Source organism: Aquificaceae bacterium (assembly GCA_037481935.1).
GTDB lineage: Bacteria > Aquificota > Aquificia > Aquificales > Aquificaceae > Pampinifervens.
In genome coordinates, this window is record JBBFKQ010000007.1 from 53,894 (window position 1) to 108,765 (window position 54,872).

General features: G+C 48.4%; 59 protein-coding genes, 1 tRNA gene, 1 other RNA gene and 1 pseudogene (2 of these 62 running past the window's edge). 32 read left to right on the forward strand and 30 right to left on the reverse strand.

Going from position 1 to position 54,872, the window contains the following annotated elements; genetic code table 11:
* On the reverse strand, positions 1–842 hold the 5' end (the start) of the coding sequence (glmS, locus tag WHS43_07090) for a glutamine--fructose-6-phosphate transaminase (isomerizing) (GenBank protein MEJ5339404.1). 937 nt of this gene lie to the left of the window's left edge; only the first 842 of its 1,779 coding nucleotides appear in the window; it begins with the start codon at positions 840–842; its stop codon lies beyond the left edge, outside the window.
* An 18-nt stretch (positions 843–860) separates the two neighbouring features.
* Between glmS and trmFO the strand changes: the two are divergent.
* Together trmFO and ffs are read left to right on the forward strand one after the other, a co-directional pair.
* A pseudogene (trmFO, locus tag WHS43_07095) lies at positions 861–2,159 on the forward strand (FADH(2)-oxidizing methylenetetrahydrofolate--tRNA-(uracil(54)-C(5))-methyltransferase TrmFO).
* 14 nt (positions 2,160–2,173) lie between these two features.
* Positions 2,174–2,271: signal recognition particle sRNA small type (gene ffs / locus WHS43_07100), an RNA gene on the forward strand.
* Here ffs and WHS43_07105 read toward each other — a convergent pair.
* The gene (locus WHS43_07105; protein MEJ5339405.1) at positions 2,260–3,558 is read right to left on the reverse strand and encodes a TrpB-like pyridoxal phosphate-dependent enzyme; all 1,299 of its coding nucleotides are present in this window, start codon (positions 3,556–3,558) and stop codon (positions 2,260–2,262) included. The two genes, ffs and WHS43_07105, sit on opposite strands and share 12 nt — an antisense overlap.
* A 22-nt stretch (positions 3,559–3,580) precedes the next feature.
* Positions 3,581–4,135, reverse strand: a complete 555-nt coding sequence (locus WHS43_07110) for a TetR/AcrR family transcriptional regulator (GenBank protein MEJ5339406.1) — start codon at positions 4,133–4,135, stop codon at positions 3,581–3,583.
* Positions 4,136–4,204: 69 nt separating this feature from the next.
* On the opposite strand from WHS43_07110, the gene WHS43_07115 reads away from it, so the two are divergent.
* The 5 genes from WHS43_07115 to WHS43_07135 are packed head-to-tail and all read left to right on the forward strand — an operon-like array spanning position 4,205 to position 9,925.
* Entirely contained in the window at positions 4,205–6,172 is a 1,968-nt protein-coding gene (locus WHS43_07115) for an ATP-dependent helicase (GenBank protein ID MEJ5339407.1), read from the forward strand.
* A 7-nt stretch (positions 6,173–6,179) separates the two neighbouring features.
* The gene (locus WHS43_07120) at positions 6,180–6,902 is read left to right on the forward strand and encodes a hypothetical protein (protein MEJ5339408.1); all 723 of its coding nucleotides are present in this window, start codon (positions 6,180–6,182) and stop codon (positions 6,900–6,902) included.
* Positions 6,903–6,930: 28 nt separating this feature from the next.
* Complete coding sequence (locus WHS43_07125) at positions 6,931–7,872, forward strand: bifunctional phosphoglucose/phosphomannose isomerase (GenBank protein MEJ5339409.1); 942 nt, start codon at positions 6,931–6,933, stop codon at positions 7,870–7,872.
* 11 nt (positions 7,873–7,883) lie between these two features.
* Entirely contained in the window at positions 7,884–8,801 is a 918-nt protein-coding gene (locus tag WHS43_07130) for a TerC family protein (protein ID MEJ5339410.1), read from the forward strand.
* Positions 8,798–9,925 (forward strand): glycosyltransferase family 4 protein, encoded by a 1,128-nt coding sequence (locus WHS43_07135; protein ID MEJ5339411.1) that lies wholly within the window; start codon positions 8,798–8,800, stop codon positions 9,923–9,925. The genes WHS43_07130 and WHS43_07135 overlap by 4 nt, the downstream gene beginning before the upstream one ends.
* Here the strand turns inward: WHS43_07135 and WHS43_07140 are convergent.
* Both WHS43_07140 and WHS43_07145 read right to left on the reverse strand, forming a co-directional pair.
* Complete coding sequence (locus tag WHS43_07140) at positions 9,879–10,754, reverse strand: FAD:protein FMN transferase (protein MEJ5339412.1); 876 nt, start codon at positions 10,752–10,754, stop codon at positions 9,879–9,881. The genes WHS43_07135 and WHS43_07140 overlap by 47 nt on opposite strands.
* Complete coding sequence (locus tag WHS43_07145) at positions 10,751–11,383, reverse strand: hypothetical protein (protein ID MEJ5339413.1); 633 nt, start codon at positions 11,381–11,383, stop codon at positions 10,751–10,753. Before WHS43_07145 ends, WHS43_07140 begins: the two co-directional genes overlap by 4 nt.
* A 23-nt stretch (positions 11,384–11,406) precedes the next feature.
* Between WHS43_07145 and WHS43_07150 the strand changes: the two genes are divergently transcribed.
* Both WHS43_07150 and WHS43_07155 read left to right on the forward strand, forming a co-directional pair.
* Positions 11,407–11,649 carry a hypothetical protein gene (locus tag WHS43_07150; GenBank protein MEJ5339414.1) on the forward strand — a complete coding sequence of 81 codons (243 nt, stop codon included), beginning with the start codon at positions 11,407–11,409 and terminating at the stop codon, positions 11,647–11,649.
* Positions 11,646–12,776: an SH3 domain-containing protein gene (locus WHS43_07155; GenBank protein ID MEJ5339415.1), complete on the forward strand. Its 1,131-nt coding sequence runs from the start codon at positions 11,646–11,648 to the stop codon at positions 12,774–12,776. The genes WHS43_07150 and WHS43_07155 overlap by 4 nt, the downstream gene beginning before the upstream one ends.
* Here WHS43_07155 and WHS43_07160 read toward each other — a convergent pair.
* The 3 genes from WHS43_07160 to WHS43_07170 are packed head-to-tail and all read right to left on the reverse strand — an operon-like array spanning position 12,773 to position 15,659.
* The gene (locus WHS43_07160; protein MEJ5339416.1) at positions 12,773–14,155 is read right to left on the reverse strand and encodes an MBL fold metallo-hydrolase; all 1,383 of its coding nucleotides are present in this window, start codon (positions 14,153–14,155) and stop codon (positions 12,773–12,775) included. The two genes, WHS43_07155 and WHS43_07160, sit on opposite strands and share 4 nt — an antisense overlap.
* A complete protein-coding gene (locus WHS43_07165; GenBank protein MEJ5339417.1) occupies positions 14,152–14,994 on the reverse strand; it encodes a glycine--tRNA ligase subunit alpha in 843 nt (280 codons plus the stop codon). The genes WHS43_07160 and WHS43_07165 overlap by 4 nt, the downstream gene beginning before the upstream one ends.
* 5 nt (positions 14,995–14,999) lie before the next feature.
* Positions 15,000–15,659, reverse strand: coding sequence for an endonuclease V (locus WHS43_07170; GenBank protein ID MEJ5339418.1), 660 nt, complete (start codon positions 15,657–15,659; stop codon positions 15,000–15,002).
* A 24-nt stretch (positions 15,660–15,683) separates the two neighbouring features.
* Here WHS43_07170 and WHS43_07175 point away from each other — a divergent pair, with 24 nt between their 5' ends.
* From WHS43_07175 to arsB, 12 genes are all read left to right on the forward strand, one after another.
* Complete coding sequence (locus WHS43_07175) at positions 15,684–16,373, forward strand: glycerophosphodiester phosphodiesterase (GenBank protein ID MEJ5339419.1); 690 nt, start codon at positions 15,684–15,686, stop codon at positions 16,371–16,373.
* A 26-nt stretch (positions 16,374–16,399) separates the two neighbouring features.
* The gene (locus WHS43_07180; protein MEJ5339420.1) at positions 16,400–16,759 is read left to right on the forward strand and encodes a hypothetical protein; all 360 of its coding nucleotides are present in this window, start codon (positions 16,400–16,402) and stop codon (positions 16,757–16,759) included.
* Between the two features lie 18 nt (positions 16,760–16,777).
* On the forward strand, positions 16,778–18,622 hold the full coding sequence (gene mnmG, locus WHS43_07185; GenBank protein MEJ5339421.1) for a tRNA uridine-5-carboxymethylaminomethyl(34) synthesis enzyme MnmG: 1,845 nt from the start codon (positions 16,778–16,780) through the stop codon (positions 18,620–18,622).
* Between the two features lie 191 nt (positions 18,623–18,813).
* Positions 18,814–19,128, forward strand: coding sequence for a divalent-cation tolerance protein CutA (gene cutA, locus WHS43_07190; protein ID MEJ5339422.1), 315 nt, complete (start codon positions 18,814–18,816; stop codon positions 19,126–19,128).
* 44 nt (positions 19,129–19,172) lie between these two features.
* Positions 19,173–20,063, forward strand: coding sequence for a CDF family Co(II)/Ni(II) efflux transporter DmeF (gene dmeF / locus WHS43_07195; GenBank protein MEJ5339423.1), 891 nt, complete (start codon positions 19,173–19,175; stop codon positions 20,061–20,063).
* Positions 20,064–20,202: 139 nt separating this feature from the next.
* Positions 20,203–20,541 carry a nitrogen regulator P-II GlnB gene (gene glnB, locus WHS43_07200; protein ID MEJ5339424.1) on the forward strand — a complete coding sequence of 113 codons (339 nt, stop codon included), beginning with the start codon at positions 20,203–20,205 and terminating at the stop codon, positions 20,539–20,541.
* 23 nt (positions 20,542–20,564) lie between these two features.
* Positions 20,565–21,974, forward strand: coding sequence for a type I glutamate--ammonia ligase (gene glnA, locus WHS43_07205; protein MEJ5339425.1), 1,410 nt, complete (start codon positions 20,565–20,567; stop codon positions 21,972–21,974).
* Positions 21,975–22,020: 46 nt separating this feature from the next.
* Positions 22,021–23,298 carry an ammonium transporter gene (locus WHS43_07210; protein ID MEJ5339426.1) on the forward strand — a complete coding sequence of 426 codons (1,278 nt, stop codon included), beginning with the start codon at positions 22,021–22,023 and terminating at the stop codon, positions 23,296–23,298.
* A gap of 12 nt (positions 23,299–23,310) precedes the next feature.
* Positions 23,311–24,366: a porin gene (locus tag WHS43_07215; GenBank protein MEJ5339427.1), complete on the forward strand. Its 1,056-nt coding sequence runs from the start codon at positions 23,311–23,313 to the stop codon at positions 24,364–24,366.
* A gap of 78 nt (positions 24,367–24,444) precedes the next feature.
* The gene (locus tag WHS43_07220) at positions 24,445–25,194 is read left to right on the forward strand and encodes a TIGR01458 family HAD-type hydrolase (GenBank protein MEJ5339428.1); all 750 of its coding nucleotides are present in this window, start codon (positions 24,445–24,447) and stop codon (positions 25,192–25,194) included.
* Positions 25,195–25,279: 85 nt separating this feature from the next.
* Positions 25,280–25,504: a hypothetical protein gene (locus WHS43_07225; GenBank protein MEJ5339429.1), complete on the forward strand. Its 225-nt coding sequence runs from the start codon at positions 25,280–25,282 to the stop codon at positions 25,502–25,504.
* Positions 25,505–26,818, forward strand: coding sequence for an arsenical efflux pump membrane protein ArsB (gene arsB, locus WHS43_07230; protein MEJ5339430.1), 1,314 nt, complete (start codon positions 25,505–25,507; stop codon positions 26,816–26,818).
* Here the strand turns inward: arsB and cobA are convergent.
* Genes cobA through WHS43_07275 form a run of 9 tightly spaced genes read right to left on the reverse strand, consistent with a single transcriptional unit; the run spans position 26,804 to position 34,227 of the window.
* Complete coding sequence (gene cobA / locus WHS43_07235) at positions 26,804–27,556, reverse strand: uroporphyrinogen-III C-methyltransferase (GenBank protein ID MEJ5339431.1); 753 nt, start codon at positions 27,554–27,556, stop codon at positions 26,804–26,806. The genes arsB and cobA overlap by 15 nt on opposite strands.
* Positions 27,549–28,340: a uroporphyrinogen-III synthase gene (locus WHS43_07240; protein MEJ5339432.1), complete on the reverse strand. Its 792-nt coding sequence runs from the start codon at positions 28,338–28,340 to the stop codon at positions 27,549–27,551. The genes cobA and WHS43_07240 overlap by 8 nt, the downstream gene beginning before the upstream one ends.
* A complete protein-coding gene (locus WHS43_07245; GenBank protein MEJ5339433.1) occupies positions 28,337–30,325 on the reverse strand; it encodes a nitrate reductase in 1,989 nt (662 codons plus the stop codon). Before WHS43_07245 ends, WHS43_07240 begins: the two co-directional genes overlap by 4 nt.
* Positions 30,322–31,101 carry an ABC transporter ATP-binding protein gene (locus tag WHS43_07250; GenBank protein ID MEJ5339434.1) on the reverse strand — a complete coding sequence of 260 codons (780 nt, stop codon included), beginning with the start codon at positions 31,099–31,101 and terminating at the stop codon, positions 30,322–30,324. Before WHS43_07250 ends, WHS43_07245 begins: the two co-directional genes overlap by 4 nt.
* Before the next feature lie 3 nt (positions 31,102–31,104).
* On the reverse strand, positions 31,105–31,929 hold the full coding sequence (ntrB, locus tag WHS43_07255; protein ID MEJ5339435.1) for a nitrate ABC transporter permease: 825 nt from the start codon (positions 31,927–31,929) through the stop codon (positions 31,105–31,107).
* Position 31,930: 1 nt separating this feature from the next.
* The gene (locus WHS43_07260; GenBank protein ID MEJ5339436.1) at positions 31,931–33,148 is read right to left on the reverse strand and encodes a CmpA/NrtA family ABC transporter substrate-binding protein; all 1,218 of its coding nucleotides are present in this window, start codon (positions 33,146–33,148) and stop codon (positions 31,931–31,933) included.
* A 13-nt stretch (positions 33,149–33,161) separates the two neighbouring features.
* The gene (gene cynS / locus WHS43_07265; protein ID MEJ5339437.1) at positions 33,162–33,617 is read right to left on the reverse strand and encodes a cyanase; all 456 of its coding nucleotides are present in this window, start codon (positions 33,615–33,617) and stop codon (positions 33,162–33,164) included.
* The gene (locus WHS43_07270; GenBank protein MEJ5339438.1) at positions 33,614–33,940 is read right to left on the reverse strand and encodes a P-II family nitrogen regulator; all 327 of its coding nucleotides are present in this window, start codon (positions 33,938–33,940) and stop codon (positions 33,614–33,616) included. Before WHS43_07270 ends, cynS (WHS43_07265) begins: the two co-directional genes overlap by 4 nt.
* Complete coding sequence (locus WHS43_07275; GenBank protein ID MEJ5339439.1) at positions 33,937–34,227, reverse strand: P-II family nitrogen regulator; 291 nt, start codon at positions 34,225–34,227, stop codon at positions 33,937–33,939. The genes WHS43_07270 and WHS43_07275 overlap by 4 nt, the downstream gene beginning before the upstream one ends.
* Before the next feature lie 257 nt (positions 34,228–34,484).
* Between WHS43_07275 and WHS43_07280 the strand changes: the two genes are divergently transcribed.
* Positions 34,485–37,310 carry an FAD-dependent oxidoreductase gene (locus WHS43_07280; GenBank protein ID MEJ5339440.1) on the forward strand — a complete coding sequence of 942 codons (2,826 nt, stop codon included), beginning with the start codon at positions 34,485–34,487 and terminating at the stop codon, positions 37,308–37,310.
* Positions 37,307–37,984: a gamma-glutamyl-gamma-aminobutyrate hydrolase family protein gene (locus tag WHS43_07285; GenBank protein MEJ5339441.1), complete on the forward strand. Its 678-nt coding sequence runs from the start codon at positions 37,307–37,309 to the stop codon at positions 37,982–37,984. The genes WHS43_07280 and WHS43_07285 overlap by 4 nt, the downstream gene beginning before the upstream one ends.
* A gap of 32 nt (positions 37,985–38,016) precedes the next feature.
* Here WHS43_07285 and WHS43_07290 read toward each other — a convergent pair whose 3' ends face one another.
* From WHS43_07290 to speD, 6 genes are all read right to left on the reverse strand, one after another.
* Positions 38,017–38,829 carry an ABC transporter ATP-binding protein gene (locus WHS43_07290; GenBank protein ID MEJ5339442.1) on the reverse strand — a complete coding sequence of 271 codons (813 nt, stop codon included), beginning with the start codon at positions 38,827–38,829 and terminating at the stop codon, positions 38,017–38,019.
* Between the two features lie 2 nt (positions 38,830–38,831).
* Positions 38,832–39,623: an ABC transporter permease gene (locus WHS43_07295; GenBank protein ID MEJ5339443.1), complete on the reverse strand. Its 792-nt coding sequence runs from the start codon at positions 39,621–39,623 to the stop codon at positions 38,832–38,834.
* Between the two features lie 3 nt (positions 39,624–39,626).
* Positions 39,627–40,883: an ABC transporter substrate-binding protein gene (locus tag WHS43_07300; protein ID MEJ5339444.1), complete on the reverse strand. Its 1,257-nt coding sequence runs from the start codon at positions 40,881–40,883 to the stop codon at positions 39,627–39,629.
* 14 nt (positions 40,884–40,897) lie between these two features.
* Positions 40,898–41,350: a cyanase gene (cynS, locus tag WHS43_07305; GenBank protein MEJ5339445.1), complete on the reverse strand. Its 453-nt coding sequence runs from the start codon at positions 41,348–41,350 to the stop codon at positions 40,898–40,900.
* Positions 41,347–41,523, reverse strand: coding sequence for a hypothetical protein (locus tag WHS43_07310; protein ID MEJ5339446.1), 177 nt, complete (start codon positions 41,521–41,523; stop codon positions 41,347–41,349). The genes cynS (WHS43_07305) and WHS43_07310 overlap by 4 nt, the downstream gene beginning before the upstream one ends.
* Positions 41,524–41,749: 226 nt before the next feature.
* Positions 41,750–42,145 (reverse strand): adenosylmethionine decarboxylase, encoded by a 396-nt coding sequence (gene speD / locus WHS43_07315; GenBank protein MEJ5339447.1) that lies wholly within the window; start codon positions 42,143–42,145, stop codon positions 41,750–41,752.
* Positions 42,146–42,237: 92 nt separating this feature from the next.
* On the opposite strand from speD, the gene WHS43_07320 reads away from it, so the two are divergent.
* A complete protein-coding gene (locus WHS43_07320) occupies positions 42,238–42,696 on the forward strand; it encodes an RsmD family RNA methyltransferase (GenBank protein ID MEJ5339448.1) in 459 nt (152 codons plus the stop codon).
* Entirely contained in the window at positions 42,693–43,211 is a 519-nt protein-coding gene (gene coaD, locus WHS43_07325) for a pantetheine-phosphate adenylyltransferase (GenBank protein MEJ5339449.1), read from the forward strand. Before WHS43_07320 ends, coaD begins: the two co-directional genes overlap by 4 nt.
* Here coaD and WHS43_07330 read toward each other — a convergent pair.
* From WHS43_07330 to WHS43_07355, 6 genes are read right to left on the reverse strand one after another with little or no spacing between them, the layout of a single operon-like run.
* Positions 43,130–43,966: a hypothetical protein gene (locus tag WHS43_07330; protein ID MEJ5339450.1), complete on the reverse strand. Its 837-nt coding sequence runs from the start codon at positions 43,964–43,966 to the stop codon at positions 43,130–43,132. The two genes, coaD and WHS43_07330, sit on opposite strands and share 82 nt — an antisense overlap.
* A 32-nt stretch (positions 43,967–43,998) precedes the next feature.
* Positions 43,999–44,310, reverse strand: coding sequence for a BrnT family toxin (locus WHS43_07335; protein MEJ5339451.1), 312 nt, complete (start codon positions 44,308–44,310; stop codon positions 43,999–44,001).
* Complete coding sequence (locus WHS43_07340) at positions 44,307–44,756, reverse strand: glycine cleavage system protein H (protein ID MEJ5339452.1); 450 nt, start codon at positions 44,754–44,756, stop codon at positions 44,307–44,309. Before WHS43_07340 ends, WHS43_07335 begins: the two co-directional genes overlap by 4 nt.
* Positions 44,728–45,297, reverse strand: a complete 570-nt coding sequence (locus WHS43_07345; protein MEJ5339453.1) for a class II aldolase/adducin family protein — start codon at positions 45,295–45,297, stop codon at positions 44,728–44,730. Before WHS43_07345 ends, WHS43_07340 begins: the two co-directional genes overlap by 29 nt.
* The gene (locus tag WHS43_07350; protein MEJ5339454.1) at positions 45,285–46,652 is read right to left on the reverse strand and encodes a sodium:solute symporter family protein; all 1,368 of its coding nucleotides are present in this window, start codon (positions 46,650–46,652) and stop codon (positions 45,285–45,287) included. Before WHS43_07350 ends, WHS43_07345 begins: the two co-directional genes overlap by 13 nt.
* 9 nt (positions 46,653–46,661) lie before the next feature.
* Positions 46,662–48,002 carry an MFS transporter gene (locus tag WHS43_07355; protein MEJ5339455.1) on the reverse strand — a complete coding sequence of 447 codons (1,341 nt, stop codon included), beginning with the start codon at positions 48,000–48,002 and terminating at the stop codon, positions 46,662–46,664.
* Positions 48,003–48,025: 23 nt separating this feature from the next.
* On the opposite strand from WHS43_07355, the gene glgP reads away from it, so the two are divergent.
* From glgP to WHS43_07385, 6 genes are read left to right on the forward strand one after another with little or no spacing between them, the layout of a single operon-like run.
* Positions 48,026–49,687 carry an alpha-glucan family phosphorylase gene (gene glgP, locus WHS43_07360; GenBank protein MEJ5339456.1) on the forward strand — a complete coding sequence of 554 codons (1,662 nt, stop codon included), beginning with the start codon at positions 48,026–48,028 and terminating at the stop codon, positions 49,685–49,687.
* 5 nt (positions 49,688–49,692) lie between these two features.
* The gene (locus tag WHS43_07365; GenBank protein ID MEJ5339457.1) at positions 49,693–50,583 is read left to right on the forward strand and encodes a ferritin-like domain-containing protein; all 891 of its coding nucleotides are present in this window, start codon (positions 49,693–49,695) and stop codon (positions 50,581–50,583) included.
* Positions 50,576–51,139 carry a D-sedoheptulose 7-phosphate isomerase gene (locus WHS43_07370; protein MEJ5339458.1) on the forward strand — a complete coding sequence of 188 codons (564 nt, stop codon included), beginning with the start codon at positions 50,576–50,578 and terminating at the stop codon, positions 51,137–51,139. The genes WHS43_07365 and WHS43_07370 overlap by 8 nt, the downstream gene beginning before the upstream one ends.
* Positions 51,136–51,957, forward strand: coding sequence for an NAD(+)/NADH kinase (locus tag WHS43_07375; GenBank protein ID MEJ5339459.1), 822 nt, complete (start codon positions 51,136–51,138; stop codon positions 51,955–51,957). The genes WHS43_07370 and WHS43_07375 overlap by 4 nt, the downstream gene beginning before the upstream one ends.
* Positions 51,958–51,961: 4 nt before the next feature.
* Positions 51,962–52,693 carry an ATP-binding protein gene (locus tag WHS43_07380; protein MEJ5339460.1) on the forward strand — a complete coding sequence of 244 codons (732 nt, stop codon included), beginning with the start codon at positions 51,962–51,964 and terminating at the stop codon, positions 52,691–52,693.
* A gap of 1 nt (position 52,694) precedes the next feature.
* Positions 52,695–54,413 carry an ATP-dependent DNA ligase gene (locus tag WHS43_07385; protein ID MEJ5339461.1) on the forward strand — a complete coding sequence of 573 codons (1,719 nt, stop codon included), beginning with the start codon at positions 52,695–52,697 and terminating at the stop codon, positions 54,411–54,413.
* Here the strand turns inward: WHS43_07385 and WHS43_07390 are convergent.
* A tRNA-Met gene (locus WHS43_07390) sits at positions 54,414–54,487 on the reverse strand.
* Positions 54,488–54,530: 43 nt separating this feature from the next.
* Between WHS43_07390 and WHS43_07395 the strand changes: the two genes are divergently transcribed.
* Positions 54,531–54,872 carry the 5' portion of an ABC transporter substrate binding protein gene (locus WHS43_07395; GenBank protein MEJ5339462.1) on the forward strand. The gene runs 603 nt beyond the window's last position, so only the first 342 of its 945 coding nucleotides appear in the window; it begins with the start codon at positions 54,531–54,533; its stop codon lies off the right edge, out of view.

The following is a 54,872-nucleotide window of genomic DNA, read 5'->3' on the forward strand; positions in this document are numbered from 1 at the left end:
AGGTTTATGGGCAGTTCGTAGCTTCTTGATATGTAGCCCCTTATGGTGTCTCCCAGGGTTCTGGGCTGTTCAAATATCTCCTTTAGCATAAAGTGCTTGAAGCCCCCCTTCTCCGCAGACAGCACATCCCAAGGAACGTGCATTATCTCCTTTGTCAGGAGGTTGCCCTCAAAGTCGTATATGAAAAAGCCATCCGGTCTTAGGTCCACCACCTCACCGTCGTTAAGGGGTATCACATCTCTTGTGAAGGGCAAAAGCGCTGGAATGTCTGAGGCTATGAAGTTTTCTCCTTTACCTATTCCCACCACTAGCGGGCTTCCGTATCTTACCGCCACTATCCTGCCGGGTTCTCTCGTGCTTATTACCGCAAAGGCGTAAGCCCCCTTCAGCCTTTTTATAGCTTTCAGGACAGCCCTGAGCAGGTCGCCCTCATAATTCAGAGAGATAAGATGAACTATGGCTTCTGTGTCCGTCTGGGATTTGTAATCTACGCCTTGCCTCTGGAGCTCTTCCCTGAGCTCTCTGTAGTTTTCCACTATACCGTTATGAACTACCGCAAACTCACCCTTGCTGTCCACGTGGGGATGGGCGTTGAGCTCGCACACCTCCCCGTGAGTTGCCCAACGAGTATGACCTATGCCCGCAGTGGCTTTTAGCTCTTTTCCCCACAGGCTTCTGACAAGCTCTCTTATCTTACCCACCTTCTTCTCCACGTAGAGCCCGCCGTTCTCTATCAGGGCAATGCCAGCAGAGTCGTAGCCTCTGTATTCAAGCCTTTCAAGTCCCTGCAGAAGCACGAGAAGCGCCGGGTTTGAACCTGTGTAGCCCACTATCCCACACATGCCTAAAATTATAAGGCTATGGAGGAAGTCGTAGTAGTAGGTGGAGGTCTTGCTGGTTCAGAGGCAAGTTTCAGGCTTGCAAGCATGGGTGTTAAAGTCCTTCTGTATGAGATGAGACCAGTAAAGGGAACGCCCGCCCACAGAACGGGAAGGTTTGCAGAGCTTGTATGTAGCAACACTCTTGGCAGTATGGAGCTCACATCGGGTGCAGGGCTTTTGAAGGCTGAGATGGAGCTTCTTGGCTCTCTGGTGGTGGAAGCTGCAAAGGAGGCCTACGTGCCTGCGGGGACAGCCATGGCGGTGGACAGGGAGGTCTTTTCAGAATACATAACACGCAGAATATTAGAGCATCCCAACATAAGGCTCATAAGGGAAGAGGTGAAAAAGGTCCCCAGGGACAGAATCGTCATAGTTTCCTCTGGACCCCTCACCTCAGAAGCCCTTGCGGAGGACATAAGAGAGCTCGTGGGCTTTGATTACCTTTACTTTTACGATGCTATCGCTCCCGTAGTGGAGGCGGAGAGCGTGGACTTTTCTAAGGGCTTCTGGGCTTCTCGCTATGGAAAGGGAGGTGATGACTACTTTAACTGCACCCTTACGGAAGAAGAATACAGGGTTTTTTACGAGGAGCTTCTCAGGGCTGAAAAGGTTCAGCCAAAGGACTTTGAAAACCTCGTCTACTTTGAAGGCTGTATGCCCATAGAGGAGCTGGCAGAAAGGGGCTACAAAACGCTTCTTTTTGGACCCATGAAGCCCGTGGGGCTTGTGGACCCCAGAACGGGGAGGCAGCCCTTTGCAGTGGTTCAGCTAAGAAAGGAAAACAGAGAGGGGACTCTTCTGTCTCTGGTGGGCTTTCAGACCCGCATGACCTACTCAGAGCAGAAAAGGGTCCTCAGGCTCATACCCTGTCTGAGAAATGCAGTCTTTGTAAAGCTGGGTTCCATGCACCGCAACACCTTTATCCAGTCCAACAGAGTTCTGACACCTTTCCTCAACATGAGAAAGCACGAAAACATCTTCTTTGCTGGGCAGATAACGGGCGTGGAAGGCTATGTGGCCTCCGCAGCCACGGGCATATTGGCTGGCATAAACGCAGGAAGGCTCGCAAAGGGCAAACCCCTTGTAGTTCCCCCAGAGGAGACCATGCTTGGCTCACTGGTGAGATACATAACTGGTAAGGATGGCAGGCTTCAGCCCATGTCGCCCGTGCTGGGACTTCTGCCTCCGCTGGATGCGAAGGTAAAAGACAGGCAGGAAAGGAAAAATATGCTCGCAGAGAGGGCTATAGGGGTCATGCAGGAATGGGCAAGGCTCGTAAACGAGGATATAATTATAAATAGCCCCGCAACGGGACAGGGTTGAACCCCGCCAGGCCCGAAAGGGAGCAACGGTAGGCCCGCCGTCTCGGGTGCGGGGTTTATGTATCTGCAAGCTCACCTCTTAAAAACATATCGTAAGCGTTAAGGTCAAAGTAGCCATGTCCAGAAAGGTTAAAGAGAATAACCTTTTCCTCTCCCGTTCTCTTGCATTCAAGGGCTATGTCTATGGCCTTCTTTATGGCGTGGGATGACTCTGGGGCTGGCACTATGCCCTCAGTTCTTGCAAAGGTCAAAGCGGCTTCAAAAACCTCCCTCTGTTTGTAGGCTGATGCAGATATGAAGCCTTCCTTGTATAAGAGGCACACAAGTGGTGCATCGCCGTGGTATCTTAGCCCGCCCGCATGTATGGGTGGTGGAACAAAATCATGACCAAGGGTGTACATCTTTATCAAGGGCGTAAGCCCAACCGTGTCTCCGTAATCATACCTATATTCACCCTCTGTTAAGGTTGGGCATGCCTTTGGCTCCACAGCGATAACCTCAAGGTTTGGCCTTTCTCCAGTTATCTTATCCTTTAAAAAGGGAAAGGCAAGGCCCGCAAAGTTGCTACCACCTCCTATACAACCTATCACATAGTCTGGGTGGTGGCCAGCCATCTCCATCTGCATCTTTGCCTCAAGGCCTATTATGGTCTGATGTAATAGCACATGATTGAGAACGCTTCCAAGGGAGTATTTGGTGTTTGGCGTGGAAAGGGCCCTTTCAATGGCCTCGCTTATGGCTATACCAAGGCTTCCGGGATGCTCGGGGTTTTCATCGTAGAACTTCCTTCCCGCCTGAGTGAGGGGACTTGGTGAGGGAACAACCTTTCCACCCCAGGTCTCCATAAGTATTCTTCTGAAGGGTTTCTGGTTGTAGCTCACCCTTACCATAAAGACCTCACACTCAAGCCCAAAGAACTGGGTTGCAAAGGAAAGGGAACTTCCCCACTGACCTGCACCCGTCTCCGTGGTTAGCCTTTTTACGCCCGATATCTTATTGTAATAGGCCTGTGCCACTGCCGTGTTGGGCTTGTGGCTTCCCGGCGGTGAGACGCTCTCGTTCTTGTAGAATATCTTTGCAGGCGTTCCAAGGTATTCCTCAAGGTTTTTTGCCCTGTGAAGGGGTGTAGGTCTCCATAGGCTGTATATTCTGAGAACTTCCTCCGGTATGTCTATCCACTCTCTGTCTGACACCTCTTGCTCTACTATAGGCTCGGGGAATATGGCAAGGAGTTTGTCGGGACTTACAGGTTGACCTGTCTGGGGGTCAATGGGTGGGTCAAGGGGCCTTGGAAGGTAGGGCACTATGTTGAACCACTTTCTGGGAATCTGGCTCTCCGAGAGAAGATACTTCATCTGCTCCTCCATAGAAAAAATTTTAAGCAAGAGCTTTCCATATCACTCCTGCTATCTCCTCTTCAAGACCCTCCTTTCTCTCTAAAAGCCCTGCCTCTACCAGCAGAAAGACCCTTTCCAGCGTTCCCACAAAGACTGCCAGTGCATACTCTTTCTTTATCTTTACCATGCCTTCCCTGATGCCTTCTTCTATTAGCTCAAGGACTGCATCCTTTGGGAGGGGGCTGAACTCTTTAACATCCTCAGCCCTTAGATAGTGAAAGAGATCAAGGTATTTAAAGGCTGAGGGATTTTCAAAGCAGAAGCTCAAAAAGGTATGAACAGTAAAGTAGAACTTTTCTCTGTAGCTTATAGGAGACCGAACTGCAGAAAGAAGTCTGTTGTAAAACTCCTCAGAATAAAGCCCAAAAAGGCCAAGAACTATCTCATCCTTGCTTTTAAAGTGCCTGTATATGGCGCCCTCTGTTATACCCACCTCTCTTGCTATGTCCTTTATGGTGGTCTCCCTTATACCCTTCTCTGAGAAGAGCTTGAGAGAGGCGTCAAGAATTTTTTCCTTTGTCCCCTTTCTACGCATAGTAAATCCTATTATACAATAGGTCAGTGGAAACTTGCTCACCTTTATTCCCTTATAATCAAAGGCAAAATGGAAAGACTAAACCCATCCCAGGAAAGGGCAGTCAGGCACTTTGGGAGGCCTCTTCTCATCGTGGCGGGTGCGGGCTCTGGAAAAACAAAGACCCTTGCCCACAAGGTGGAGTTCCTCATAAGGGAAAAGGGCATAAGCCCCCAGAGGATACTGGCTATAACCTTTACCAACAAGGCGGGGAAGGAGATAAAGGAAAGGGTTAAAAGGGTGGCAGGAGTTGAGCTTCCCTGGGCTGGCACCTTTCATTCGGTGGCTCTGAGACTTTTAAAGACAAAGGGCAAAAAGGTGGGCATAAGCCCGGGCTTTGGTCTTCTTTCCGAAGGAGACAGGAACCAGTTTATAAAAAGGCTGGCTCATTCCATGGAAATAAAGCCAGAAAGTTTCAAATCTTACATGGCACATAGACTGGAAGACCTCAGAGAACCCTACGACCAGAGACTTGAGCCTGCCCTGCAGGAATACCTGAGGCTTTTAAAGGAGATGAACCTTCTGGACTTCAGCACCCTAATGCTTTATCTGAGGGAGCTTCTTGATAAAAGCCCAGAGGTAAAAGAAGGCTTTGATTTCTTGCTTGTGGACGAGTTTCAGGACACCAACACGGTGCAGTATGAGATAATAAGGCTCTTTGCAAGAGAGAACGTATGCGTTGTGGGAGACCCTAACCAGTGCATCTATGAATGGAGATATGCAAGACCTGACAACATAATCCGCTTCAAGGAGGACTTTAATCCTGATGTGATAAAACTTGAATACAACTACAGGTCCGCACCACACATAATCCATGTGGCAAACGCAGTTCTCTCTTCCTCCTCTGCCACGTGGAAAGAGCTGATACCGACCCTCATACCCACAAGGCAGGAAGGAGAAAAGCCCGTGGTAAAAAGGTTTGAAATAGAGGAAGAAGAGGCAGTATGGATAGCCACAAAGATAAAGGGGCTACTTCAGTCCCACAGACCATCCCAGATAGCCATACTGGTGAGAGTGGGCTACATAACAGAGCCCATTGAAAGGGCCCTGTCTGGGATGAAGGTTCCCTACAGAATAGTGGGTGCGGTGAGATTCTTTGAAAGGGCAGAAGTCAGGGACGCACTGAGTTTTTTAAAGGTCTTACTCAACCCACAGGACAGGCTCAGCTTCTCAAGGGCTCTGGGGGTTGCCACAAGGGGCATAGGGGAGAAGACCATTGAAGCTATCTTTCAGGCTGGTAAGGGCAACTGCCTTGCAGGGTCTCAGCTCCTTTTAAAAAGCCTTCCGCAGGCAAAGGCGATGGAGCTCTACAGCTTTCTCCAGAGACTCTCAAGGCTAAACAAAAATCTTGCAGACTATCCTCAGGCGCTGGAGGATTTTCTGAGAGATTTAGACTTCTGGGAGTATTTAAGAGAAAGCTACAAGGATGCACAGGAGAGAGAGGAAAACGTAAAGGAGCTTCTCAGATACCTCAGGCAGAAGCACTCGGAAGGCTACGGACTTCAGGATTTGCTGGAGGAGGTGGATTTTCTGAGCGGTCAGGAGGAAGAGGAGGGTTCTGTGAAGATAATGACCATACATGCCAGCAAGGGCCTTGAGTTTGATGTGGTTTTCCTGCCAAGGCTTGAGGAGGGAATACTCCCCCATGAGAAGGTTCTTGAAAGTCAGGAAGAGCTTGAAGAGGAACTGAGACTCTTTTACGTTGCCATAACCAGAGCAAGGGACCTTCTCTTTATGACCTACACAAAAAGCTCAAAGCCCAGCAGGTTTCTATCATACATCCCCAAAAACCTTCTTGACCTTTCCGCCTTTGCAAAGAAAAAAACCAGCTACATGCCCGAGCTCAGAAGCGTAAAAACCTTCAGGGTCGGGGAAAGGGTCAGGCACGAGCTTTTTGGCGAGGGGGTGATAGTTGCCCTTGAGGACTCAAAGGCGGTGGTGGAATTCAAAAGGGGCAGGAAGAGCATACACACAGCCTTTCTGAAGCCCGTGGTATAATTAAGCTATGACAAAGACAAAGGTTGCATGGAGCATAACCCATCAGGAGTTCACCATAACGGACTATTACTACTTTTCCATACTCCAGAGGGAGGCTGAGAAAAGAGGTCTCATTGTTGATGAAGTTGACAACTGGGAAAAGCTCTCTGAATATCACACCATAGTCTTCAACTACCCCGAGATTCCCTTTACAGAAAAAGAAGCTCAGGATGTGGAAAGGTGGGTGTGGGAGCTTGGTAAGAAGGTAATTCTGCTTGGATACTACAAAAACGAAGACCATATAGCGGACACCTGCAACACCCTTGCAAGAAGGTTTGGCATGGAGCTGAACCCTGACGAGGTGACCGACGAGGTGAGCAACCATCAGGGAGACAGGTATTTTGTGGTTAGCTCAAAGATAAGAAGGTATAACAAGAACGAGAAGAACGAGGTGACAGTAAACCGCATAATGCTCGCCTGCAGTGCTTCCATAAAGCCCCTCATGCCCGACATAAAGGTGGTGGTGCGTGCAGAAGACACCGCCCAGTCCAACATGGGGCACTATACTCTCCTCATTGCGGAGCAAATCGCTCCCACGAGCGGTGGATACTTCTGCCTTGCAGGCACATGCGTCTTCTGGGACAACTACTCCATAACACTCTATGACAACCTTGAGTTTTCCATAAACCTTCTTAGACACACTCCACAGCTTAAAGTGGAAGGTGGAAAACAGGTTATATTAGAAGTCTGAAAATATTTTTTCAGCGAGGAGGGATGCCATGGATGCCCTGAGAATGCTGGAGGAATTTCCAGAGCAGTTTAGAAGGGTAGAGTGTAAGAGCATCAAGCCTGAGGAATACAGTGGAATAGTCTTCAGCGGTATGGGAGGGTCAGGCATAGTGGGGGACTTCATGAGGCTTTTTCTGAGAGGAGACAGACCTGTAGTGTCCCTGAGGGGCTATGACCTCCCACCCTTCGTAAAAGAGGGCTGGCTTCTTGTCTGCACCAGCTACAGCGGAAACACAGAAGAGACCCTGAGCACACTCCAGGAAGCCCTGAAAAGGGGGCTAAAGCCAGTATGTGTAAGCTCTGGCGGAAGACTTAAAGAGATAGCAGAGAGGGAAGGGCTGATGCACATTCCACTGCCCCAGGGCTATCCACCGAGATATGCCCTTGGCTTTATGCTTTCAGCTCTCATGTGCCTTTTTGGCATGGATGAATCTGTGGAAAGGCTCAGGGAGCATCTTATCAGACACAGGGAAGAGATAAAGTCACAGGCTCAGGATATTGCCCGCTCCATGTTTACATACATCCCCATAGTTTACGGAACGCCTCTTACTGAACCTGTAGCCTTCCGCTGGAAAACGCAGATAAACGAGAACTCAAAGACCCTCTGCTACAACGCCTTTCTGCCAGAGATGCACCACAACGAGGTGGTAGGTCTTGACAATGCTCAGATAAGAAACCTCTGCACCTTTACCCTACTATATGACCCTATGGACAATGATAGGATTCTCAAAAGGGTTGAAATAACCCGTCAGATATTTGAAGACCTTGGCGTGGTTCTGAAAGTGTTGTCAGGAAAAGGGGAAAGCCTTATGGAAAGGCTTCTGTATCTCACATACCTCGGGGACTGGGTCAGCCTCTACCTTGCAGAGCTATACAGGCAGGACCCGATACCTGTCAGGGTCATAGATTTTATAAAAAGGAGCATGTTATAATTAGGCTCACTATGGAAATAGGCTGGCTCGTATTTGGACTGGTGGTTCTTACTGCTCTGTTTCTTGACCTCTTTGTCTTTCACAGGCATCCCCACAAGATATCCCTCAAGGAAGCCCTTCTGCTCTCCGCCTTCTGGATAGCCCTGGGTCTTGCCTTTGCAGGCTTTGTCTATTACACGAGGGGATACGACAGGACTGTGGAGTATCTGACGGGCTATCTTCTTGAGAAGGCACTTAGCCTTGACAACATTTTTGTTTTTATACTCATCTTCTCCTACTTTAAAGTTCCCGAGGAATTCAGACACAAGGTGCTCTTCTGGGGAGTTTTAGGAGCCATCGTTTTCAGGGCCATATTCATCTTTGCAGGTCTTGAGCTCATAAAGCACTTCCACTGGATGGTCTACATATTTGGCGTCATACTCATCATCTCCGCCATAAAGCTTCTGACCACAGAAGAGAAGGAGTTTCATCCAGAGCACACCCTTGTCTACCGAATAGCAAAGAAGATAATCCCCCTCAGACCTCACAACGGAGATGGCAGGTTCTTCATAAGGGAGGGTGGAAAGCTCTACGCAACCCCTATGTTTCTTGCTCTTGTGTTTGTAGAGAGCTCGGATATCATGTTTGCCATAGACTCGGTGCCAGCCATAATCGCCATATCAAGAGACCCCTTTATAGTTTACACATCAAACATCTTTGCTATACTGGGGCTCAGGTCTCTTTACTTTGCGGCTGCGGGTGTGCTTCCGCTCTTTCACTACCTGCACTATGGACTCTCCTTTATCCTCGGCTTTATAGGTGTCAAGATGCTCCTTTCGGACATTTACAAGATACCGGTGGAAGTTTCTCTTCTTCTCATAGGCAGTGCAATTTTTGTTTCGGTAGTTGCCTCCATAATAGTCAAAAGGGAAGAAAAGTCTTCTGAATGATTAGGGTTCTTCAGGTAGTGGACGGTCTTGGTTGGGGAGGGACAAAGGAACAGACATATCTGATAACGAGGGAGCTTTCTCTAAGGGGTATTGAGGTTCATGTGGCTCTCTCTTTCCAGTATGAGCTTATGGTGAGAAAGCTCAGAGAGTATCCCGTAAAGCTTCACTTCTTTGAAAACCACAACAGACTCTCCCGCCTCAACCTTGCAAACTACTACAGGCTCTGGAAGATACTCAAAGAGGAAGAATTTGATATAGTTATTGCCAACTCTCCCCATGCCCTTGACTTTGTGAGGCTATCCTTACTCTTTCTAAGGAAAAAGCCAAAGGTTATAGCTTACAAGAGGACGGGCAAGGGTTCCAGCCAAGTTTCCAAACTGCTAAAGTATTCAGTTGCAGACAGGATTGTGGTGGTGGACAGGACAACCCTTGAAAAACTAAGGCGTGAGGGCTTTTTTCCAGAGAGGCTCGTCTACATCCCCAGCGGTCTTGACCTTCAGAGGTTCAGACCCGTGGAAAAGGAGAAGGCCTTAGAGAAGAGAAAAGAGCTTGGTATCCCCCCAGACTGGAAGGTTTTTATAAACGTGGCAAACTGGAACCCAGAGCACAAGGGTCAGCCACTTCTGATAGAGGCCTTCTCAAGGCTGAACTGTCGTGACTGTATTCTCCTTCTCGTTGGTCTCCAGACGGATGACTACGCCCCGGAATACGCAAAAAGGTATGGGCTTGAGGGTAGACTTCTGGGGCTTGGCTTTAGAGAAGATGTGCCAGAGCTTATCAACATGGCAGATTTTTTTGTCTTTTCCTCCTATTTTGAAGGCGTTGCCGGTGCAGTCCTGCAGGCTATGGCATGCGGAAAGCTAGTAATATCAACTCTTGCTGGTGGTATAGCAGACTATGTTAAAGATGGTGAAAACGCTCTTGCAGTTCCTGTGGGGGACCTCCATGGGCTTGTGCAAAAGATGAGGCGTGCTCTTGGTCTGTCAAAAGAAGAATGTGAGAGTATTTCCAGAAGGGCAATAGAAACAGCCCGGGAGTATTCCATAGAGAAGACCGTTGACATGTATATTGAGCTATTCAGGGAGCTTCTGGGTATATCCTCAGCCCATCAAAGTAGTCCATAAAAGCCCTGTTCACATAAAGACTTCCATCCCTAAAGAGGAGAAGAACTCCAATATGGGGGTTTTCCCTCAAAAACCTTTCCCTGCTTTCGTCATCCATAGCAAGGAGGGCAGTCTCCAGTGCGTCGGTAATTGTGCAGTCGCTATAGGCTACCGTTGCCTGAACAAGGCTGTTTTCCCTTCCAAGGATGTGCCTTCTGAAGTAGTTGCCTCCTGTAGAAAGGCAGAGGTCTTTTGCGTTGTGGCCCTGTGCCAGTATGGAGTTGTCTACTGGATTAAAGATTGCCAGAAGCCTGCTGTGCCCCCATACCTTCATGTCTCCAGCTATGGACACAAAGCCCCATGGGGTTTTTAGCCTCTCGTAAACCTTCTGCACCGTATAACCCTTGCCTATACCGCCAAGGTCTATGGCCATACCCTTTTCCAGAAGGCAGACCCTGTTTGCCTCAATCTTAAGCCTTCTGTAATCTATCAGCTTCCTCGCCTCCTTCTCGCCGAGAAGTTTCTTTCTTCTATGGTTTATGGTGTAGCTACCCACGGTGATGTCAAAAAAGCCGTAGGTTGTCTTTGATACCTCAAGGGCTTTCTTTATGACCTCAAGGGTATCTTCGGAGACCTCCACGCAGCCCTGCCCTGCCTTCTGATTTATCGCCGAAACTTCAGAGGTCTGTATGTAATCGGATAGCTTTTCCTCAAGGCTTTTCATATACCTGTAGGCTTCGTATTCTCTGCCCTCGGGAAGCTCTATAAGGGCGTATGTGCCCATGAGGTGAAAAAGCCTTTCCTGAGAGAGGGCAAGGGATATAAAAAGCAGGAGAGCAAGTAGTTTCACCTCTTTCTCTGTTTTGCAGGCTTTTGTGGCTGTTGTGGTTTTGGCTCTTCCACAGAGACCCTTACCTCAAGGTCCTTTATGACAACCCTTGCGGGCCTTGCCCTGCCTTCTTCAAAAACAAAGCTGAGCATGGGAAGGTCCTGAAGTGAAGAGGAAAGGGTTTCATCCGCAAGAACACCACTTACAAAGCCCATTGCGAGCAGTGAAGGCTGAAGTATGAGGCTGGGCTTTTTGCTGTATTCCAGAACCTTCTTGAGGTCCTGATTGAACTGTGTCTGAACCTCTGCAGGGGGTCTTTCTCCAAAGTAAGCCATGTAAACATGAGAAGGCTGAAGAAGCTTGAGCCTTTCCCCAAGCCCGTCTCCACCCTTTATGTAGTAGGCTTCTGTTCCAAGGGTCTTCAGAGAGGCTACTAGAGATGCAGAAAAAAGGGCGCAGAGGTCTGAGGTTTCCATGTAAACCACCGCTATGCGGTTGTATCCCATATTTCTGAGCTGTTTTGCGATTTCTACGCTGGCGTTTATTCTGGAGTTTGCCCTCTCAGGTAGGAGAAAGGGGTTTACCTGCTGGGCAAGAGGAAATGTCATAAAAGACAGAAGAAAACCAAGTCCGAGCAAACTCTTTCTCATGCGGTCTATTATAATACATACCCGTGGAAGAACTGAGGGAAAAACTAAAAAGGCTGGAAAAGCTATCCCTTGACCCCTTCAAGCCAGAGGCTTTGAGAGAAGAACTGGAGGAACTGATGAAAAGTCTTCCCGAGATGAGCAGGGAGGAGCTGGAGGAGCTGGCTCTTTTCCTTCAGAAGTTGAAGATGCAGGTTGAGGAAAATTACAGGACATGCTTTGGATGGGTGGAGTTCGCTCTCAAAGGGGGGTTCAGGAGAGAGGTATGATATTCCTCCTCCTTATGCTTTTTTTGAGCCTTTCTTTTGCCCTGCAGGTGGAAGCCATAAACAGGCAATCCCACGCTCTCATTGATTATATGAAAAGGATTGAGGAATTCCCCCAGGTGCTGGAGGGTAGGCAGCTCAGGGAATGGCTCACAGAGGACAGACTACCAGAAGGAAGGCTTTTTATAAACGGCAGAGAGCTAAAGGATGAAGACATCAAATCCCTGATGGGAAACATGAATCTGGAGGCAGTTGAAGAAATCCTTTTTGTCAGGTTTGGCTGGACTCTCAGAAGAAGCAACATGCGCATGTATCCCAGCAATGCGGTCATCCACAGAGGAAATCCCAAGATTGATTACAACCAGTATACCCTTCTTGAACCCCTCACTCCTCTGGCAATTCTTCACAAATCAAGAGACGGAAACTGGCTCTATGTGCATGCTCCCTACATGAGAGGATGGGTCAGAAGGGAGGATGTGCTTCTGATAGAAAGAGAAAAACTTATGAAAGTGCTCAGACTGCCTTTTCTTGTTGTGTCAAGGGGTGGGGTGGAGGTTGAGGGTATCTTCTTTGGTCTTGGTTCAAAGCTCTACTACGAAGAGAAAGTGGGGGACAGATACAGGGTGCTTCTTCCAGATATGAGAAGGGTCTGGATTGAAAAACACGAGGGGCTTGAGGAGGGCTATTTGAGCTTCAGAGAGGATAGGGTAAGGTCAATACTTGAAAGCCTTCTTGGCACCGCCTACGACTGGGGAGGCAAGGAGGGAAGATGGGACTGCTCTTCTCTGGTGCAGAGCCTCTATGCAGTTTTTGGTCTTGAGCTTCCCAGAAACTCCTCCCAGCAGGCTCAGATAGGCAGGCTTGTGGCTGCAGGCTTTAAAAGCTACGAAGAACTTAAGGAGACTCTTAGAAGAATGCCTCCCTTCAGGACGCTTCTTTTTATGAAGGGTCATGTTATGGTATACGGAGGATTTCAAGAGGGTGAACCAGTGCTGTATCATGCAGTGCACAGACTGAGAAGAGAAGATGGTTCAGAATGGCAAATAAACTCGGTGTATAAAAACCTGTTGGAAAGGGACAGTCTGAGAAACATATATCGGTTGATAGTAGCGGTCAGAGTGCTTGATTAGAGCTCAAGAACCTCACCCAGTTCTGGTGTATGAGAACTAAGACCCAGTTTTTCCTTTATAGCTCCCCCGAAGACCTTCATTTTCTCCTCCTCTCCATGTATGAGAAAAACCCTTTCGGGTTTTCCAGCATAAGAAAGCCACTCCAGCAAACCCGCCTGGTCCGCATGGGAGGAGAAGCCGTTTATGGTAAAGACCCTTGCCCTGACTGCTATCTCCTCTCCAAAGACCCTGACGCTCTCCGCACCCTCTATTATCCTCCTTCCCAGCGTTCCCTGAGGCTGATAGCCCACAAAGACTATGGCACACTCCTCACGCCACAGGTTGTATTTGAGGTGATGAAGAACCCTTCCACCGTTCAGCATACCAGAGCCGGCGATTATCACGGCACCTGAGCCTACAGAGTTTATAGCCTTTGACTCGTCCACCTCCTTCGTATAGTGGAGGTTGGGTAGCTCAAAGGGGTTTCTCTGGAGGAAAACTCTGTAGGTTTCTCTATCATAGAATTCTGGGTGTGAGGTGAAAAGCCTTGTAATGCTTATGGCAAGAGGGCTATCAAGGAATATCTCACACTTGGGAAGCCTTCCTTCTTCATGGAACTCTCTCAGCACGTAGAGTATCTCCTGAGCCCTCTCAAGGGCATAGGAGGGAATTATCACATTTCCTCCCCTGCCAATGGCATACTGGATAGCCTGAAGCAGTTCTTCCTTTGATTCTTCAAAGCTCCTGTGATTCCTGTCTCCGTAAGTGCTTTCTATAAATATGTAGTCTGCAGGCGATGGGCTTTCTGGGTCGTGGACTATGGGTTTGTTCTTGTTTCCAAGGTCTCCAGAGAAGATTACCCTTTTGTGCCTCTTATCCTCATAGACCTCAAGCTCCACAAAGGCGGAGCCCAGTATATGCCCAGAGTCTCTGAGCCTCAGACTCACGCCCTTTGAGAGCCTGTAGTCTTGATTGTAAGGAAGCCTGACCCTGAAAAACTCCATGGCTTCCAGCACGTCGTATTCTTCGTAAAGGGGCGGTTCTGGCACTCTGCCTGTTCTCTGGAGCTTTTTAAGGGCGGTTTTGTAGTTTTCATACATGACCTTGCTGGCATCAAGGAGCATTAGCCTTGAGAGCTTTGCAGTTGGCTCTGTGGAGATTACCTTCCCTCTAAAACCTTCCTTCACCAAAACTGGAACTCTTCCACAGTGGTCTATGTGTGCATGAGTGAGAACAAGGTAGTCAATCTCTTTGGGGTCAAAGGGAAAGGGCTCGTGGTTTCTCCTTTCCTCAAGCCCCTGAAACATCCCGCAGTCAATTAAAAGCCTTACATCCCTTGCTTCCACATAGAAGCAACTGCCTGTTACAGTTTTTGCACCACCGTATGGGATGACTTTCATGCCATGGTCTGGAGGTACAGTCTGGCAACCCTCTGAGCCAGGCTGTTCATCCTCCTTATGTATCTTGCCCTTTCCTGCACAGAAAGCACACCCCTTGCATCAAGCAGGTTAAAGGTATGGGAACACTTCAGAAGCTGGTCGTAAGCAGGAAGCACAAGTCCCTCGTCCAGAAGCCTTTTTGTTTCCCTTTCATAAATCTCGTAGAGTTCAAAGAGCACCTTTGGGTCTGACTTTTCAAAGTTGTAGACGCTCCACTGATATTCTGAGGGCTTGAAAACCTCCCCATAGGTGAGCCAATGGTTCCACTTTATGTCATACACGCTGTCCACATCCTGAAGATACATGGCTATTCTCTCAAGTCCGTAGGTAATCTCCACCGATATCTCCTCCAGGTCAAGACCACCCGCCTGCTGAAAGTAGGTAAACTGGGTTATCTCCATACCATCCAGCCACACCTCCCATCCAAGCCCCCACGCGCCCAGAGTGGGAGATTCCCAGTCATCCTCCACAAACCTTATATCATGCTCCTCTGGCTTTATGCCAAGGGCTCTGAGGCTCTCAAGGTATATCTCCTGAGGGTTGTCCGGTGCGGGCTTTAGTATTACCTGAAACTGGTAGTAGTGCTGGAGCCTGTTGGGGTTTTCTCCATACCGGCCATCCTTCGGTCTTCTGGAGGGCTCCACATATGCCACGTTCCAGGGCTTTTTGCCCAGCACCTTGAGGAAGGTGGCAGGGTTCATTGTCCCGGCTCCAGTTTCTATGTCGTAGGGTTGCCACACTGCACATCCCCTCTCCGCCCAGAAGCGATGCAGGGTCATGATAATGTCCTGAAAATACATGGGGATTATTTTAACTCCTTTCTCACCCTCTGCAGAAGGTTATGAGCCAGCCTTGTGGGCTCGGGGATTCTGTAGATGGAAGTCCTCAAAACCAGCTCAATGGCAGTCTTCAGGCTTATCCTGTGCCCCACAGAGACATATACCGGTTCTGTGTGGTCCTTTGTCCTCAGGATTGCCCCTACCACGCTGCCCCTGTAGGTAAGATATGAATAGCTACCCCTTTTGAGTTCCGGCTCCTTTCCGTAGCCAAAGAGCCTTGTCTTTGCCACACCCACGCTCACAGAGTCAGTCTCCACCCCAAAGTGGGACGCTATCCCACAGCCTCTGGGATGGGCTATTCCCTGTCCGTCAATAAAAAATACATCCGGCTTTAACTCCGCCTCATTGTATAGACTTAGCATAAGGGGAAGCTCTCTGAAAGCCAGAAAGGTGGGGATGTAAGGGAAATCCACCACGCCTTCCACCACCTTCTGATAGACCACCTTCAGGTCCGGTAACCTGACTACCACGAGGGATGCCCACGCCCGAGTGGGGTTTTCTTTTATGCTTTCAAAGGTGAGGTCTATGCCTCCTATGAGCTCTACCTTCTGGAAGTCATCCCTCTGCAGGACTTTTCTGGCACACTCAAGCTGAACTTTTTCAAGCTCTTTGAGGTTTACATTCATCCTTCAGGTCTGTAAAATTGTAGCATGTCCCTCTTTGAAAGCCTTGAGAGGTTCCTTGTGGGACACAGGGGCATTCCAGCCCTTGAACTGGAAAACACGCTTCAGTCTATTCAGAGAGCCATTGAGCTGGGTGCCCATGTGGTGGAGGTGGACCTGCAGAGGACAAAAGATGGGGTCTTTGTGCTGAGCCATGATGATGACCTTCAAAGGGTCTTTGGTGTGAGTATAAAGGTGAGAGAGTCCAGCTGGGAAGAGCTCAGCAAGGTCCACAGAGATGGCTACAGACTTGCAAGGCTGGAAGAAGCCCTTGAGCTTGTAAACGGAAGGGTGGGTATGTTTCTTGAGGTGAAACATCCCGAGGATGCTAAGGCTGTGCTGGATGTGGTTGAGAGCTTTCAGGCAACAGGCTGGACTGCCATAATAAGCTTTTACCCCGCTGCCCTTGAGGCAGTGAGGGGCAGGATAACCACGGGGCTGGTCTACGCAAAACCGCCGGGGATGATTCCAGAAGCCAAAAAGCTCGGATGCACCTTTGTGCTTCCCAAGTATCCCCTCGCCACCCAGAAGGCGGTGGACTTTGCCCACAGGCTCAGGCTTAAGATGGTGGCGTGGACTGTAAATGAGCCAGAAAAGGTAATGGAACTTTTTGAAAGGGGTGTGGATGGTGTGGCAACAGACCACGTGGGGCTTATGAGAAAGGTCCTATTTTCCTGAGTTCTAAAAGGGTTAAAATTTTCTCCATGAAAAGGCTTACATATCTCATGGGACTTGCCATGTTGTTCTCTTGCACAAGCCAGAAGGCAGAAAAACCGGCACCAGTGCAGGACTGGTGTCCTCAGGGGCTTCAGGTGGGTGCTTATGCAAAGATAGAGGGCATTGTGGACTACGAGGACATAAACTGGTGCAAGATGGTTATAAAGGGCCCGCAGGCTACTACAGAGGTATACTACACACAGGACGGCACAAGACAGAGGGTAGTGCAGTATGCTGATAATGTAAGGAGGAGTGAGGTAGAAATAAGGCGCACAAAAGCAATCATGAGGATTTACGATAAAGATGGTAATCTTGTAGAGGAGCTTCAGAGCAGGGAACACTTCTGAGGGCTATATTTTTATTCCATGCTGGTGGACGAGTTTGATGTGGCGGTAATCGGCGGAGGTCATGCAGGCATAGAGGCGGCACTGGCGTCCGCACGCATGGGTGCAAAGACGGTCATGTTTGTTCTCAATGCAGACACCATAGGTCAGATGTCCTGCAACCCCGCCATAGGGGGCATAGCCAAGGGCATAGTGGTCAGAGAAATTGACGCCCTCGGTGGTGAGATGGCAAAAGCTATAGACCATACGGGCATACAGTTCAAGATGCTCAACACACGCAAGGGAAAGGCGGTCTGGTCTCCCCGAGCTCAGGCGGACAAAAAGCTCTACAGGGAATACATGAAAAGGGTCTGCGAAACTCAGGAAAACCTCCACATAAAGCAGGATGAGGTGGTGGACATCATCGTAGAAAACGGCAGGGTGGTCGCAGTCAGGACAAAGCTTGGACTGGAATACAGAGTTAAGGCGGTGGTGGTAGCCACCGGCACTTTCCTCAACGGTCTTATATACATCGGGGACAAAACCTTCCCCGCCGGCAGGGCATGGGAGCCTCCCTCCACGGGTCTTGCGGATTTTTACAGAAGGCATGACTTTCCCCTCTGGCGGTTCAAGACCGGCACCCCCGCAAGGCTTGACAGAAGAACCATAGACTTTTCCGCCCTTGAGCCAGCACCGGGGGACGACCCGCCACCCAAATTCTCCTTCTGGACAGAGCCTACGGGCACTTACTGGTTTGAGAGGGGCAAAAAGCAGGCTCTGTGCTGGATAACCTACACCACACCAAAAACCCATGAGATAATCCGCAAAAACCTGCACAGGACTGCACTCTACGGGGGTCTGATAAAGGGCATAGGTCCCAGGTACTGTCCTTCCATAGAGGACAAGGTGGTAAAGTTTGCAGACAAAGAAAGGCACACGGTCTTTCTTGAGCCCGAGGGCTGGGACACCATAGAGATATACCCCAACGGGCTCTCCACCTCTCTGCCGGAAGAGGTGCAGTGGGAGATGTATCGCAGTATTCCGGGGCTTGAAAGGGTGGAGCTCATACGCCCTGCCTACGCCATAGAATACGACATGGTCCCACCCACAGAGCTCTACCCTACGCTGGAAACAAAGAAGATAATGGGTCTTTTCCATGCGGGAAACATAAACGGCACCACGGGCTACGAGGAGGCAGCAGGTCAGGGCATACTTGCGGGCATAAACGCAGCCCTGAGAGCCTTTGGAAGAGAGCCCATATACCTGCGTCGGGATGAGAGCTACATAGGCATAATGGTGGACGACCTTGTGACCAAAGGAGTGATGGAGCCCTACAGGCTCTTTACTTCCCGTTCAGAGTTCAGGCTTCAGCTCAGGCAGGACAACGCCATTCTGAGACTTTCAAAGCTGGGCTTTGAGCTCGGACTGCTTACAGAGAAACAATATAGACTTGTCAGAGAACTTCAGAAGGAGATAGAAAGCTGGCTTGAGTTTTACAGGACTCAGAAGGTGGCGGTGGCGGTGGGCTCTGACACCAAAAGCTACACACCATCGCAACTGCTCACTGCAGAATATACCATAGATGACCTCAAGAACCTCGGCTTTGAGGTGCCAGAACACCTCTATGTGAAGGAAGAGGTGGAGGTTCAGCTCAAGTATGAGCCCTACATAGAGCGGGAGCAGAAGCTCAACGAAAGGCTGAAAAGGCTTGAAGGTATTACCCTCCCGCCGGATATGGACTATGACAGGGTGCCGGGTCTTACCAACGAGGCAAGGGAAAAGCTCAAGAAGTTCAGACCCATCACGGTGGGACAGGCATCAAGAATTGACGGCATAACGCCTGCCACAATAACCGCGCTGCTTGCCTATCTGGGCAAACTGGATTGAAGCATGTCTTTTACCACCTTTCCAAGCTCTGGAGGTTCCTACTTTACCATCCGCCAGAGAAGTTCGTAGTCCACTCCAAAGTAGGTATGAGCCGGCCTGTCTCTCATCCCCTTTACCTTTTTCCAGTTTTTCCATGATTTCTGACAGGGAAGGAAGTGTGCCTCTGCTTTCCATGCCTTAAAATATAAACTATGCTGGGCTACTATGTGGTTTTCATAACGGTGCCGGTGGAGAAGGGGCAGGAGCTTGCGGAGTTTATCATTCAGAACAGGCTGGGTGCCTGCGTAAACGTGGTGCCAGAGGTCAACTCCATATACTGGTGGAAGGGAAACATAGAAAAGGACAGAGAGAGCCTTCTGGTGGTAAAGACCTCCGCAAAAAAGTTTCAGGAGCTCCTTAAAGGTGTCAAGTCAGTGCACCCCTACACGGTGCCTGAGATTATCGCCCTTCCCATAGTGGCAGGAAACGAGGACTATCTCAAGTGGATAGATGACTCCCTTGGTTGAGTTCTCTCATAGCTGACGGTTCTTTCAAAACTTATAATTTCCCTATGGTCTGCAAGCACCAGCACGAGTTTTACACTCCTAGCACAGGAGCCCAGAAGAGAGTCCTTGTAGTCTTTCTTATCACACTCATAACCATGGCAATTGAAATACTGGCAGGTTATATCTTCAACTCCGTTGCTCTCCTTGCGGACGGAATTCACATGTCAACCCACGCCCTTGCCTTTGCCATAGCCTACATGGCTTACTTCTTTGCCAGAAGGTGGGCAAGGGAGGGAAGCTTTACCTTTGGCACATGGAAGGTGGAAGTGCTGGGAGCCTACACAAGCAGTATACTTCTTTTCTTCCTTTCCTTTCTCATACTTGAGGAGGCCTTTTCAAAGTTTGTAAGCAGAGGAGAAACAAAATACGACGAAGCTCTGCTTGTAGCTCTTTTGGGTCTGGGTATCAACCTTTTGAGTGCTTACATACTTCACGGTGGCCATCACCACCACGAACATCATGAACATCATGACCTCAACTTGAGAGGTGCTTATCTACATGTGCTTGCAGATGCCCTTACTTCCATACTTGCAATAGGGGGCCTGCTTGCTGGAAAATACCTTGGTCTGTGGTTCATGGACCCCCTTATGGGACTGCTGGGCTTTGGGCTCATAATCAGGTGGTCGCTGGGGCTTATGAAGGAAACCGCACCTATCCTGCTTGACAGGGAGGGCAGAAATCCACTCCTTCAGGATATAGTAAGGGCTCTTGAGGAGGACGGTGAGAGCAAGGTCTATGACATCCACCTTCTAAAAATCCATAGCAACCGTTATGCCTGCATAGTGGGGCTTGAGACCTATGGAAACCATGACCTTGAATACTATCACAGAATAATATCCCACTTTGAAGAGATAGCCCACATCACCATAGAACTCAGAAGCTGTGCCCGGCAGTAGTGAACAATTTAACAATTTTGTAAACAATTTTACGCAACTTCCAGAGACCCATCCCTCTGAAAGATAGTAAAATTAACCCTTAGCCAGCGGTGCAGGGCTGGCATGTTTTTTGCAATAACAAACTGCAGGAGGTTGAAGGATGAAAAAGGTGGAAGCCATAATCAAGCCTTTCAAGTTGGATGAGGTCAAGGATGCCCTGGTAGAGATAGGTATAGGTGGTATGACGGTCACGGAGGTGCGTGGCTTTGGTCAGCAGAAAGGACACACGGAAATATACCGTGGCACGGAGTATGTGATTGACTTTCTGCCCAAGGTAAAGATTGAGGTTATAGTCAGGGATGAAGAGGTGGAGAAGGTGGTGGAAACCATCATGAAAACCGCACAGACGGGCAGGGTGGGAGACGGGAAAATATTCATCATACCCGTGGAGGACGTAATAAGGATACGCACGGGAGAAAGAGGAGAGCAGGCAATATGAAAATCTTATAAAGGAGGTCCAACATGCCAAAGTATTCACCAGCGGAGGTGCTGAGCCTCATCGAACAGGAAGGGGTCCAGTATGTGGACCTGAGGTTTTCTGACCTTTTTGGTCAGTGGCAACACCTCACCATACCGGCTTACGAGCTGTCCCTTGATACCTTTGAGGAAGGTAGGGGCTTTGACGGCTCTTCTATAAGGGGCTGGCAGTCCATCCATGAGTCAGACATGCTTGCCTTCCCAGACCCCGCAACCGCCTTCATAGACCCATTCATGGAGCCCAAAACTCTGGTGATGATATGCGACATCTACGACCCCATCACAAGAGAAAGGTATGGCAGGGACACACGCTACATTGCCCAGAAGGCAGAGCAGTATCTCAAGCAAACCGGCATAGGAGACACCGCCTACTACGGACCTGAGGCGGAGTTTTTCATCTTTGACTCTGTGGAGTTTGGCACATCTGCCAACTATGCCTTCTGGAGGATAGACTCAGAGGAAGGCTGGTGGAACAGAGAGATAACCTCTTCTGGCTACAAGATACCCCACAAGAGGGGCTACTTCCCTGTGCCACCCCTGGATAAGGTCCATGGACTCAGGAACGAGATGGTCTCCATCATGTCCCAGCTGGGCATTGTAGTTGAGCTCCATCATCATGAAGTGGCAACCGCAGGACAGGGAGAGATAGACATTCGCTACGACTCTCTAGTCAATCAGGCAGACAAGCTTTTCCTGTATAAATACATAGTCCGTATGGTGGCCCACAAGTATGGAAAGTTTGCCACCTTTATGCCCAAAGTGCTTCCCAACGACAACGGTTCTGGTATGCATACCCACTTCTCCATATGGAAAGAAGGTCAGAACCTTTTTGCGGGGTCTGAATACGCAGGAGTTTCAGAAATATGTCTGTATGCTATAGGTGGTGTTCTCAAGCACGGACCAGCCCTTACCGCCTTTACAAACCCCACAATTAACTCCTATCACAGGCTTGTGCCCGGCTTTGAGGCACCAGTAAGGCTTGCCTACTCTGCAAGGAACCGCTCTGCCGCCATAAGGATACCCACTTACTCTCCCTCTCCAAAGGCAAAGAGAATTGAAATACGCTTCCCAGACCCCACATCAAATCCCTACCTTGCCTTCTCTGCCATACTCATGGCTGCCATAGATGGTATTGAAAACCGCATACATCCTGGAGAGCCCTTTGACAAAGACATATACTCACTGCCTCCAGAAGAGCTCAAGGACATACCTCAGCTTCCGGGCTCACTGGAGGAGTCTCTCAAGGCGCTGGAAAACGACTACGAGTTTCTCCTCAAGGGTGGGGTCTTTACCGAGGAGCTTATAGAAACATGGATAAGCTCCAAGAAAAAAGAGATAGACGAGATAAGGTTCATACCCCATCCGAAAGAGTTTGAGCTTTACTTTGACATTTAAGTAAAAAACCGCCCCGCCCTCAGTGCGGGGCAAAGGAGGAGATAGAATGCGTCGCGCAGGAAGTATTATACCACTACTTCTGGTAAGCCTCTCCTTTGCAGGGGAGCAGGCTCCAAAGTTGGACACTGGAGACACTGCGTGGCTTCTTGTGTCTTCCGCCCTTGTCATGCTCATGACACTGCCCGGTCTTGCCCTCTTTTACGGAGGCATGGCAAAGAAAAAGGACACCCTCAACACCATAGCCATGTCCTTTGTCGCCTACTGTATTGCGTCGCTTGTATGGTTTGCCTACGGCTACAGCCTTGCCTTTGGAGAGGATATTGGGGGCATAATAGGCAGCGCCAGCAAGCTCTTTCTGAGCGGTGTGGGAGTGAGCAGTCTGCAGGGGACTATCCCCGAGCTTCTTTTTGTCATGTTCCAGCTGACCTTCGCAGCCATAACCGTTGCCCTTGCCAGCGGTTCTTTTGTGGAGAGGCTAAAGTTCTCAGCGTGGGTGGTCTTTGTGTTTCTGTGGGTGAGCCTGGTTTATGTTCCCATAGCCCACTGGGTCTGGGGCGGTGGCTTTCTGGCAAAGGACGGAGCCCTTGACTTTGCTGGTGGAACTGTGGTGCACATAAATGCAGGTATAGCCGGTCTTGTGGGTGCTCTTATACTTGGCAGGCGGAAGGATGCGGTGCTTCTTCCCAGCAACCTGCCCCTTGTGGTGCTTGGTGCGGGCCTTCTCTGGTTTGGATGGTTTGGCTTTAACGCAGGCTCCGCTGTGGGTGCTAACGGGCTTGCGGCGGTTGCCATGCTCAACACCAACATAGCCACCGCAACTGCCGCCCTTGCGTGGATGTTCACCGAGTGGCTTCACAGGAAAAAGCCCACCGTCCTCGGGCTCGCCTCTGGAGTCATAGCAGGACTTGTGGCAATCACCCCAGCAGCAGGTTTTGTGAACGTGGTGGGAGCCTTCATAATAGGGCTTATCGCAGGAATTGTCTGCTACTTTATGGTGGCAGAGGTAAAGCAAAAGCTGGGTTACGATGACGCCCTTGATGTGTTTGGTATACATGGAGTGGCTGGCATAATAGGTGCGGTTCTTACCGGAGTCTTTGCAGACCCATCCATAAACGAGGCAGGTAAAGGGCTTCTCTATGGAAATCCGGGACAGTTGTTTATACAGCTGTGGTCTGTGGTGGTGACCATAGTATACAGCGGTGTAATGACAGCCATAATCCTCTTCATAGCCAGGGCTCTTACCGGCCTCAAGGTTGGAGAAGAGGAAGAGGTTGGAGGACTTGACAGGTCCCAGCACGGAGAAAGTGCATACAACATCTCATAAGGAGGTATAGACATGAAGAAGCTTGCTTTAATTACCGCAGTTCTTGGAGGCTTCAGCCTCAGCAATGCCCTTGAGCTAAAGACCGACTTTCTCGGCACCCTCAACATAAGCGGAGCCCTGACGGGCTATATGCTCCACAGCAACAACACCTCTGACACAAAGAAAACCCGTTACGATGTGGGCTCAGCCCTCATAAACATATCAAAGCCTGCAGAACCCTTTGGCTTTACCCTTATTGGCGGTGCCTATGCGACCCCTGTAGTGGGAGTGGGACTCTTAAAGACTTCAGACAGCACCGACCTGTTCAGTCCTCTTCCCGTGGCTTACCTTGAATACGCACCCATAAAGGGACTTTCCCTTCAGGCAGGAAAGCTACCCACCATAATAGGCTACGAGTCTGCCTTTACATACCTTAACAACTACGTTCAGAGAGGACTCATATGGAACATGCAACCCGTCATAAACAACGGTGTAAGACTCACCTACAGCACAGACCTCTTTACGGTAAAGGTGGGTGTAAACGATGGCTTTTATACTCTCAGCACAACACATCCAAAGCCAGCCTTTGAAGGAAGTATAGGAATAACGCCCATCAAGGACGCTTCCCTGTCTTTTAATTTTATAATCCCAGATAAAAGCTCAAGACCCAACGATACCGCCTTCCCTGCCAACAAGAGAGAGTTTAACGCTCTTGCCGCCTATACCTTTGATAGGCTCTCCTTTGGTATGGACTTTATGTATGTGGAAGCGCCCAGAGACGCTGAAGCTGGAGTGCCTGCAAAGGCAAAGGCAAGCGGAGGCTGTTTGCACTTCTCTTATGACCTAAAGCCCATTAAATTATCCGGAAGGGTGGAGTATGTAAAGGACAACTCGGATGCCGGAGGCATAGACCTTGTGGGTTTAGGGGATGGAAACAAAGGATGGACCTTTACCCTCACGCCTGCTTACCAGAAGGGTCCTCTCATGGTAAGGGGTGAAGTCTCTTATGTAAAGGCGGACAACCCCTTTACCTCAAACAACAAAAAGAGTCAGACAAGGCTGGGACTGGAGGTAGGCTTCCTGTTCTGAGGTGCCGCGCCTTGCCCCCTTCCCGGGGGTGTTTTTTAAATGTGATTGAAGAGTATGTGAGGTTTGTCTTATTAAACTATGGTAAAGGCGGTTCTTTTTGACATTGATGGAGTTCTGTGTATAAGGGACAGGCTGATAGAAGGTGCACCTGAAGCCTTTGAAAGGATAAAAAAACACTTTAGAGTAGCCCTTGTCACCAACACCACAAGGGTGTCTTCCAGAACAACCTTTACAAGGTTGCGGTCTCTGGGTTTTAAGGTTGAAGAGGAAGAACTTTATACAGCTCTGAGAGTCTCCAGGATATTCCTCTCGAAGAACAGCGCCAGCGCCTTTATACTTGCTACAGATGAAGTCATGGAAGAGTTCAGAGGTCTGGAAGTCTACCCCCTAAAATATGTGCTCGTGGCGGATGCCTATAAGAGCTTTACATACGAAAACCTCAACACAGCCTTCAGACTTCTCCTTGAAGGGAAAGAACTTCTCGTTTCTGCACCAAACAGATACTTTATGGACACTGACGGCAAGCTCTCTCTCGATGCAGGACCCTTCTGCAAGGCTCTTGAATACGCCTCAGGAAAGAGTGCAAGGGTGCTTGGGAAGCCTTCTGAAGACTTTTTTAGGATTGTTTTGGAGAAGTTAGATGTGTCATCAGAAGAAGCACTCATGGTGGGGGACGACATAGAATACGATGTGCTGGGAGCTCAAAGGCTTGGCATGAAGGGATGTCTTGTCAAAACTGGTAAGTTCAGACCAGAGGACCTGACCAAGGGAAAGCCGGATTTCCTTATAGATTCTGTGAGGGACTTGCCCCGTCTTCTTGGGTTGTAAAAGGTTTCTCTTTCAGAGCTATGATACAATAAGGATAATGAGATTTTCATTTTTTCCCTTCGTCATCGCGCTCACAGGTTGTTCAATGATAGAGGGCAGTCATGTGGTCTCCTGTGAGCCCGTGCTCGGCAGGGATGCCCTTAGACCTGCAGTGTGTGGCAAGTGCCACATAAAGGTGGAAGCGGGCAGACTTGTGATAACTCCCGCAGAGGATTGCCCTGCCTATCAGGTTTACAGGTGCACCACAAGGGATGGAAAAAGCTTTTTCATAAACAACCTTGGATGTAAGCCTTACGAAGAAAAGAAGTGAATGGAAATACTTCTGGCACCTGCCATTTTTCTTCTGACACTCCTTCTTGTATTAGCCCGGCCATGGGGTATTGGTATAGGCTGGTCTGCATGGCTGGGTGCAGGTCTTGCCCTTGTTTCTGGTCTTATAAGTCCTGAGGATATCCTCTACATCGCCAGACTAGTGTGGGACGCCACACTTGCCTTTGTGTTTCTTATATTCATCTCCATAATCCTTGACAGGGCTGGCTTTTTTGAGTGGTTTGCTCTGAAAGCCATACATATGGGGGGTGGGAAGGGAATGTACCTTTTCCTGTCCCTCATGCTCCCTGGAGCCCTCATATCCGCCATCTTTGCCAACGATGGCTCAGCCCTTATGCTCACGCCCATCATTTACTCCAAGATAAAGCACCTGAACCTTCCCAGAAGACACATACTCCCCTACATAATGGGTGCAGGCTTTATCTCTGACACAGCAAGCCTTCCCCTTGTAATATCCAACCTCACCAACATAATAACCGCCCACTACTTCCGCATAAGCTTCTGGGAGTATGCCTTCTATATGCTTCTGCCCAACGCAGTGTCCGTGCTGCTTAGTCTTTTGGTGCTCTACCTTTTCTACCGCAGAGACCTCATAAAGACGTACGATAAGGAGGTTGTCCAGAGCCTTCCACCAGGGTATGCCATAAGGGACGGCTTTATCTTTCGCATGGGCTTTGTGGTCACGGGGCTTCTGGGTCTTGCCTTCCTCTGCCTTGAGCTCCTTAGAATAGAGGTGCCTGTCTCTGTAGTGCTCGGGGGATGTGCTCTCCTTCTTGCTCTTTCCACTTTCAAAAACAAAGAGGTCAGACTGAAAGAAGTTTTTCTCTTTACGCCCTGGAACATCGTGTTTTTTTCAATAGGTATGTATGCAGTGGTCTATTCCTTCAAGAGGGTGGGCTATACGGACAGCATCTCTTGGATAATAAGGGAGCTTTCAGACTATGGAGAGTTGATTGCAATTCTGGGCACGGGCCTTTTGTCTGCATCCCTCTCTGCGGTTATGAACAACCTGCCAACGGTCATGACCATGAACATTGCCATATCAGAGGCTGGGCTAAGCGAGGAGCTAACCCGTGCCCTCGCCCTTGCCAACATAGTGGGAACCAACATAGGACCCAAGCTCACCCCAATAGGCTCACTGGCAACCCTTCTGTGGCTTCATGTTTTACGGCATAGAGGCATACACATAGGCTGGTGGTATTACATGAAGGTAGGCTTTGTGCTTACACCACCTGTGCTTCTCGGAACTCTCTTTTCTCTCTGGCTGTCTCTATGGCTTTTAGGGCGTGTATGAATGAGCTAACCCCTCAAGGTTCATTATATCTCTCAAGCCCACCACCTTTCCCACCACCATAACCGCAGGAGGCTTTACCTCAGGAGGGTTCTCAGAAAGCTCCTTCAGGCTTGTTATCACAACCCTCTGCCCAGAGGTTGTCCCCCTCTCTACAAAGGCAACAGGCTCATCTGGACTCCTACCCACCTCCATGAGCCTCCTTGCTATCTCCTGCCTGTTAGAAACAGCCATGAGAAATACAAGTGTGTTTATCCCCTTAAGGCTCCCCCAGTCTATGCTGGAGCTTCCCTTTCTCGGGTCCTCGTGCCCTGTTATCACAGCAAAGGAGGAGGAAATGCCCCTCAAGGTTAGAGGAATACCCGCATAGGCAGGGACAGCTATGGCAGAGCTTACCCCCGGAACCACCTCAAAGTCTATGCCATGCTGAGCCAGAAAGAGAGCTTCCTCACCGCCTCTTCCAAAGACAAAGGGGTCACCACCCTTGAGCCTCACCACAGTTTCCCTTGTATGAGCATACTGAAGCAGAAGCTCGTTTATTCTTTCCTGTTCCATAAGATGCCTGCCATCTTCTTTTCCCACGTATACCAGCTCACAGTCTGGTCTTGCAAGCAGAAGAATCTCAGGGTTTACGAGCCTGTCGTAGAGTATGACCTCTGCAGACCTTATGAGCCTGTAGGCCTTGAGGGTAAGAAGCTCCATATCTCCTGGACCTGCTCCCACAAGGTAAACCTTACCCATCCTTAAAAGCCCTTTCAAGTTCTCTAACTGCGAAGCTGAGCCTTTCCTTTTCAGGAATCAGGACTCTCAGGACGCCATTCTCAAAGAGAGCCTGTGCGGTGGTTGTTCCCATGGCAACGGAAAGAAGTTTCTGGTTCATTCTGTTGCTGAGCTCAGAATGCACTCCCTTTTCTTTCGCCCTTCTGTATAGATGTCTTACCTGAAAGGCAGAGGTAAAGAGCACCGCATGGTAAAAGCCCTTCAAAAGCCTGTCAATGAAGGTGTCAATCTTCTCACTGTCAGGCACATACCTGTAAACCCAGACCTTTATCAGATTGCCATCTCTGCCGTATACAAACCTTTCCAGCTCTGGCAGGTCTTCCCCGAACATCTGGATAAGGATGGACTTACCTTTTATATCCATTTTTCTCAGGAGCTTTACTATATCCGATGTGCTTTCCACTGGAGTGGCACTGTAGCCCCTTCTGGCAAGAGCACCCCTTGCCTTGTAGCCCCGAACCACAATGTGGGCTTTTAGGAGAAGGCTGTTGAGCCTGTGTAAAAGGCCATGACGCTCCGCTATTTCAAAAAGCCTCTCCGCACCCTCCCCTGTGGTGAAAACAAAATAAGACGGTTCTTCTTCCATAGCTCTTTTGAGTGCCTCATACACCTCCTGCTCTGGCAGATACTCTATCCTCACTATCTCTTCCACATATGGCTTTCCTCCCATCTGACTTATCTTTTCCACTATCTCCTCAACTCTTCTTGTGGCACACACTGCAATCCTCTTCCCTCTTAAACTCATCCCACAGCCTCCACCTTGACGTGTGTAAACTTCAGCTCTGGCTGTTTTGATACCGGGTCTGTGCGGTTTTCTGTAAGCGTGTTTATGACCGCACCATACCTCAATCCGTAGCCAAAGGGGGCAAAGAGGTGACCGCACTTTATCTCTCCAAACCTTACCTTCAGCACCGTATCACCCCCTGAGGAAACCAGCTTCACGCAATGATTCTCCCCTATTCCGAATCTTTCCCTATCTTCCCTGCTCATGAGAAGAAAAGGCTCCTCTTCACCTCTGAGGAGTTCGGGACTTTTGCCGGTTCTTGTCATGGTGTGCCACTGGTTTTTGGTCCTTCCCGTTATAAGAATAAAGTCCCCATCTCTGTGCTTGTAGGTTGTGGGGTGCATTCTTGCCTTACCGCTCTCTGTAGGAAAGACCAGGTCCGGGTAAAGCCATCTTCCACCCCATCTCTGGGGGAGCTCCTCCCTCTCAAACCTGCTTATATCACAGAGCCTTCCCTCTGTCGCCTTTTTGAGTTCTGCGAATATTTCACCGGAGCTTGTATAGGAAAAGAACTCTCCATAGCCAAGTCTCTCCGCAAGCTCCTTGAAGATGAGCCAGTCCGGCTTTGCCTCTCCCAGCGGTTCTGAAAACTTCTCGCAGTAGCTCACCGTCCTGTCTGAGCCGGTCATGACCCCTTCCTTTTCACCCATCTGTGCGGCGGGAAGCACAAGGTTTGCAAAAGAGCAGGTATCAGTCCAGTATGCATCCTGAACCACGAGAAAAACCTTCTCAAAAGCCTCCCACACGCTTTTAAGGTCGGGAAGGGTTAACGCAGGGTTTGTGCATACAACCCAGAGAAACTTTATCTTTCCCTCAAGCATAAGATGCACTGCGTCAGTTATGGTCGGACCAGGCTCAGCCCTTATGCTACCATGGGGTATGCCCCAGAATTCTTCCATAAAGCTCCTGTCCTCTTTCTTCCTTACATCCCTGTATCCGGGCAGTCCACTGGAAAGGTAACCCATCTCCCTGCCACCCATGGCGTTGGGCTGTCCGGTGAGAGAGAAGGGGCATCCCCTTGAGTTGAGCCTTCCCGTCGCAAGATGAAGGTTAATGAGGCTCAGGTTGTTCATGAGGGCATTGGGTGACTGGTTGAGCCCCTGACACCAGAAGGAGATGAGCTTTTTACTGAAGGCATACAGTTCCGCAAGCATGTAAATCTCCTTTTCCTCTATTTCACATATGCGTGAGGCAAGCTCTGGGGGATATTTGAGGGCGTTTTCCACAGCCTCTTCAAAGCCTTCCACATGTTTCTTCACAAACTCCTCGTTTATCCATCCCTTCCTGTAGAGAAGGCAAAGCACGGAGTTGAAAAGCACCGTATCGGTGCCAGCCCTAAGTTGTATGTGCATGTCCGCCTTCCTTGCAGTCTCTGTTTTTACCGGGTCTATTACCACTATCTTTGAGTGGGGATTTCCATGTCTTACTTTCATAACTCTTTTGAAAAGCACTGGGTGGGTCCACAGGGCGTTTGAGCCTGCAAAGACAAAGGCCTCTGAGTCTTCTATGTCCTCATAAGAGCAGGGAGGACCGTCAGAGCCAAAGGAGAGCCTGTAGGCGGTCGCAGGCGTTGCCATGCACAGCCTTGAGTTGGCGTCTATGTTGTTAGTTCTCAGAAAGCCCTTTACAAACTTGTTTATAAGGTATATCTCCTCCGTCATGAGCTGTCCTGAAAGGTAGAAGTAGACCTCCTCAGGGCTAAGGCTCTGCAGTCTTGAAGCAACTATGCGGTATGCCTCTTTCCAGCCGATTTCCTTAAAGGGGTCTTTTTTGTTTTCTCTGAAGAGGGGCTTTAAGAGCCTGTCTTTTTGCATGACCTTAGGATAGTAAAGGGGCTTTTGACAGAGGTCTCCCCTTGAAGCTGTATGCTCCCTGTCGCCCCTCACCTTCCCCTCCTGAAAAAGGAGGCCACAGCCAACACCGCAGTATGGGCACTGAAACCTCATGCCACTTCCTTTTTCCTCAGCCTTTCTCTCAGGGTGTAGAGAAGGTGTTCTTTTAGCTGGGTGTATTCTCTTGTCTTTATCAGCTCTTCCCTGAGCCTTGGTCTCCTTATGTCCACAGAGAGTATCTCGTAGACCCTCGCGGATGGTCCGTTGCTCATGACCACTATGCGGTCAGACATGTATATGGCTTCCTCTACATCATGGGTGACCATCAGAACCGTCTTTTTGTCCCTTTCCCATATTCTCAGAAGCTCGTCCTGAAGGGTTGCCCTTGTGAGGGCGTCCAGAGCTCCAAAGGGCTCGTCAAGGAGGAGCACCTTGGGGTCCACTGCCAGAGCTCTGACCAGTGCAGTCCTCTGCTTCATACCTCCAGAGACCTGAGAGGGTAGCTTGTGTCTGTGTTCCCAGAGTCCTGCAAGGCGAAGAAGCTCTTGAGCCCTCACTGTCATCTCCTTCAGACTCTCTCCAGAAAAAAGGGACCTCACCGCCACCATCACGTTTTCATACAGAGAAAGCCACGGCAGGAGGGAATAGTTCTGAAAAACCACAGCCCTGTCTGGTCCGGGCTCTGTTATTTCTTTCCCATCAAGGGAAACAGAGCCCTCCGCAGGTCTCACAAGCCCCGCCACTACCCCAAGGAGAGTGGACTTTCCACAGCCCGAATGCCCTATTATGCTTACAAACTCCCCTCTGTCTATCAGCAAGTCAAGTTCCTTGAGCACCACATTGTTTCCAAACCTAACCGTCAGGTTAAATATCTCTAAATAAGCTCTCATCTCTTACCTCCTCGCCTTCTCCGACAGCTTTGTAAGCACAAGGTCAATGGCAAGACCCACAAGCCCTATAAGGATTATGGCGGACAGCACGTTTTCAAGGTTTAGAGCGTTCCAGGAATCCCATACAAAAAAGCCAATACCCGTGCCACCGGCCAGCATCTCCGACGCCACTATAACCATCCATCCAATACCAAGACTAAGCCTGAAGCCTGTGAGCATATACGGAAGAGTGTGGGGCAGGAGCACCTTCGTGATGTATATGTGAGCTGGAAATTTGAAGACTCTTGACACGTTTCTAAAGTCCTCAGGCACAGAGGAGGCACCCACTGCAGTGTTTATGAGGGTGGGCCAGAGGGAGGTAATGGTTATCACAAAGATGGACGCCTCGTTGGAGTTTTTCATCAGAGCAAGACCTATGGGAAACCACGCCATGGGCGAGACTGGTCTGAGAAGCTGAACCACCGGGTTGAAGATGCTTCTCATCTTTGAGCTAATCCCAATTAGAAAACCCACGGGAACTGCTATAAGAGAACCTATGAGAAAGCCTATGAAGACCCTCTTGAGGGATGCAAGCATCTGCCAGCCTATGCCCTTGTCGTTGGGACCGCTATCGTAGAAGGGGTTAGAAAGAAGACTGGCAAGGTTTTTGAAAGTGCTGAGTGGACCGGGAAGGTCTTTGAGAAAAAAGGAGAGGAGGGACCACAGAAGAACAAAGAGGAAGATGCCAAAAAGTGAAAGTATAAGAGCGGTCGCCATCCCCTTAAGGGTGCTGAGGTCTAAAGATGGTTTTATGAACCTTGAAATCTTAGCCTTTTCAGTCTGCACCATTTTAGACCTCCTTGACTTTGTACGCTCTGATGGACTCCTCTGGCTTGTTGGGGTCAAAGACAACTCCATCTATAAAACCGCTCAGAGGCTTCATGTCATCGTCTTTTACGCTCAACTTCATCTCCCTGGCAACTTCCATAAACAGGGGCTTGTCTATGAGCTTTTTCGCAATTCCCAAGTAGTCGGGTCTTTCCTTTATCATCCCCCACCTTCTGTATTGGGCGAGGAAAAAGATTCCGTAGGAATACTTAGGAAGGTTAACATCACCTTTCTTGAAAAAGAGCATGTAGTCGTCCCTGTAGGTGTGCTCTCCAAGACCCTTCCCGAGGTGGTATACGCCCAGAAGCCTTGTTTCAATATCTTCAGGCTTTGCGTTTACATATTTTGCAAGCACCTTTGAAGCCTCTTTTCTGTTTTTCATGTCATCAAGCCACATGCTGGCTTCTATTACCGCCTTCATGATTGCCTTGGCTTCTTCTCTGTTCTTACTCAGATATTCCTCATTGAACACAAGGGCTTTTTCTGGGTGGTGTTTCCATATGTCCTGAGTGGCAAGGTGGGTAAAGCCTATGCCTTCTCTGACAGCCACTTCATTCCATGGTTCACCCACGCAGTATCCGTCCATGTTGTTCACCTTCATGTTGGCGACCATCTGAGGGGGTGGTATGGGTATGACCCTCACCTCCTTTGGGTTTATACCGCAGGCGCCGAGCCAGTATCTGAGCCATATGTCATGAGTTCCTCCGGGGAAAGTCATGGCAAAGGTAACATTCCTCCCCTTACCCTTTAGCTCATCCACAACCGCCTTTACCTTGCTTATCTCTCTGAAGCCCACCTTTCCCCCAAAATCCTCCTGAGAGAGAGTTATAGCCTGACCGTTGAAGTTAAGGATCATTCCTATGGGCATCACCCTGCCGGCAGGACCACCTATGCCCATGTGAACTGAGAAGGGCATGCCAAACAGGCAGTGGCTGGCTTTGAGTTCTCCGTTGAGCAGTTTGTCCCTGACGTTTGGCCAGCTTGCCTCCTTTGATATTTCCACACTTACGCCATGCTTTTTGTAGAGCCCAAGCTCTTGAGCCATCACAACGGAGGCACAGTCAGTCAGGGGTATGTAGCCTATTCTGAGTTTTGCCTGAGCTTTGCTTATGTAGGGTCCAGCCAGACCCGCGCCCGCAAGGAGCATGGAGCTTTTCCTGATAAAGTCTCTCCTGTTCATACTTTACCTCCTTTCAGAATTTTTTGTAGTAAAGCCATTTGCCGTTGAAACAGAGAAGCATCCTGGGATTACCCTGAGAATCCTCCACCCTGCTAAGGTCTATGGACATGTCTATTGCACTCATTATTCCATCCCCAAAAAGTTCATGAGCTACGTCCTTTATAACCGGACCGTATAGGAGCACTATCTCATACAGCCTGTAGACAAAGGGGTCAGTGGGTGGCCATGGCTGTGAAGGAGACCTGTAGGGAGCTTTCATGAAAACATGTTTTGCCTCTTCGGGTAGCTCAAGAATCCTGACAAGAATATCTGCCTCCTCTTCTGTTGCCTGCCCATAGCCGTAAAGTAGCATGGCAGTGTATAGAGGGCTTTTGCCAATCTCCTTTGCCAGACTTTCCCACGTCAGTCCTTTCCTATCTTTCATCCACAGGACAAGGTTTCTCAGCTCTTCTCTGGTAATAGGCTTCATCTCACTACCTCCTCCCTTTTACCAGTCCTTATGGTCCAGACCTCCTCAACCGGGCAGACAAAGACCTTGCCATCACCAAACATGCCAAGGCTTGCGTGCTTTTTTATAATCTCCACCACCCTTTCCACATCCTCATCCCGAACCGCTATTAGCAGGAGTGTCTTGGCAAGCTCCAGATAGACTGCATCTCCAAACTTTAGTCCCCCCTCCCTCCCCCTCCCCACTACATCCATCACAGTAAACCCTCTAAAACCCCTCTCCTCAAGAGCTTCTACTACTTCGTAGAGCTTCTCTGGCCTAATGATTGCCTTCACCATCTTCATGACATACCTCCCATCACAAAAATCTTCCCATCGCCGTAGTGGCCTGTATATGCAACCCTGAGAATCCGGCTGACCACATCGTTGTAGAGAGCATCCTCTACCCAGCTCAGGATGAGGACCTTTGGAATCATTGAGGTAAAAACACCCTTTCTGGTTGAGTAGCCAATACCACCTTCTTTCCCCTTTCCAAGAACTGGTTTTGATACATAATCAAGCCCCATCTCATGAAGGAGAGCCTTTACATCCTGAGCCTTCTCTCGCCTGACTATGACTATTAGCTCCTTCAACCTTAACCTCCTTCACCTCCCATGAGTGCAAAATTCATACCAGCGGGCTTGGAGGGCTTAAAGCCCTCAGAATACTGGTTTTGCTACATGAAGAATATGCATCTTTTATGAAAAAATGTTAACAATTTTGTAATTATGTAAACAAAGGAAGCCTTTTCTGCTAAGCAATCCCCCTTGAACTATGGGCACTTGAGCCACTTGTCTCACAGGCTCTGTGGCACGCTTATTGCTTAACAGACTTGTAGAGGAGGTTATGCATGAAGGTTTTTGTGGTAGGTGCGGGCATGGCAGGTCATGCCCTTGTGGAGGAACTCTTAAAAGCAGGCCAAGCCGTGGAGATTCACCTTTTTGGTGAGGAAAGAAGCCTTCCTTATAACAGGATATTCCTTTCAGACATAATAGCCGGCAGGAAACTGCCATCACAGTTAATCCTGAAAAGCTACCAGAGATACGAAGAGGAGGGGGTGAAACTGCACCTTGGCGAGCGCATGGAGAGGATATTTCCGGATACCAAAAAGATAATTACCTCAAGGGGCAGTGTTTATTCCTACGACAGGCTTGTTCTGGCATTGGGCAGTGTTCCCAGCATGCCCCCAGTGAAAGGGGTGGAGAAGAAGGGTGTTTTCACCTTCAGAAATATGGGGGATGTATACGGAATCCTTGAAATGGCAAGGGTTTCAAAGAGGGCAGTGGTAATAGGTGGTGGTCTGCTCGGTGTAGAGCTCTCCTCTGCCCTCAGGGAGGCTGGGCTTGATGTCTCTCTTGTCCATATTCTTGACAGGCTAATGGAGCAGTGGCTGGACGAAACTGCCAGCAGGATGCTCTCAAGAAAGCTTGAGGGAATGGGTATAAGGGTTTTGCTCGGCAGTAGGACGGTGGAAGTGATGGGGGAAAGGAAGGCGGAGGGTATTAGACTCTCTAACGGTGAGGTGCTTGAGGGGGATTTTGTGGTTTTTGCCACAGGCGTGAGACCAAACACTTCACTGGCTGTTGCGAGCGGTCTGAAGGTCAACAGGGGTATACTGGTCAACGACTTTCTTGAGACCTCCGCTCAGGATGTGTATGCGGTGGGCGAATGTATAGAGCACAGAGGAAGAACCTTTGGACTGCTTAGCCCTGTGATGGAGCAGGTAAGGGTTTGTGCCAGAAACCTCCTCTACGGCAACGCAGAGAGGTATGAAGGTTCCTTTGAGCATGCCCTTCTTAAGGTTGCCGGCGTCAGGCTTCTTTCCGCCGGAAAGGTTCACGAGACGGAAGAGGACGAGACAGCCCTTTACATGGATAGGGAAAACTACAGAAAAGCGGTGGTTAGCAAGGGCAGGCTCGTGGGTGTGATACTCTACGGAAACCTCTCTGGGAGCGAGAGGATGCTCAGCATGATAAAGTCTGGGGAGGGGATAAGGGATTTCAGCTTCCTCATAAAAGACCTTGTGGTGGAGGAAAGGGAGCTAAAGCCCGAGGACATGGTGTGCAACTGCAATCTTGTCTCTTACGGAGAACTTCTTAAGGCAATTAGGGGAGGTGCAAGGACTCTTGAGGATATCCAGAGGCTCACAAAAGCCTCCACATCCTGCGGTAGCTGTGCACCCCTTGTGGAAGACATACTCAAAAAGCATGTAAAGGCAAGACCCCAGAGGATAAACAAGGTGGAAGAATACAAAAGAGCTAAACATCCCTTTGAAAGGAACCTCATGGAAAGTCTCATAAACTGGGCAGAGGATGGAGACTGGCAAAAGGTGCCGGAAGAGGACAGGGAGATTGGGCTCAAGTGGTATGGAGTGTTTTACAGAAAAGCGACGCCGGGCTACTTCATGGTAAGGGTCAGGATAACTCATGGAAAGCTGAGCTCCGAGCAGGCCCTTGTGCTTGCCCATCTTTCAAAGAAGTTTGGCAAGAATGATGTGGACATAACCTCAAGACAGCAGATTCAGCTCAGATGGATAGAGCTAAAAGACTTGCCGAAGGTGCTTGAAGCCATTGAGGCGGTAGGTCTGACCACCCTTCAGACGGGTATGGATAACATAAGAAACATCACGGGAGACCCACTTTCTGGTCTTGTGGAAGAGAGCTTCATAGACACACTTCCAATAGCAAGGAGGATAACGGAGGTATTCCTTGGAAAGAAGCAGCACGCTGACCTTCCCCGAAAGTTCAACCTGGCGTTGCTTGGCTCAAAGCATGACTGCATAAACTGCAGGTTCAACGACCTTTGCTTTTCTCTTGCAGTCAAGGATGGGAAACTGGGCTTTAATGTCTACGGCGGTGGAAAGATAGGCTCTGGAGGACCAGAACCAGCCCTTGACCTTAACATATTCCTGCTGCCCTATGAGGCGGTTGAAGTAAGCAAAACAGTCTTTGAGCTTTACTCTGATATGGGAAACAGAGAAGACAGAAACAAAAACAGGTTTTACTTCCTTATAAAGGAGCTTGGCATAGAAGGTCTGAGAAAGGAGCTTGAAAGAAGGCTTCTGAGAAGACTGCAGGAAAGGGGTGAAGACCTTGTGGAAAAATGGGGAGAGAGGGAGGGAATAATAAGGCAAAGGAACGGGCTCTACGCGGTAAGCATGATTGTTCCCGGTGGAATCTTTACAGGTGAAGACCTTGAGATGGTCGCATATCTTTCAAGAAAATACGGCAGTGGGGAGCTCAGGCTGAGCGTGTATCAGAACGTATACATAGTTAACGTGCCTGAGGAAAACCTCAGCGAGCTTCTCAGCCATCCCATATTTGAAAAATACCCCATATCCACATCACCTTACTTTACAAACCTTATTGCCTGTCAGGGTAGCAGAACCTGTGCCTTTGGAGTTATAGAGAACAAGCCCGATGCCCTCAAACTTGCAAATTATCTATCCCAGCAACTGCCTACAGAAAAGCCCATAAGGATGCACTGGTCTGGATGTGCCAAAGGCTGTGGACAACACGGTGCGGGAGACCTTGGCTTCGTGGGAACAAAGATGAAGGAAAAGGGAGAGGTTGTGCTTGCGGTAGATGTATTTGTAAGAGGTAGAAAGATAAGCACTGTGCCTCTGAGTGATTTGAACGAGTATGTTAAAAAGATGATAATGGAAGGTGCAGTATGAAAGCTCTTGCGATAAGACATGTAAAGATTGAGCATCTGGGGTTGCTTGAACCCATCTTGCAGGAACTTGGCATAGTGTGGGAGTATCTGGACACCTCAGAAGGTCAGAACCTCAAAGGAGCTCTTGAGGAATACTCACTCCTTATAGTCCTTGGGGGCTACATGGGTGCCTACGAAGAGAAGATGTATCCCTTTCTGAGCTACGAATATAGAATCATGGAAAAGGCACTGAAGAAGGACATACCCATCCTCGGTATATGCCTTGGCTCTCAGATGCTTGCCAGAGTGCTTGGTGCGAGGGTCTACAGGGGAGAGAGGGGAAAGGAGATAGGATGGATGAAGGTATACAAAACCGGTGAGCACGACTATTTCAGGGATTTTCCACAGGAGCTCACCGTCTTTCAGTGGCACGGGGACACCTTTGACCTACCCTCTGGTGCTGTCAGAGTTTACTCTTCCGAAAAGTATGAAAATCAAGCCTTTGTTTACAATAGGGCGGTGGGTCTTCAGTTTCATATAGAGGTGGACATAAATATGGTACATGAGTGGATGCAAACAAGTAAGGAAGAACTAAGTGAAGAGGCTATAAAAATAAATGAAATTCTTGGCTCTTATGCTGACGGGCACATTGCACTGCTCCATAGGCTTCTTAAGGTTATGTTGTTTAACGAATAAAACCCTCCCCTATCCCCGACACGAGAAAGGGCTCATACAGAGCTTAGGGTAACTTTTTCAAGATTTTGAACTTCTGACTTCTTTAATCTTTCTTGCAGGGTATTGAGAAGATGTTTTTTTATCTCCAGATACTCTTTATCGTTAAGCAATTCCGACCTGTTTCTAGGCCTCTTTATGGCTACGCTAACTATCTCGTATATTTTGGCGGAGGGACCGTTACTCATTACTACTATTCGGTCAGAAAGATAGATGGCTTCGTCCACGTCGTGTGTAACCATAAGAACCGTTTTTTTGTCACTTTCCCATATTTTCAGAAGTTCATCCTGCAGTGTAGCTCTTGTTAGAGCATCAAGAGCTCCAAACGGTTCATCAAGAAGAAGCACTTTCGGATTAACTGCAAGAGCTCTCGCTATGGCTACCCTCTGCTTCATTCCACCAGAAGTCTGAGCTGGATACTTGTCGCTGTGTGCTTCGAGACCCACAAGAGAGAGGTATTTCATAACTATCTCTCTTTTCTGTTGTCTATTTAGTGATTTACCGAGAGCTGAGTCAACAGCATGGTAAACATTTTCATAAAGGGTAAACCACGGAAAAAGACCATAATCCTGAAAAACCACAGCCCTGTCCGGACCAGACTCTGTAATCTCAGACCCATCCAGCAGTATGTTCCCCCTATCAGCCTTTTCTATGCCAGCAACTATTCTCAGAAGGGTGGACTTACCACATCCTGAATGTCCTATTAGAGAAACAAACTCACCACGACCCACATTCAGATATATCCCACCAAGAACTGGGTTTTTACCATAGCTCTTGTAGACTCCATCTATTGTCAAGAACGCTTTCATGCTTACCTCCTCTTGTTATAGTTAAAAGCCTGTTCCAGCTGCACAAAAAGAGAGTCTACGAGTATACCCACTGCTCCTATGAGAAGTATGGCAAATATGACTCCAGATAGGTTGAGATTGTTCCATTCGTTCCAAATAAAATACCCTATACCCCTGTTACCTACCAGCATTTCCGCAGCCACAATTACCATCCATGAAATACCAAAACCCACTCTCATACTGGCTATTACCTGGGGAAGTATTGAAGGCATTAGAACCCTTCTTATAAACCTGAAGCCTCTTATACCAAAAACGCCTGCAACCTCATAATAAGCTTTAGGAATAAATGCAATGGAGGAAGCTACACTGAGCATTATGGGCCAAACGGAACAGATAGCTATCACAAATATTGCTGCGTACTCTGAGTTTCTTGTAAGGGCAAGTCCTATTGGAAGCCACGCTAATGGAGATACTTGTCTGAGAATATGGACATGAGGGTAAAAAGCCCTTCCAAGAACGCCACTAAAGCCAAGTATGATACCGATAGGTATGCCCACTACGCAAGCTATAAAAAAGCCAATCAAAACTCTCTTTATGCTGTGATAGAGGTGAATACCAGCTCCAAAGCTCCCTTCGCTTCTGGAAAAGAAGTTTTCCATTTCTTCTACAGCGAACTCGTAAACCTGCGAAGGTGCAGGGAAAACTTTCAGGAGCTGCCCAGAAAGGGCGAGCAGCTCCCATGAACCAATGAGAAGGGAGGTGGCCACAAGGCTTATGAAGGCAACACTCAGGTTTCTGGAAAGTGCCGCTTTCATGTTTTAAACCCTCCCCTGCCTCCATTTTTCAAAGTCCTTAACATCAAAGGTCTTACCCATAATTCTTTCAGTCTTGTAATCTGCATTAGGCGCCTTGAGACCTAGCTGAGTCATAGCTCTTCTTATGCCTTCAGTATCATATATGGCGTCTGCAGATTTTCTCGGGTCACCCACAGATTTCAGATAGTCCCATCTTGCCATCTGACTGATTATCCATACTGCAAAGCTTTTCCAAGGATATGGGTCAAAATCTATTCTGTCTGATATGCTGTGTTTTCTGCCCTTGCCGTCTTCGAAGTTGCCTGTTAGAACTGCAGATACCACCTGCTCGGGCTGGTTAAGATATTCCCGTGCAGATATGTCTTTTACCAGAGCTTGTCTATTTCTTCTGGCATACTGAGCCGATTCTACAAAGGACAACTGCAAGGCTCTGTATGTATTGGGGAACCTTTTTGAGAATTCCTCCTTAACAGCAAAGGAACAACAAGGATGCCCGTTCCATAGTTCCTTTGAGAGCATGTATATAAACCCAACACCCTCATAAACTGCTCTCTGATTGAAGGGGTCTGGCGCCAGATATCCATCTATGTTTCCCGCAGCTAATGCTGCCACCATGTCCGGTGGTCTCATAGCTCTTATCTGAACATCCTTGTTGGGGTCTACACCTGCAGAGGCTAGATAGTGCCTTAGTAGGAAGTTATGCATTGAGAAATCAAAGGGGACAGCAAGCACCATCCCCTTGAAGTCTGCGGGACCCTTTACTTTATCTCTGTATTTTGAGGATAGGGTTATTGCTTGACCGTTGATGTTTTGCATTGCCACCAAACGTGTGGGTATGGGACTACCGGAAACACCCAGTGAAAGAGCTATAGGTAAAGGAGCAAGCAGATGTGCGCCATCAATTTCACCAGATATGAAAGCGTCTCTTATCTCAGCCCATCCGCTAAACTTTCTCAGTTTGACCTTTAAACCATATTTTTCAAAGAACTTATTTATGCTTGCGGTAAGCAGAGGCGTGGCGCATGTAATGGGTATGAAGCCTATGGTAAGTTCTGGCTTTTCTACATCTTGTGGAGGGGATGCCATTGCAGACTTGATATCGTAAAGCATGGTAAGCATCGCTCCGGCTAAGGCAATGGTAAATTCTCTTCTGTTCATTTGGCTAGCATCCAGAAGGTTGCTGGAGCCATTACAATCGTTACAGGTGCATCCTTCAAGATGGATCAAACCTCTGAGCATCTTGCTGGCTTTGGTTTCCATTGGTTTTACCTCCTTTAAAATTTTTTGTATCTGAGCCATTTTCCATTGAAACTTATAAGCATCCGGTCATTTCCTGCCTCATCAACAACCTTTTTTAAGTCTATGGACATGTCTATGGCGCTCATTATTCCATCCCCAAATATTTCGTGAGCCACATCTTTAATAACGGGCATGTAGAGAAGGACTATTTCATAGAATCTGTATACAAAAGGGTCTGTTGGCGGCCATGGTTGTACCGGTTCTCTGTATGGTGCGCTCTTTAAAATTTCTCTCTGTTGTGCGGTGAGTTCAAAGAGATCACCAAGTAATTTGGTCTCTGAATCATCACATTGTCCGTAACCATAGACAAGCATGGCAGAGTAAACTGGGCTCTTTCCGAGAAACTTTGACACATCCTCCCATGAAAGTCCTTTCCTTAGCTTGGTCTCGAGCATACTCTGTCTAAGCTCTTCCCTCAAATGTCTCATATATTCACCTCCTTGTTAATTTTTTTACTTGCAAACCTATACATTCCAATTTCCTTTCGCTTAATCTTCCTTACCTTTATCTGAACTGCCTTTGAATGCTCATCAATGTGTGTTCCCTGAAAGAGGGCTTTGGCTTCTTGCAAGTTTTCTGTTGCAGCTATCAACTTTTTCATTTTTCTTCCTCTACCTAGACCTTACGCAAAGTAGATGCCAAGGGTCTGCTTCGTCAGAAAAGCTTCAGTACTGTATTTGCATACGAAGGTTATGGTTCTTATATGTTAATTTGTTTACATAAATGTAAAATTGTTAACTCTTGTAACGAAATGCTCTTCAATATCCCAGAGCAGGTTCTATATGGTAATTTGATATGAGGGAGGGCTCCAGCCCTCCGATGAGTATTTAAATTTTTAGAAGTATACTTCGGAATTCACTTGCCTCGGACTGACCCACGAGACCCCTTTCGTGCACCTGCTTGTCAACCCTTGTGGGCTCAAGGGTGGCTATTATGTAGTCCATTGCCCTGTAGGCCTTTGCGGGGTCTCCGCAGGTGTAGACGTCAACGGTAGCAAGACCGTGCTCGGGCCAGGTGTGAATGGAGATGTGGGATTCCGCCAGAAGCACCACGCCGGTGGCGCCGTGGGGCTGGAACTGGTAGTAGTGGGAGGATATTTTGGTGAGGTCTGCTACCTTGACGGCGCTCTCAAGGAGCTGACGCACATCCTCCACCCTGTCAATGAGGTCAGGGTGGACCCCATACAGGTCCGCTAGGATATGCAGTCCGAGGGCTTTGACCATTTGCACTCCTCCTTATCAAGTTTTTGCAGCAGTTTGAACTGCCTCATGGCAAAACCTCCTTCAAAACAGAAAGCTAAATTATAATACTTTTTGTGAAAAAAGCAAGTGGAAAACAAAAACTCAGACCTACTTCTAACCTTGTCAAGCAGGCGGTTTTCAACATACTGGGAGACATAGAGGGGCTCGTGTTTTTTGACCTGTTTGCAGGGACAGGGCAGATGGGTCTTATGGCAGAAGAAAGAGGTGCAGAGGTAATTTTTGTGGAGAAGAACCCAAAGTTTGCAGAAAAAATAGGGCATAAAGCCAAAGGTAAAGTGGTGATAGAAGATGTGCTGAGGTTTCTGGAGAGGACAGACATAAGAGCAGACATTATCTTCGCAGATCCACCATATAGCTATGAGTTTTATGATAAACTTATAGAACTCTCGCTGAAAAACCTCAAAGAAGGGGGTATTTTTATGCTTGAACATTCCAGTAAACTGGACTTCTCCGCAGAAAGAAAGAAAATTTATGGCGATACTGCCCTGTCCATATGGAGGAAGGAAGAATGAAGAGAGCGGTCTATCCAGGCACCTTTGACCCGCCCCATCTGGGACATCTGGATATAGTCAAAAGGGCGGTAAGGATTTTTGACTACCTTGTGGTGGCAGTAGCCAGAAATCCCAGAAAAAACTTGCTGTTTAGCATGGAGGAGAGGATGGATATGTTTTCAAAGATGGTAGAGGGCATTAAAGGGGTTGAGGTGAAGGGCTTTGACGGGCTTCTTGTGGACTTTATGAAGCAAGAGGGAATTGAGGTAATCGTTCGTGGTGTAAGGCTCTTTACGGACTTTGAATACGAGCTTCAGATAGCCCTCAACAACTACAAACTGGCGAAGGTAGAAACCGTTTTCATGATGCCATCACAGGACTACATTCACATAAGCTCCACCATCGTAAGGGACATAGCCTCTTACTGTGGGTGTGTAAAGGGTCTTGTGCACCCTTATGTGGAAGAGAAACTTAGAGAGAGGTTTGGATGCGATTCAGAGAGCAAGAAATTTTCAAGTAGAAGTTCAAAGGAGTGATAGTAGGAATACCACATACCTGCTGCTATTCTTGATACGCTTAATGTGTCGTTTTTTTGTAGACCTTCTATGTAGTCAAACAGTTTTTCCTCCGAACTTAGTGCGAGATAGTCCTTTATAACCTTTCTCACGTGCGTATCTACAGGAAATATATAAGGCACTTCTTTCCTGTCTATATTTTTCCTTATCTGGGATATAAGTATGACATCCCTTAAGATAAAGGATGCTATTTTGTCTCCTACCTCCTTGATACCTTTAAGCTCCTTGTATACTTTCTCCAGTTCACCTGCCTTAACTAAATTCCTTATGTAATTATAAAAGTTGTAGCCTTCATTTTTGAGTTTCCTTAACTCGGAGAAAAGAGATTCAAGGTGCTCTATGTCCTTTTTCGAGATTTTTATTTCCTTTATTCTACTCAAGAATTTATCTTCAAGAAGACTCTCTATTGGCGCGTTTTTGAGCTCATATTCATCCAGAACCCTTAAAACATCGTTTACATACCTTGAGGATAGCTCCTGTCGTCTACCCCGGTAAAAAGAGTGCCGAATAAAAAATTCCATTGCAAGGTACGGGTCTGTGCTCAACTTGTCGTCCGTAAAATCCATATTGTAGAGGTAAACCTTTGCGTATCTTTCTCCGAGACTTTCAAAAAAGAACAGGACTTTTTTGTGATAAGGTTCCAGCGTCTGGATTGCTATAGACCTTAAGCTTTCTCGATTGAGAGGCTCTGGAGGCACTACTTCTACACTCTTCATGGTGTATTAATATACAGATGCAGTGGATGAAGTCAATCCTGACATGGATACTTGCCTAATCTTTGCATATACTCTTTCCTCCTCTTGCGACTTGGGTATGCAGTAATCAGCCTGATTTCCTTTCCTTCAACCCTTACAGGAACCTCCCATACATACTGGTTCACACAGAGGATTATGATTAGCTGTCCTTCGTATCCTCTCTTTTTGTTTGGGATTATGTCAACAACTTTCCCCCTTGCTATCTCACGAACTAAGAATGGGAAGTCTATGCCCCATTCCCTTAGCAGAGTAGAGCTCTTTTTCTCGTCCCAGACAAACCTGTATTCGCTCAGGCTTGCGTTCATCCACTTTTACATTCAACCCCTTCTCTCTCTATATATTCCTTTAGCTTCTGAACTGCCAGCTCTCCAGTAAAGAGCTCTTTCAGGTCTCTCTCAAGATTTATGGGCCTGAGCCTTGCAATCCAGCCCCTTGTGTAAGGGTAGTCGTTTATAAGGTCTGGGGTGTCAAAGAGCTCTTCGTTCCTTTCCACCACCTCACCCTCTATAACCGCAGGAATGGGACCTGTCCATTTGCCGCTTTCAAGGCTTGCGATGGGCTTTCCCTTGGGTACATGCTTGCCGGGAGCCTTTATACGCACGTTTACCATTCTACCCGCTCTTGTCTGACCTATGTCGGTGGCACCCACAGTCACGGTGCCATCGGGCTCAATTCTATACCAGACCTGATTTTCTATGTCGTAGTAAAGCTCTGGGGGTATTTTACAGCCTCTGTAAACCACCTCGCTCATAATAGAGGAGTATTTTACAGGAACGCTCAAGAACAGATATATGAGCATAAGCATAAAAGGGGTCAGAGTCTGCAGAAAAGACACCGTGAGCCCTTACCACCACAAGCCTTGAGGATTTGATAACTTCAGAGACCGCCTCTGCAAGCTCTTCACTTCCCGAAGGTAAGGGAGGTAGCACCTGAACCTTACCTATGAGCGCTCTTCCCTCAGAGTCCACGGGCTCAAGAAGGTCTCTTTCAAAGGACAGAACCACTGTAGCTAAAGGATGAGCGTGAACCACCGTCGAGTGGTCGGTCCTTCTGTAAACCTCTCTGTGAACCACAAGCTCAGAAGAGGCTCTCTCCTGAAGGATGTGCTCTCCATAAAGGGGTAGCCTTATAAAGTCCCATCGGGTAAGCCTTCCAAGGTGGACCCCCCTGCGGGTTATAAGAAGGCTGTCTTTTAGCCTTGCAGACAGGTTTCCCGCCCTTGCGTCCACAAGCCCCTCTGAATAGAGAAGTTTCCCCACCTCAATGAGCTTTCTTAGAGCTACCTCTTCCATATCAAGCTAAAGAGTATATACGAAAGGGTGCTGAAGGCAAGGCCTACCAGCAGGGCAAACTGGCTGTGAAAGACATACTCAAGCAGAGCCCAGCTGAAAAAGCCCGACAGCATGGAGGCCATGGCGGAGACTGGGTTTGAACCCCTGAAGTAGAGCCCTGCCACAAGGGGAACGAAGAGAGATACAAGGCTCAGGGCTGAAGAGCTTCCCACAAGGTGGTAGATAGACTCTCCCGAGAGGGCAAAGCCCAGCGAAGCCAGAGAGACAAGGAGCACGCAGGCTCTGGTGAGCCACAGGAAGCCCCTGTCAGAAATACCTCTTATGTAGGGTCTTATGAGGTTTTCGCTCAGGACCGATGCGGGTGCCAGCACGGCGGCGCTTGCGGTGCTCATTATGGCAGAAAGAAGTGCCCCAAAGAAGAGCACCTTTGTGGGAAGGCTTGCATGCTCCATTATCATGGTGGGTAGCATGAGTTGTGGGTCCACTTCAAGAAGCTCTGGATACCTTACCCTTGCAAAGACGGCAAGTATGAGAGGTATTAAGGCAACGGTCAGATACATGAAGCCTGCGGATATGGTGGAAAGGACTGCCACCCTCTCACTCCTTGATGCCATTACCCTCTGAAACACATCCTGCTGGGGTATGGAGCCAAGCCCTATGGTTATCCATGCGGATATGTAGAGAAGTATGTCTTTAAGTGTTGGCTCAGGGAAAAGTCTGTAATAATCAGGAGGCTGGGAGGAAAGGACGGAGGCAATCTGAGAAAAACCGGAAGATACCTCATAGAGAACCGCCAGCAGACCCGCGATTATCATTATGGTCTGGATAAAGTCGGTAAGGGACACAGCCCACATGCCTCCCAGAAAGGTGTAAAAGAGCACCACACCAAAGCCCAGCAGTATGCCCCATATCTGAGGAATACCCAGCACAAGCTGAAGTATTATGCCTATTGCTACCATCTGAGCCCCAATCCATCCAAAGTAAGAAAAGACCATCATAAGGCTTGCCACCACCTCCACCTTCCTGCCATACACCACCCTGTAGAAGTCTCCCATGGTAAGCAGGTTCATCCTGTATAGGGGCTTTGCAAAGAAAAGACCTATGAGGATAAGGCAAAGTGCCGCACCAAAGGGGTCCTCTATCACGCCCAAAAGACCTTCCTTCGCCATAACGGAGGATGCACCCAGAATGGTTTCTGAGCCAAACCAAGTGGCAAAGGATACAAAGGTCGCCATATACAGTGGCAGACTTCTGCCCGCCAGTATGTAGTCCCTTGAGTTTTTTACAAAGGTGGCCGCCAGAAGGCCTACAGAGAGGGTTCCCAGTATGTAAAGGATTATGAACCCAAGAAGCATGCCATTATTTTATGAGATTTCTTCAAGAGGTCTTCCCCTTGTTTCCATACCCCTCAAGGCCCAAATTAAAAAGGCAAAAAAGCCCACAAGCCAAAAAAGAGAAAGCCCCATGATGGCATACACAAAGCCAAGCTGTGCAAGGCTAACCAGAAGGAGGGGAGCAAAGGCTCCAGAAAGCCTGCCAATTATGGAGAGAATACCTATGGCGTATGCTCTTATGTAGGATGGGTATATCTCTGTGGCTATCACATAGGCAACGGAGGCAAAGGAAAAGGCGATAAGAGAATAGACAAAAAAGGTAAACTTTATGTCGAAACCGAGGAGGAAAGAAATGCTCAGAAGTGCCGAAAGCAGGCTTATCAAAATCCCCAGGGGTATCCTTCCAATCCTGTCCACAAGGAATGCCACCACAAGACCTCCAATCAGTCCTCCAAGGCTCCCTAAGGTAAGAATCTGAGGTATTTCCTTGCTGCTGAGAGAGTATACCTCAGAGAGAATGAGTGGAAGCAGGGTTATCATTCCGTAGTAAGTTGTAAGAATGGTAAAGCTCATGCTAGCGCTGAAAAGAAAGCGCCACCTGTATCTACTCAGTATGATTTTAGACGCATCCAGAAGGCTTCCCTCAAAGACAGGCACATCGCACCGGTCGTAAGTCTTCCTGCCGCCCGCCTCCTGCTCTACCCTCTGCACTATCTTTTCTGCCTCCTCAAGCCTTCCCCTTGAGAGGAGCCATCTGGGAGACTCTGGCACGTAGAGCCTGACGAAGACCACAAGAAGCGCAAGAACACCCCCAAAGAGGTAGGCAACACGCCATGCAAGCCCCTCGTCCATGACTTTTAGAAGTCCTATGGCACTCAGAGATGCCATGAGGCTACCGAGGTTCCAGAGAGCGGTAATAGTGCCGTCCACCTTTCCCCTGTGTCGTGATGGGACAAACTCGTCTATGGCGGACTGGATGGCTGCAAACTCTCCACCGAGACCTGCACCTGCAGTTATCCTGAAAAGGAGAGCGGCTTCAAAACTACTGGCAAAGCCCGTCAGAAAAGTTCCACCCGCATACAGCAGAAGCGTGATGAGAAAGAGCTTCTTTCTTCCGTATCTGTCAGCAAGATAGCCAAAGATAAGAGAACCGAGGATGGCACCCAGCAGAAAACCGCTCACCATCATGGAGCTCTGCTGGGGTGTGAACTGAAGGCTTTTAGCCATGGGTTTCAGAACCGCACTGACTATAACCACCTCAAAGGCATCAAGAACCCAGGTTATACCAAGGGCAAAGACAAAGCGTGTATGAAAACCCGTCCAGGGCATGCTGTCAAGCCTGCAGGTTATGTCTGTGTTTATGAGCTTCATGATGCTATAAAATATAAACCACCATGATAGCCTACTTTGTTATGGAGCTGGGGCTTGAGGATAGTATGCCCCTCTATAGCGGAGGGTTGGGGACCCTGGCAGGAGATACACTCTTCTCCTATGCGGATATGGACATTCCAGCAGTCTGCGTGACCCTTCTTTACAAAAGAGGATACAACCTTCAGAAGATAACCCCTCATGGCATGCAGCTGGACTTTGATGCCCTCTGGGACTACAAGAGGTATCTGAGAAAGCTTGACCTTGAGGTGGAGATATTCTTCGGCGATAAGAAGCAGAAGGTCACCTGCTGGGAATACTGGGTAAGGTCAAAGAGTGATGTGAGGGTTCTTTTCCTTGATGTGGATATAGAGGGCAACGACCCCGAAATAAGAAAGCTAAACAGCAAGCTTTATTTTGATGATGGTCTTTACAGGCTCAGACAGGAGATACTTCTGGGAATTGGAGGATATAGGGTTTTAAAAGCCCTTGGCTATTCAATTCATGTTTATCACATGAACGAAAGCCACTCTGCCTTTCTTGTGGTTGAACTTCTCAAGGAGCTGGGCAGTCTTGAAGAGATAAGAAAAAGGTGTGTTTTTACAACCCATACACCAGTTCTCGCAGGACACGACAGGTTTCCACTGGAAATGGTAAAGGAAGAGTTCAGGTCCTATAAACATATGAACTGGGAAGAAGAGGTAGACAATGGCAGTATAAACCTCTCCATGCTGGCGGCAAAGTATGCTGGTAAGGTAAACGCAGTATCCCACAGGCATAAATTCGTAACCGCAGGCATATTCCCGGAGCTGGCGGAGAGCGTTGAGTATGTTACCAACGGCGTTTATCACAAAAGATGGATTCACGAGGAGATGCAGGAACTCTTCAACGAGTATATGCCCGGATGGGACGAAAACCCCATACTGCTCCAGAGGGCTTACGAAATTCCCTCAGAGCTTCTTCTTAGAAAGCACAACAGGATAAAGAGCGACCTTGTAAACCTTGTAAACAAGCAGACAGATGCTAGCTTTTCCGATGATGTGCTTACCATAGGCGTGGCAAGAAGGGTAACACCCTACAAAAGAAATGACCTCATACTCAGAGACTTGGAAAGGCTTATACACATTGCAGAGAGCTTTGGAGAAGTTCAGATAGTCTTCGCAGGTAAAGCCCATCCAAGAGACAGTCTGGGCAAAGAGATGATAAAGAACATCTTTGAAAGGATGAGGCTCATAAGGGAGAAAACAAAGGCGGTCAAGGTGGCTTTCCTTGAAAACTACGGCATAGAGATGGCAAAGCTACTGATAGCTGGATGTGATGTATGGTTGAACAACCCCAGAAGACCCTACGAGGCCTGTGGAACCAGCGGTATGAAGGCAGGGATGAACGGAGTTCTCAACTTTTCCACGTGGGACGGCTGGTGGCTGGAGGGTGGTATAGAGGGGGTAAACGGCTGGGGTATAGGACCAAAGCCAGGCTGGCAGGATATGGGAGAATCAAAAGATGCAGAGGACCTTGAAGACCTTTACGGAAAACTGGCATACATAATAATCCCAACCTTTTACAAGCACAGGGACGAGTGGGTCCGGCTAATGAAAAACAGCATAGCTACCATAGGACCATACTTTAACACCCACAGGATGGTAAGCGAATATATTAGTAAGGTATACAAAATTGGACTGAGGTGAGAGTTATGGATAAGAAAGAGACCATAAGCATGCTCCTTTACGATGTGGCTCTTGAGCACTCTGCCATAGTGCAGTATCTGTATCACATATTCCTAATAACCGATGGAAACATAACCTCGGAGATAGAGGAAATTGCCCGTCAGGAGATGAGGCATCTCAAGTGGTTTGCTCAGAAGGTGGTCCAGCTGGGCGGGCAGGTGGTTCTGGACAGGCTTGAAGACATGATAATGATAGGTGGACCTGACTGGGCGGACATGCTCTCAAAGGACATATGGGCAGAGGAGGAAGCCATAAGGATATACAGCCAGCAGCTTGAAGTGGTAAAGGATGACTCGGTGAAAAAGCTCCTTGAGAGGGTCATAAAGGACGAGCAGGACCACAGGATTGAGTTTTCAGAGCTTATGGAAAAGGTGAAGGAAGGGTTTGTATGCATTCCACTGGAAGAGCAGAGACCAGACCCAAGGACCCTTGAAGTGCTTAACAAATTCCTTAAAGAGGAGTATCAGACCATAATCAACTACCTCTACCAGTTTTTCCATTCCAAAAATTGCGATTACAAGGACATAATGCTTGACCTCGCCATAGAAAGCATGGTGCACATGGGCAAGCTGGGAGAAAAGATTGGCGAGCTTGGTGGAATGCCCAGCATTCAGAGGGTGGACTATTCACCAAAGCCTCTCAAAAGCCTCCAGGAACAGGTAAAGGCAGAGATACTCTACGAGCAGGAAACGGGCGGAGAATACGGAAAAGAGACTGCAGGAATTGAGGACCCTGACATAAGGAGGCTCTTCAGCTTCATAGAACATCAGGAGGAATACCACAAACAGAAGCTCATGGAGTTTTTCAGATTGATGAACAGGCTCACGGTGGGAGACCTCAGAAAAAGGGATGCTTGACCTGGTTGTAAACTCCTTCAGGGAGAGCGCAGAGGTAAAACTGGCTTTTGTGGAGCTTTACGCAGAGCAGACTCTTGAAGTAGGGCAGATAATAGCCAGAGCTATAAAGGATGGCAACAAGGTGCTCCTTTTTGGCAACGGAGGGAGTGCCGCAGATGCCCAGCATATAGCGGGAGAAATCGTGGGCAGGTTTAAGAAAGAGAGAAGGGCTCTGCCAGCCATAGCCCTGACTACGGATACCTCAATCCTTACTGCGGTGGGAAATGACTACGGCTTTGAAAGTGTCTTTGAAAGACAGATAGAAGCCCTCTGCACACCCGGAGACATAGCCATAGGTATCAGCACCTCTGGAAACTCCTCCAACGTGATAAGGGGTCTGATGAAAGCCCACGACCTGGGGGCAACCACTATAGCCTTTACCGGTAGAGACGGAGGAAGGCTTACAGAAATTGCCCATTACAGCTTTGTGGTGCCCTCCTATGACACCGCAAGAATACAGGAGTGTCATATAACGCTGGGGCATGTGCTGTGCGAGCTGATTGACAGACTTCTATGAAAGTTCTCCTCTTTGTAAAGGACAGTCCGAGGGCGAGGGAGGTATCTCAGAGTGTAGGAGAGTTTATAAAGACCCGTGGTATCCAGCTGGATGTCTTTGTAAATGAAAGGTCAGGAAAAGAAAAGCCATCCCTTAAGGGTATTGACCTCCTTGTGGTGGTGGGCGGGGATGGCACCTTTCTGGCAGGTGCAAGACTTGGCTCAGGGGAGGGCGTTCCACTGCTGGGCATAAACGTGGGGAGGTTTGGCTTTCTTACTGAGGTGGAGCTGGAAGAGCTGGAGAAGGTCTTTGAGCTTGTGATTCAGGGCAAAATAGAGCCTCAGAGGAGGATGATGCTCTCTGCCTTTTTGCAGAGGGAAGGGAAGGAGTTATACCTGGGAGACTACCTGAACGATGTGGTGGTTTCAAAGGAGAGCCTTGCACGCATGGTGGAGGTGGAAATAGAGCTTCAGAAGGAAAGGGTGCTGAGAGTTTACGGGGATGGTGTGATAGTCTCCACACCCACAGGCTCCACCGCCTACGCCCTCTCTGCGGGGGGACCCATACTCTACCCTCTTATGGAGGCTCTTCTCTTTGTCCCCATTTGCCCTCACACCCTCTCCAACAGACCTCTCGTGATTCCCGCAGACTTTGAAATAAGGCTTATAAACCTTTCAGAGGACCACATGTCTTATCTTACCCTTGATGGTCAGGAGGGTATGAGCCTCAAAAGGGACGACAGGGTGCTGGTAAGGAGGTCTCAGCACTACTGCCTTATGTATCCAAACCCTAACAGGAGCTTCTTTGGAATTCTCAAGGAAAAACTCAGATGGGGCTGAAAACATGGAATACATAGCTTATCGCTTTAAAGATGGTCAGCTTCTGCCAGTCAGGCATCCGCATGTGCCAGACTTTGACAGCCTCCTTCATATAGACAGGCAGAAGGAAATCCTGAGAAGAAACACCCTTCAGTTTGTGAAGGGTCTGCCTGCCAACGATGCACTTCTGTGGGGGGACAGAGGAACGGGCAAGTCTTCTCTTATTAAGTCCATGCTGGGGCTTTTTGCAGGGGAGGGGCTCAGGCTGGTGCAGGTCTATAAGATGGATATCCTTCACCTCTCTGACCTCTACGGGCTTCTCAGAGAGAGGAAGGAGAGGTTTATCCTTTTCTTTGATGACCTTTCCTTTGAGCCGGGCGATGAAAACATAAAGATTCTCAAGTCTCTTATGGACGGGGATGTGGAAGAAAGACCAGAAAATGTGCTTGTATATGCCACTTCCAACAGAAGGCATCTCATGCCAGAAAGGACGGAAGAGGACAAGTTCCCGGAAGAGAGCTATTCAGAGAAGGTGTCTCTGGTGGAGAGGTTTGGCATAAGGCTGGGCTTCTTTGCCTTTGGAAAGGAACAGTATCTTTCCATAGTAAGAAATCTGGTTTCTCAGAGGGCTCTTGAGCTTGAAGAGGAGGAGATTCATAGTCTTGCCCTTGACTGGGCTCTGCAGAATGGCTTTTCTGGAAGGAGTGCCTTTTACTTTGTAAAAGACCTTGAGGGGAGGCTCAGGTTAAGATATTGATATGACCTTCAGAGAACTGTCTGAATACTTCTACCGCCTTGAGCAGACTACCAGCAGACTTGAGATGGCAGACATACTCAGGGAGCTTCTGGAAAAGGCAGATTCCGAGGAAATTGATAAGGTAGTTTATCTCACTCTGGGCGAGCTAATGCCAGCTTTCAGAGGAGTGGAGTTTGGCGTATCTGAAAGGCTTATGATGGAGGCCCTTTCCAAGGCATGCGGTGTAAGGGTCAGTCAGGTGGAAAAACTCTACAAGGAAAAGGGAGACCTTGGAGAAACTGCACGGGAGCTTATAGGCTGGCAGGGACGGGGTCTGAGCCTTGTAAAAGTGTATCAGGAGCTTCTTGATGTTGCCCTGACCAGAGGGACCCTTGACAAGGTCATGAAGCTTATGAGCCTTCTGAAGGGCCTTTCTGGCTTTGAGGCAAAATATGCAGTCAGAATTGTCATTGGCAGGCTAAGGCTTGGTGTGGGTGATGCTACCATAATAGACGCCCTTTCACTGACCACAGGGAGCAAGGAACTCAAACCCCTTATAGAGAGGGCATACAATCTCTGTTCGGACCTGGGGCTGGTGGCTAAGAGACTTAAAGAGGGTGGGCTTGAAGCATTGAGAGAATTCAGGGTTCATCTGGGCTATCCCATAAGGATGGCCCTTGCAGAGAGGGTCACAAGTGCAGAGGAGATAATTCAGAGGCTTGGCAGGTGTGCCATAGAAGCCAAATACGATGGCTTCAGACTCCAGGTTCACAAAGATGGACAGAAGGTGGAGATATATTCAAGGAACCTTGAACGCATGACGGAGATGTTTCCAGACGTGGTCAGAGCTGTTCTTGAGGATATAAAGTCCCAGAGGGTAATACTGGAGGGAGAAGCACTTGCGGTAAACGAGGAAACAGGTGAGTTCTACCCCTTTCAGGTCACCATACAGAGGAAAAGGAAATATGGCGTGGAGGAGTATTCAAAAGAATACCCCCTGAAGCTTTTCTGCTTTGACCTTCTTTACCTTGAAGGGGAGGATTACACGGTAAAGCCCTTTATAGAGAGAAGAAAGACTCTGGAGGAGCTTCTGGCACATACAAACACCCTCCGAACCTCCGAAATGTTCATAACTGACAGCGAAAGGGAAGTGGAAGCCTTTTTTGAAGAGGCTGTGACGAGAGGACTTGAGGGCATAATGGCAAAAAGGCTTGACGCACCATACACTGCAGGCTCAAGAAACTTTAACTGGATAAAGCTAAAAAGAAGCTACAGAGGAAGCCTTGCAGACACCATAGACGTGGTCATAGTGGGCTACTATTATGGAAGGGGTGCAAGGGCAAAGCTTGGCATCGGTGGACTTCTTGTGGCTGTTTATGAGCCCTCCACAGACACCTTCAAAACCATAAGTAAGGTGGGCTCTGGCTTTACAGAGGAAGAATGGGTCAGGCTCAAAGAGATGCTTGATAAAATAAGGCTTGAACACAGACATCCAAGGGTAGACAGCCTTATGGAGGTGGATGTCTGGGTGGAGCCAAGGTATGTGATAACTGTTAACGCTGACGAGATAACCAGGTCACCCCTACATACTGCTGGAAGAACCTTAGAAGAACCCGGCTATGCCCTACGCTTTCCAAGGGCTGTCAGCTTCATAAGAGAAGACAAAAACCCTGAAGACGCCAACACGGTAGAGGAAATAATAAGGCTCTACAACCTGCAGAGGAAAGTTTCTGTGGAGTAATGGCGGCGGGAGGACTCGAACCTCCGACCTGAGACTTATGAGATCTCCGCTCTAACCAGCTGAGCTACGCCGCCTTAATTGGAATATGGTTATAAATTATAAATCATGAGGTTGTTTATGGCAATAATACTTCTACTTTTACTTTCCTCTTGCAAAGAGGAAAAGGTATTAATCGGTGTTTTAATATCTGGCGAGGGTAGACTTCAAAAGGTGGAAGGTTTTAAGGATGGACTCAAAAGCTTGGGTGTAAAGGACGTGGAGCTTGTTGTTTATAACGGCGGGAACAGCCTGGCAGGTATTGAAGAAAAAGCTATTGAAATGGTAGAAAGAGAAGGAGACTTCAGGCTAATAGCTGCAGGTGGAAGTCTAGAAGCTCATTACCTGAAGAAGGCAAAGGAAAATCTAAAAGTTCCAGTGGTTATACTGGGAGGAACGGCGATTAAAACCTGGGGTTTTGTT

Excerpts from the sequence above, each read along its gene's own strand:
- WHS43_07105 (MEJ5339405.1), bottom strand. The coding sequence starts at position 3,558 with ATGAAGTATCTTCTCTCGGAGAGCCAGATTCCCAGAAAGTGGTTCAAC.
- WHS43_07110 (MEJ5339406.1), bottom strand. The coding sequence starts at position 4,135 with ATGCGTAGAAAGGGGACAAAGGAAAAAATTCTTGACGCCTCTCTCAAG.
- WHS43_07115 (MEJ5339407.1), top strand. The coding sequence starts at position 4,205 with ATGGAAAGACTAAACCCATCCCAGGAAAGGGCAGTCAGGCACTTTGGG.
- WHS43_07120 (MEJ5339408.1), top strand. The coding sequence starts at position 6,180 with ATGACAAAGACAAAGGTTGCATGGAGCATAACCCATCAGGAGTTCACC.
- WHS43_07125 (MEJ5339409.1), top strand. The coding sequence starts at position 6,931 with ATGGATGCCCTGAGAATGCTGGAGGAATTTCCAGAGCAGTTTAGAAGG.
- WHS43_07130 (MEJ5339410.1), top strand. The coding sequence starts at position 7,884 with ATGGAAATAGGCTGGCTCGTATTTGGACTGGTGGTTCTTACTGCTCTG.
- WHS43_07135 (MEJ5339411.1), top strand. The coding sequence starts at position 8,798 with ATGATTAGGGTTCTTCAGGTAGTGGACGGTCTTGGTTGGGGAGGGACA.
- WHS43_07145 (MEJ5339413.1), bottom strand. The coding sequence starts at position 11,383 with ATGAGAAAGAGTTTGCTCGGACTTGGTTTTCTTCTGTCTTTTATGACA.
- WHS43_07155 (MEJ5339415.1), top strand. The coding sequence starts at position 11,646 with ATGATATTCCTCCTCCTTATGCTTTTTTTGAGCCTTTCTTTTGCCCTG.
- WHS43_07160 (MEJ5339416.1), bottom strand. The coding sequence starts at position 14,155 with ATGAAAGTCATCCCATACGGTGGTGCAAAAACTGTAACAGGCAGTTGC.
- WHS43_07165 (MEJ5339417.1), bottom strand. The coding sequence starts at position 14,994 with ATGTATTTTCAGGACATTATCATGACCCTGCATCGCTTCTGGGCGGAG.
- WHS43_07170 (MEJ5339418.1), bottom strand. The coding sequence starts at position 15,659 with ATGAATGTAAACCTCAAAGAGCTTGAAAAAGTTCAGCTTGAGTGTGCC.
- WHS43_07175 (MEJ5339419.1), top strand. The coding sequence starts at position 15,684 with ATGTCCCTCTTTGAAAGCCTTGAGAGGTTCCTTGTGGGACACAGGGGC.
- WHS43_07180 (MEJ5339420.1), top strand. The coding sequence starts at position 16,400 with ATGAAAAGGCTTACATATCTCATGGGACTTGCCATGTTGTTCTCTTGC.
- mnmG (MEJ5339421.1), top strand. The coding sequence starts at position 16,778 with ATGCTGGTGGACGAGTTTGATGTGGCGGTAATCGGCGGAGGTCATGCA.
- cutA (MEJ5339422.1), top strand. The coding sequence starts at position 18,814 with ATGCTGGGCTACTATGTGGTTTTCATAACGGTGCCGGTGGAGAAGGGG.
- dmeF (MEJ5339423.1), top strand. The coding sequence starts at position 19,173 with ATGGTCTGCAAGCACCAGCACGAGTTTTACACTCCTAGCACAGGAGCC.
- glnB (MEJ5339424.1), top strand. The coding sequence starts at position 20,203 with ATGAAAAAGGTGGAAGCCATAATCAAGCCTTTCAAGTTGGATGAGGTC.
- glnA (MEJ5339425.1), top strand. The coding sequence starts at position 20,565 with ATGCCAAAGTATTCACCAGCGGAGGTGCTGAGCCTCATCGAACAGGAA.
- WHS43_07210 (MEJ5339426.1), top strand. The coding sequence starts at position 22,021 with ATGCGTCGCGCAGGAAGTATTATACCACTACTTCTGGTAAGCCTCTCC.
- WHS43_07215 (MEJ5339427.1), top strand. The coding sequence starts at position 23,311 with ATGAAGAAGCTTGCTTTAATTACCGCAGTTCTTGGAGGCTTCAGCCTC.
- WHS43_07220 (MEJ5339428.1), top strand. The coding sequence starts at position 24,445 with ATGGTAAAGGCGGTTCTTTTTGACATTGATGGAGTTCTGTGTATAAGG.
- WHS43_07225 (MEJ5339429.1), top strand. The coding sequence starts at position 25,280 with ATGATAGAGGGCAGTCATGTGGTCTCCTGTGAGCCCGTGCTCGGCAGG.
- arsB (MEJ5339430.1), top strand. The coding sequence starts at position 25,505 with ATGGAAATACTTCTGGCACCTGCCATTTTTCTTCTGACACTCCTTCTT.
- cobA (MEJ5339431.1), bottom strand. The coding sequence starts at position 27,556 with ATGGGTAAGGTTTACCTTGTGGGAGCAGGTCCAGGAGATATGGAGCTT.
- WHS43_07240 (MEJ5339432.1), bottom strand. The coding sequence starts at position 28,340 with ATGAGTTTAAGAGGGAAGAGGATTGCAGTGTGTGCCACAAGAAGAGTT.
- WHS43_07245 (MEJ5339433.1), bottom strand. The coding sequence starts at position 30,325 with ATGAGGTTTCAGTGCCCATACTGCGGTGTTGGCTGTGGCCTCCTTTTT.
- WHS43_07250 (MEJ5339434.1), bottom strand. The coding sequence starts at position 31,101 with ATGAGAGCTTATTTAGAGATATTTAACCTGACGGTTAGGTTTGGAAAC.
- ntrB (MEJ5339435.1), bottom strand. The coding sequence starts at position 31,929 with ATGGTGCAGACTGAAAAGGCTAAGATTTCAAGGTTCATAAAACCATCT.
- WHS43_07260 (MEJ5339436.1), bottom strand. The coding sequence starts at position 33,148 with ATGAACAGGAGAGACTTTATCAGGAAAAGCTCCATGCTCCTTGCGGGC.
- cynS (MEJ5339437.1), bottom strand. The coding sequence starts at position 33,617 with ATGAAGCCTATTACCAGAGAAGAGCTGAGAAACCTTGTCCTGTGGATG.
- WHS43_07270 (MEJ5339438.1), bottom strand. The coding sequence starts at position 33,940 with ATGAAGATGGTGAAGGCAATCATTAGGCCAGAGAAGCTCTACGAAGTA.
- WHS43_07280 (MEJ5339440.1), top strand. The coding sequence starts at position 34,485 with ATGAAGGTTTTTGTGGTAGGTGCGGGCATGGCAGGTCATGCCCTTGTG.
- WHS43_07285 (MEJ5339441.1), top strand. The coding sequence starts at position 37,307 with ATGAAAGCTCTTGCGATAAGACATGTAAAGATTGAGCATCTGGGGTTG.
- WHS43_07290 (MEJ5339442.1), bottom strand. The coding sequence starts at position 38,829 with ATGAAAGCGTTCTTGACAATAGATGGAGTCTACAAGAGCTATGGTAAA.
- WHS43_07295 (MEJ5339443.1), bottom strand. The coding sequence starts at position 39,623 with ATGAAAGCGGCACTTTCCAGAAACCTGAGTGTTGCCTTCATAAGCCTT.
- WHS43_07300 (MEJ5339444.1), bottom strand. The coding sequence starts at position 40,883 with ATGGAAACCAAAGCCAGCAAGATGCTCAGAGGTTTGATCCATCTTGAA.
- cynS (MEJ5339445.1), bottom strand. The coding sequence starts at position 41,350 with ATGAGACATTTGAGGGAAGAGCTTAGACAGAGTATGCTCGAGACCAAG.
- WHS43_07310 (MEJ5339446.1), bottom strand. The coding sequence starts at position 41,523 with ATGAAAAAGTTGATAGCTGCAACAGAAAACTTGCAAGAAGCCAAAGCC.
- speD (MEJ5339447.1), bottom strand. The coding sequence starts at position 42,145 with ATGGTCAAAGCCCTCGGACTGCATATCCTAGCGGACCTGTATGGGGTC.
- coaD (MEJ5339449.1), top strand. The coding sequence starts at position 42,693 with ATGAAGAGAGCGGTCTATCCAGGCACCTTTGACCCGCCCCATCTGGGA.
- WHS43_07330 (MEJ5339450.1), bottom strand. The coding sequence starts at position 43,966 with ATGAAGAGTGTAGAAGTAGTGCCTCCAGAGCCTCTCAATCGAGAAAGC.
- WHS43_07335 (MEJ5339451.1), bottom strand. The coding sequence starts at position 44,310 with ATGAACGCAAGCCTGAGCGAATACAGGTTTGTCTGGGACGAGAAAAAG.
- WHS43_07340 (MEJ5339452.1), bottom strand. The coding sequence starts at position 44,756 with ATGAGCGAGGTGGTTTACAGAGGCTGTAAAATACCCCCAGAGCTTTAC.
- WHS43_07345 (MEJ5339453.1), bottom strand. The coding sequence starts at position 45,297 with ATGGAAGAGGTAGCTCTAAGAAAGCTCATTGAGGTGGGGAAACTTCTC.
- WHS43_07350 (MEJ5339454.1), bottom strand. The coding sequence starts at position 46,652 with ATGCTTCTTGGGTTCATAATCCTTTACATACTGGGAACCCTCTCTGTA.
- WHS43_07355 (MEJ5339455.1), bottom strand. The coding sequence starts at position 48,002 with ATGAAGCTCATAAACACAGACATAACCTGCAGGCTTGACAGCATGCCC.
- glgP (MEJ5339456.1), top strand. The coding sequence starts at position 48,026 with ATGATAGCCTACTTTGTTATGGAGCTGGGGCTTGAGGATAGTATGCCC.
- WHS43_07365 (MEJ5339457.1), top strand. The coding sequence starts at position 49,693 with ATGGATAAGAAAGAGACCATAAGCATGCTCCTTTACGATGTGGCTCTT.
- WHS43_07370 (MEJ5339458.1), top strand. The coding sequence starts at position 50,576 with ATGCTTGACCTGGTTGTAAACTCCTTCAGGGAGAGCGCAGAGGTAAAA.
- WHS43_07375 (MEJ5339459.1), top strand. The coding sequence starts at position 51,136 with ATGAAAGTTCTCCTCTTTGTAAAGGACAGTCCGAGGGCGAGGGAGGTA.
- WHS43_07380 (MEJ5339460.1), top strand. The coding sequence starts at position 51,962 with ATGGAATACATAGCTTATCGCTTTAAAGATGGTCAGCTTCTGCCAGTC.
- WHS43_07385 (MEJ5339461.1), top strand. The coding sequence starts at position 52,695 with ATGACCTTCAGAGAACTGTCTGAATACTTCTACCGCCTTGAGCAGACT.